The organism is Streptomyces sp. NPDC085946, assembly GCF_044540485.1.
Classification (GTDB): Bacteria; Actinomycetota; Actinomycetes; order Streptomycetales; family Streptomycetaceae; genus Streptomyces.
On the sequence record NZ_JBITSF010000003.1, the window covers coordinates 292297 to 333424 of the forward strand.

Below are 41128 nucleotides of genomic sequence, written 5' to 3' on the forward strand. Positions count from 1 at the left end.
TGCTCGGCGCGCTGGCTGACGCAGTACACGGCACCGCGCGGCGTCTGCAGCACCTTGCCGGCACCGCACAGCAGCTGCCGGGTGACCAGGAACGGAATGAGGATGTCCGCGAGTCGCGAGAACTCCCCGTGCCGGGCCACCAGGTAGTTCTCGTGGCAACCGTAGGAGTTGCCCGCCGAGTCGGTGTTGTTCTTGAAGAGGTAGACGTCGCCCGCGATTCCCTCCTCGTGCAGGCGTCGTTCCGCGTCTACCAGGAGTCCTTCCAGAATGCGCTCGCCGGCCTTGTCGTGGGTGACCAGTTCGATCACGTTGTCGCATTCGGGTGTGGCGTATTCCGGATGCGAACCCACGTCGAGATAGAGGCGGGCGCCGTTTCGCAGAAAGACATTGCTGCTGCGGCCCCATGACACGACACGGCGGAAGAGGTACCGCGCCACCTCGTCAGGCGACAGGCGGCGCTGTCCCCTGAACGTGCACGTGACGCCGTACTCGTTCTCCAGCCCGAAAATGCGGCGGTCCATGAGTGAACATTACGCCCGATCTCCCGAGCTGAAACGGGGTTCGACGGCACGGTTCGGATCATTTTCCGAACCACTGGCAACCACCGCTCCCGCGGCGGGAACTGCCAGTACCCGTCCCGTGGCCGTCAAAACCAGCAGGGACACGCCGCCCGCGACCCACGGCACGGCGAAACCCCACCGGGCGCCGCCCGCCTCGACGACCGGGCCCGCGATGCCCGTTCCGGCGGAGTGACCCACCGTGAACGTCGTCACCAGCCAGGAGAACGCCTCGGTGACCGTGCCCCGGGGCGCGTGCCGGTCGACCAGCACGAACGCGCAGGCGATGGCCGGCGCGAGGAACACGCCGGCGAGCACCGTCAGCCCCGCCATGGGCACCGGGCCGGGCATCAGCATCAGCGGCAGGTAACACACCGCCAGAAGGGCCACCAGCACCCGCAGTCGCCGCGCGGGCTCACCGGCCCACTGCCGGGCCCCGTAGACGGCACCGCCGACCAGCGCGCCGAGCCCCAGCGCGGCCATCAGCCAGCCGTACACCGCGTCGCCGCCGCGCTCGTCCGCGTAGGGCACCGCGGCGACGGTGATGGACCCGAGCGCGATCCCGATGAAGAGGAACGCGCCCAGCAGCGCCAGCATCCCCGGGGAGCGCAGGGCGCCCAGCCAGTGCGCCTCGCGCGGCGCCGACCGCCACGCGCGCGAGGGCGGCGAGACGACCACCGAGAGCGCGCCCAGCACGCCGACGACGTTCAGCACGAGCAGCGCCGCCTGGGCCGACCACAGCGACACGCACAGCGTCACCAGCAGCGGCCCGACGGTGAACATCACCTCCTGCGCCACCGCGTCCATGGCGTACGCCGTGTGGACCTGGTCCTCCCGGCGCAGCACGGACGGCCACAGGGCCCGCAGCCCGCCCTCCAGGGGCGGGGTGAAGAGCCCGGCGGCGGCCACCGCGGCGTAGGCGAGCGGCAGCGTCCCGGTCCCGGCGAAGGCGAACACGGCCATGGCCAGGCCCGACAGCACCGCCGCGGGGAGCTGCACACGGGGCTGGCCGCGCAGGTCGACCAGCCGCCCGAGGACCGGCTGCCCCACGGCGTTGGCGACACCGTACACCGCCGCGAGCGCCCCCGCGAGGCTGTACGAGCCGCCCTCCGCCCGCACGAACAGCACGATCGCGATGGCCGCCGTGGCGTTGGGCAACCGCCCCACCAGCGTGCCGACGAGCAGCCGGGCGGCGTGCCGCGCCCGGAGGATCTCCAGGTAACCCGTGGCCATGATCCGCCCTCCACCTCACCCGCGACGCCGGCCGGCCCGCTAAGTTTTACGTATAACTACTTCTCCCATACGTACCATGGCCGCTGTTCGCGAGTCCACACGAAGGAGCGGGCCCACGGTGGCACGAGGCAGCACACGCCCCACGAGCCGGGACGTCGCCCAGGCCGCCGGCGTCTCCCAGGCCGCGGTCTCCCTGGTCCTCGGGGACAAGTGGCGGGGCCGCGTCTCGGAGGCCACCGCCGAGCGCGTCCGCGACGCCGCGCGCACCCTCGGCTACCGCCCGAACCTCGCCGCCCGCAACCTGCGCCTCGGCCGCACCCGCACCGTGCTGCTGGTCGTCCCGGCCCTCACCACGGAGTTCTTCGCCGGCGTCTACACGGGCGCCGCCCGGGTGGCCGCCGCCCACGGCTTCGGCGTGGTCCTGTACCCCTCCCCCGAGGGCGTCGGCCCCGCCCGCGACCCCTTCGCGTCCGCCCAGGCCGCCCTGGACGGCGTCATCGCCTCCTCCATGGCCGCCGACGCGCTCACCGCGATCCGCGGCGACCAGCTGCCGCTGGTGATGCTGGACAGCGACCCCGAGGGCAGCACGGGCGCGGCGACCGTGAACCTCGACATCGCGGACGGCATCCGGCAGGTCGCGGAGCACCTGCTGGGCCTCGGGCACCGGCGCTTCCTCCACCTGGCCGCGGACGTGCCGTCGTGGACCTTCGAGGTCCGCGCCCGCGAGCTGGCCGCCCGCGTGGGCGCGGTGCCCGGCACCTCGGTCCGCACGGTCAGGGCGCCCCTGTCCATCGAGGACGCCGTGACGGCCACGGAGGCCGCCCTCGCCGCCCCCGGCCTCCGGCCCACCGCGCTCGTCTGCGACGACGACAAACTCGCGGCCGGCGCGTACAAGGCCGCCCGCCGCCTGGGCCTGCGCATCCCCGACGACCTCTCCGTCACCGGCCTGGACGACCTGGCCCTGGCCACCGCCATCGACCCCGAGCTGACGACGGTCCGCCTGGACGCGGAACTGTTCGGCGAGCGCGGCATGCGGGCCCTGCTGGCCGTCCTGGAGGGCCGTGCGCCCGAGCGCGGCGACATCCCGGTGGAGCTGGTGGTACGGGAGTCCACGGCACCACCGGCCTGACAGCGCCGCGCCCCCGGCCGGGTTCCCGGCCGGGGGCGCGCACAGCGGTGTTCCAGGGCGCTACTCGGTGTCCCCGGCGTCCTCGGCCTCCGAGGCCGTCTCCGCGCCGCCGGCCTCCAGCAGCCGCGACAGCTGCCGTCCGGTGATGCGCTTGAACTTGCGCTTCTGCGGGCGCGTACGGTCCAGCACCGCCACCTCCAGCCGCTCCGCGGGGATCTCCCGCTCACTGCCGTTGGTGTCGCGCGACAGCGCCTGCACCGCGAGCTTCAGCGCCTCCGCCAGGGACATGCCGTCCCGGTGCCGCTGGTCGAGGTAGCCGCCGATCTGCTCCGCGTTGCCGCCGACCGCCACCGAGCCGTGCTCGTCGACGATGGAGCCGTCGTGCGGCAGCCGGTAGATCTGGTCGCCCTCGGGCGTCTCCCCGACCTCCGCCACGACCAGCTCGACCTCGTACGGCTTCTCCCCCGCGCTGGAGAAGATCGTGCCGAGCGTCTGGGCGTACACGTTGGCCAGGCCGCGCGCCGTCACGTCGTTGCGGTCGTAGGTGTAACCCCGCAGGTCGGCGTAGCGGACGCCGCCGATCCGCAGGTTCTCGTACTCGTTGTACTTGCCGGCCGCCGCGAAGCCGATCCGGTCGTAGATCTCGCTGAACTTGTGCAGCGCACGGGACGGGTTCTCACCGACGAACACGATGCCGTCGGCGTACTGCAGCACGACCAGGCTGCGACCGCGGGCGATGCCCTTGCGGGCGTACTCCGCCCGGTCGGCCATGGCCTGCTGGGGTGAGACATAGAACGGCGTCGACACCGGTTATCCGTCCCTTTCTGTGGAAGTCACTGGATCACCTGACAACAAAGCGCTCGCCGCCTACAGCAGCGCGGCCCGCGGACCGTCGGGCTGCTCCAGGCGCCGCTCCAGCACGGACCGGGCGATCTGGGACGCCTCGTCCTCGGAGAGCCGGCGGAAGCCGTCCTCGGTGATCACGGTGACGATCGGATAGATCCGGCGGGCGACGTCGGGACCACCGGTCGCCGAGTCGTCGTCTGCCGCGTCGTACAGGGCCTGCACGACGAGCGTGGTGGCCTCGGACTCGCTCAGGTCGTTGCGGAAGAGCTTCTTCATGGCGCCGCGCGCGAAGATCGAGCCGGAGCCCGTGGCCGCGTAGCCGTGCTCCTCCGAGCGGCCGCCCGTCACGTCGTACGAGAAGATGCGGCCCTTGGCGCGGTCCACGTCGTAGCCGGCGAACAGGGGGACCACGGCCAGGCCCTGCATGGCCATGCCGAGGTTGGAACGGATCATGGTCGACAGCCGGTTGGCCTTGCCCTCCAGGGACAGCTGCTCGCCCTCGACCTTCTCGAAGTGCTCCAGCTCCAGCTGGAACAGCTTCACCATCTCCACGGCCAGGCCGGCCGTACCGGCGATGCCCACCGCCGAGTACTCGTCGGCCGGGAAGACCTTCTCGATGTCCCGCTGCGCGATGACGTTGCCCATGGTGGCCCGCCGGTCGCCGGCGAGCACGACCCCGCCGGGGAACGTCACGGCCACGATCGTGGTGCCGTGCGGCGCCTCGACGGCCCCCTGCAGGGGCGGCAACGTGCGCCTGCCCGGCAGCAGTTCGGGCTGGTGCTCCGACAGGAAGTCCATGAAGGAGGAAGACCCTGGCGTCAGGAAGGCAGCTGGTAGACGCCCGGTGCTACGAGTGTTGGCTTCCACGCGATTCCTTCCACGTATGCGGCAGCCCGCCCTGTGACGTCGGGCCGATCCTTTGAACTGCCCCAGCGGACCGGACAGCTGGGACACGCTACGGCAGGGACCCTACCCGCCTTCCGGCGGTGATCCACATCCGCGGCGAAAGCCACGGTACGGACGGGGCCGGAAGTCCCGGCCCGCGGCTCCCGCGGCGCTCCGCGGCGGCGGTCCCGCGTCCGCGGGCGGCGGCGGGCCACCGCCGCGGGAAGACCGCGCGCGGCGCGGTCCCACCGCGCCGCGCGCAACGCCTCAGCGTCTGTCCGTCCGGCACCGACCCACCCGTCCGCCTTCTCCCCGAAGGCTCGGGCGGCCTACTGCCCGCCCTTTTGCACGAAGCTCCGCACGAAGTCCTCGGCGTTCTCCTCGAGGACGTCGTCGATCTCGTCCAGGACGGAGTCCACGTCGTCGGAGAGCTTCTCCTGCCGCTCCTTGAGGTCCTCCGAGGCCTGCGCCTCGGGCGCCTGCTCCTCGACCTCCTCGGTGGACCGGGTCGCCTTCTGCTGTCCGCCGCCGGTGTCCTTGGTCGCCATCACCCTCACCCCGCTCGGTTCGCCCGACACAGTTGCTCGGTCAAGATCAGACCCTACAAGCCGGGTCCGACCGTGGCCCCGCAGTTTCTCCAACGTACGGGGGCCACCTCGATGATTCCCGGACGGGCGGTTTTCCACCCTGTCCGGCCGACGCCTCCCGGGTACCCCCTCACCCGCCCGACAGGACCCTGACCAGGTCTTCCGCCGTGCGGCAGCGGTCCAGGAGCTCCTTGACGTGATTACGCGTTCCGCGAAGCGGTTCCAGGGTTGGAACGCGTTGCAGGGAGTCCCGGCCCGGAAGGTCGAAGATCACCGAGTCCCAGGAGGCCGCCGCCACGTCGTCCGCGTACTGCTCCAGGCAGCGTCCGCGGAAGTACGCGCGCGTGTCCTCCGGCGGCTTCGTACGGGCCCGCTCGACCTCGGCCTCGTCCAGCAGCCGCTTCATGCGCCCGCGGGCCGCCAGACGGTTGTACAGGCCCTTCTCGGGGCGTACGTCGGCGTACTGGAGGTCGACCAGGTGCAGCCGCGCGGCGTCCCAGTCGAGGTCGTCGCGCCGCCGGTAGCCCTCCATGAGCTCCCGCTTGGCGACCCAGTCCAGCTCGCCGGCCAGGCTCATGGGGTCGTTCTCCAGGCGGGTGAGGGTGTCCTCCCAGCGGGACAGGACGTCCTTGGTCTGGTCGTCGGCGTCCTCGCCGTACCGCTCCTCCACGTACTTGCGCGCCAGCTCGTAGTACTCCATCTGGAGCTGCACCGCCGTGAGCGTGCGGCCGCTGCGCAGCGTGACCAGGCGCTTGAGCGACGGGTCGTGCGAGACCTGGTGCAGGGTGCGTACGGGCTGGTCCACGGCCAGGTCGACGGCGATGAAGCCGTCCTCGATCATCGACAGCACCAGGGCGGTCGTGCCCAGCTTGAGGTACGTCGAGATCTCCGAGAGGTTCGCGTCGCCGATGATCACGTGCAGGCGGCGGTACTTCTCGGCGTCCGCGTGCGGCTCGTCGCGGGTGTTGATGATCGGGCGCTTGAGCGTGGTCTCCAGGCCGACCTCGACCTCGAAGTAGTCCGCGCGCTGGCTGAGCTGGAACCCGTGCTCGTGGCCGTCCTGGCCGATGCCGACGCGGCCCGCCCCGGCGAAGACCTGGCGGGAGACGAAGAACGGCGTCAGGTGGCGCACGATGTCCGAGAAGGCGGTCTCCCGCTTCATCAGGTAGTTCTCGTGCGTGCCGTAGGACGCGCCCTTGTTGTCGGTGTTGTTCTTGTACAGGTGGATCGGCTGGGCACCGGGGAGCTGGGCCGCCCGCTCCGCCGCCTCGGCCATGATCCGCTCGCCGGCCTTGTCCCACAGCACGGCGTCCCGGGGGTTGGTGACCTCGGGCGCGCTGTACTCGGGGTGCGCGTGGTCGACGTAGAGCCGGGCACCGTTGGTGAGGATCACGTTGGCGAGGCCGATGTCCTCGTCGGTGAGCTGGCTGGAGTCGGCGGCCTCGCGGGCGAGGTCGAAGCCTCGCGCGTCGCGCAGCGGATTCTCCTCCTCGAAGTCCCAGCGGGCCCGGCGGGCCCGGTGCATCGCCGCCGCGTAGGCGTTGACGATCTGGGACGAGGTGAGCATGGCATTGGCGTTGGGGTGGCCGGGGACGGAGATCCCGTACTCCGTCTCGATGCCCATTACTCGCCGTACGGTCATGCGGCCCTCCTTGCCCGGCGGCGCCCTCGGTCGTGGACGCCGCTCAGATACCGCTGGCGCTCGGTCGCGTGCGCGGTGTCCGTCCCCGCGCCGCGCGACTCGGCGGTACGGAAGAGCCTAGAACGCCTTTGCGCTGGTGGGGAGATCATTTGCGTCATTGCTGTGCTCCAGCCGTGGCCCCACAAACAGTCGGCTGCGGGTACCCGCCGAGGGCACCCGCAGCCGCCCTGCCTTTTACAGGTACTGACCGGTGTTCGCCACCGTGTCGATGGAGCGTCCGGTGTCCGCGCCCTGCTTTCCGGTGATGAGCGTACGGATGTACACGATCCGCTCGCCCTTCTTGCCGGAGATCCGGGCCCAGTCGTCCGGGTTGGTGGTGTTGGGCAGGTCCTCGTTCTCCTTGAACTCGTCCACGCAGGCCTGGAGGAGGTGGGAGACCCGAAGGCCCTTCTGGTTCTTCTCGAGGAAGTCCTTGATCGCCATCTTCTTGGCGCGGCCCACGATGTTCTCGATCATGGCACCGGAATTGAAGTCCTTGAAGTAAAGGACTTCCTTGTCGCCATTGGCGTAGGTGACCTCCAGGAAGCGGTTCTCCTCGGATTCCGCGTACATGTGCTCCACGGCCGTCTGGATCATGGCCTGGACGCAGAGTCCCCGGTCGCCGCCGTGCTCCGCGAGGTCCTCCGCGTGCAGCGGGAGGCGCTCGGTGAGGTACTTGCCGAAGATGTCCTTGGCCGCCTCGGCGTCCGGACGCTCGATCTTGATCTTCACGTCGAGCCGGCCGGGCCGCAGGATGGCGGGGTCGATCATGTCCTCGCGGTTGGAGGCGCCGATCACGACCACGTTCTGCAGGCCCTCCACGCCGTCGATCTCGGCGAGCAGCTGCGGGACGATGGTGTTCTCCACGTCCGAGCTGACACCGGAGCCGCGGGTGCGGAAGAGGGACTCCATCTCGTCGAAGAAGACGATGACGGGGGTGCCCTCGCTGGCCTTCTCACGGGCCCGCTGGAAGACCAGGCGGATCTGCCGCTCGGTCTCGCCGACGTACTTGTTCAGCAGCTCGGGACCCTTGATGTTCAGGAAGAAGCTCTTGCCGGCGGCCTGCCCGGTCACCTCGGCGACCTTCTTGGCCAGCGAGTTGGCCACGGCCTTGGCGATCAGGGTCTTGCCGCACCCGGGGGGCCCGTACAGCAGGACACCCTTGGGCGGCCGCAGTTCGTGCTCCTTGAACAGGTCCGGGTAGAGGTACGGGAGCTCGACCGCGTCGCGGATCATCTCGATCTGGTTGCCGAGGCCACCGATCTGCTCGTAGCCGATGTCGGGGACCTCTTCGAGGACGAGTTCCTCGACCTCGCTCTTCGGCACGACCTCGTAGACGTATCCGGAGCGGGGTTCCAGGAGCAGGGCGTCGCCGGGGCGGATGGTCACGTCCAGCAGCGGCTCGGCGAGCCGTACCACCCGCTCCTCGTCGGTGTGCCCGAGCACCAGGGCCCGCTCGCCGTCCTCGAGGATCTCCTTGAGGGTGACGATGTCGCCGACGCGCTCGAACTCCATGGCCTCGACCACGTTGAGCGCTTCGTTGAGCATCACTTCCTGGCCGCGCCTGAGCTCGTCGAGGTCGACGCTGGGGCTGACGTTCACCCGCAGCTTGCGGCCGCCGGTGAAGATGTCGGCCGTGCCGTCCTCGTTCGCCGTGAGGAAGACCCCGAAGCCGGCCGGGGGCTGCGCGAGCCGGTCGACCTCCTCCTTGAGGGCCACGATCTGGTCGCGGGCCTCACGGAGCGTGTTGGCGAGTCGTTCGTTCTGGGCGGACACGCCGGCCAGATTGGTCTGCAGCTCGACGATCCGCTCTTCGAGAATCCTCGTGTGTCGCGGAGAGTCGGCGAGCTTGCGTCGCAGGACGGCGATCTCCTGCTCAAGGTAGGCGATCTGCCCGGCCGGGTCGTCGGACCCGCGTCCCGGGCGGATGCCGCGGTTCATGTCGTCGTCGTGGGCTGCCACGGTCCTCACCTCCTCCAAGGGGAGCTGGACGCTTCCAGACCCTACCTGGGCGGGTGTCGATTGAAACCCCTAGATCACAAAGACGGTCGGGGTGTGTCCGATCTTCACCCTTGCGCTCTCCCTCACGCCAGGGGAATACCCAGCGAACATGATTGGAACCCAGTCGGAGGTAGGGTCGAAGCGTTCAACACCCGTCAGAGCTGGCCGGATTCCCGCGCGGCTCGGCGCAGAAACGGCAGGAGAGATGAGCGTGCAGCAGGAGGCCGGAGTCGGCGGCGAGGCACTGGAGGTCTGGATCGACCAGGACCTGTGTACCGGCGACGGCATCTGCGCCCAGTACGCGCCGGAGGTGTTCGAGCTGGACATCGACGGTCTGGCCTACGTGAAGAGCCCGGACGACGAGCTGCTCCAGGACAAGGGGGCGGCAACGCCCGTGCCCCTTCCGCTCCTCACGGACGTGGTCGACTCGGCGAAGGAGTGTCCGGGCGAGTGCATCCATGTGCGACGCGTTTCGGACAGGGTCGAGATCTACGGGCCTGACGCCGAGTGACCGTTCCGGCACGAATCGTCACGTCTGCCTGATTGCTCACACGCGGCGCCCGGTTCCCCGCCCCGGGCGCGCGCGGATCACACGCTGCGGGCGTCCGCCGGTGTCGAGCGGGTGAACGCGCCGTTCTCCCAACGCCACTTCGCCTCGCTCGTCACGTCGGGGCAGCAACGGGGCACGTCGGACGACGAGTAGCCGAGGAGTGCGGCGGTCACGGCGCCGCCGCGCACGGCGAAGTCTCCGACGGTGGTGCTGTCCTCGGGCTCGACCAGGGTCGCCACCACGCGCGGCTTGCCGTCCGAGCCGCGCGTCAGGACGTACACGCCGTCCGGCGGAGTGCCCATCGGGGCGTCGCAGTGCACCACGGCCACCGTCTCGGGGCGGCCGTCGCCGTCGAGGTCGCCCGAGGCCTTCTTCTTCACCACGGCCTTCACCGGGCCGCACTCCAGGGGGAACGCGACGTCCGCCGGGTCCGGCGGGGCGAGGCCCGCCGGGGCGCTCCGGGTGGGAGGGCCGGCCGCCTGGGCCGCGGTCGCCGCGTCGGGCTGCAGGACCGAGGAGAGGGCCACGACGGCGGCGACGGCCGTCGCGGTGGCGAGCCAGTGGATCGGACGGGTGTGCGCGTGGGCGAGCTCCGGGACGGCGGAAGGCTGCACTAGGAGTGTCTCCTGAGGGCTGTGCCGGGTGGGGGTGGCCAGCATCGTGCCACACGTCACAGTGCGGGGGAACGGCGGGGGTGTGAACTTCTCCCGCCGGGGAACTCGTGAAGGTTACGGACCACTGCGCCGTGTCCACGTGGTCGTGCCAACGTGAAGGCGCCGTGGCCGAGTTCCCGCGGGTCGGCGGGAACTCGGCCACGGCGCGCTCGCGTTGTCCGGGCACGGGGTGCCTCAGCGGGAGGCGCCCCCGGCGTTGGGTCCCTCGTAGTCCTCGCCGTACGCGCCCTTGGCGGGGCGGCGTCGGCGCATGGGCGGCTCGACGCCGTCGGCGAGGCGGCGGGCGGTCAGGAGGAAGCCGGTGTGGCCGATCATGCGGTGGTCCGGGCGGACGGCCAGGCCCTCGATGTGCCAGTTGCGGATCATCGTCTCCCAGGCGGTCGGCTCGTTGAAGCAGCCGATCTCGCGGATGGACTCGACGGTCCGGGCGAGCTGGGTGGTGGTCGCGACGTAGCAGCACAGGATGCCGCCGGGCACGAGCGCCTTGGAGACGGCCTCCAGGCACTCCCAGGGGGCGAGCATGTCGAGGATGACGCGGTCGACGTCCGTGTCGGACAGGTTGTCCTGGAGGTCGCCGACGGTGAGCTGCCAGGCGGGGTGCGGGCCGCCGAAGTAGCGCTCCACGTTCTGCCGGGCGATGTCGGCGAAGTCCTCGCGGCGCTCGTAGGAGTGCAGCATGCCCTGGTCGCCGATGGCGCGCAGCAGGAAGCTGCTGAGCGAGCCGGAGCCGACGCCGGCCTCCACGACGCGCGCGCCGGGGAAGATGTCGGCGAAGGCGAGGATCTGCCCCGCGTCCTTCGGGTAGACGACGGCTGCCCCGCGGGGCATGGACAGGACGTAGTCGGGGAGCAGGGGGCGCAGCGCGAGGTAGGCGACGTTCCCGGTGGTGCGGACAACGCTGCCCTCGGGAGCGCCGATCAGTTCGTCGTGCGGGAAGGAACCCTTGTGGGTGTGGAAGTTCTTCCCGGCCTCGAGCGTGAACGTGTAGTGGCGGCCCTTGGGGTCGGTCAGCTGAACCTGGTCCCCGACCTTGAAGGGCCCGCGCCTGCGGGCGGCACCGGTCGGTTCGGACATGTGACCAGCCTACCGGCACCCGCGGGGGCCGATGACCACCCGGAGGCCCCGGGGCTCAGCTGGGGCGGGCCATGGCCTTGACGAAGGCGCGCTCCACGTCGGCCGCGGACAGGACGCCGTAGATCGCGCCGGTCTCCTCGACCACCAGGTACTCGGTGGCCGGGGTGGCCCGCAGGGCGTCCAGCAGGTCCTCCCCCGCCAGCTCGGCCGAGACGCGCATGCCGTCGGTGAGGTCCTGGGCGAGGCCGCTGACCGCGACCCAGGGGCGGCGGTGCTCGGGCACGCCGACGATGGCGGCCTCGCGGACGATCGACAGGGGGGTGCCCTCGGCGTCGACGACCACGAGGGCGCGGGCGCCGGCGGCGTTGGCGCGGCGCAGGGCCTCGGAGAGCGGGGTGTCGGTCTCGACGGGGACCGCGCGGCGGGTGAGGGTGCGGGCCCGCAGCTCGGGCAGGTGCTCGCGCAGCCGGGCCATGCGCAGGCTGTTGCCGGCGCCGGTCCAGATGATCGCCGCCAGGATCGCGGCGAGCAGGGCGTCCATGACGGTGTCCATGCCCACGTTGTCCACGGCGTCGGCGCCGAGCGCGCCGGACTGGGTGAGCAGCGGCAGGCCGATGAGGACGGAGACGGCGAGGGCGCGGCCGATCCAGGCGGCGGCGACCGTGCCGGTCATCGGCTTGCCGGTGATCTTCCAGACGACCGCGCGGAGCATCCGGCCGCCGTCCAGGGGCAGGCCGGGCAGGAGGTTGAAGACGGCCACGATGAGGTTGGAGATCATCAGGCCGGCCAGCAGGACGCCGGGGACGGTGCCCGGTTCGACGGTCCGGAGGGCGAGGTGGAAGACGCCCGCGAGCACCAGGGAGAGCAGCGGACCGACGAACGCGAGCACGAACTCGCGTCCGGGGGTCTCGGCCTCCTTCTCGATCTCGGAGACGCCGCCGAAGAACTGGAGCTGGATGCGGCGGACCGGGAGCTTGAAGCGGAGGGCGGCGACGGTGTGGGCCAGTTCGTGCACGAGGACGGAGGCGTAGAACGCCACCGCGAAGAAGAGGGAGACCAGGTAGCGGGCGCCGCCGAGCTCGGGCAGGACGCGGTCGAGCTGGCCGCCGAACACCCAGGTGATCAGGGCGGCGACGAGGAACCAGCTCGGCGCGACGTAGACGGGCACTCCGAAGGGGCGCCCCATCAGGAGCCCGCCCCGGGACTCCGGGGGGCGCGGCGCGGGGCCGGGCGGGGTGCCGGGTGCGGTGCCGGGCGGGGTGTCGGAGTGGGCGGGGGCACGGTCGGCGGACGGGCGCGCGGGGGACGCCGGCGCCGGCGGACGGCCGGGGGCGTCGGGGCCGGCGGGGCGGCTGCTGCCGGTGTCCTGGGCCGCCGGGCCGTGGGGCGGCGTCTTCGGGCCGTCGGCCGCCGGGCCGTCGGCGGGCTCGCGGGGAGTCCGGCCGGCGGGCGGAGCCGCTTCGGCCGGGCCGCCGCTCGTCCGCAGGCCGGGCCGCTCCTCCTCGGCCGGGCCGGCTGCCCGGCGTCCGTCCGCGGTCTGTTCCTCGGCGGGGACGGACCCGACGGGATCGGGGTCGGGACGTACGGGGTCCGGGCCGGCGGCCGGGACCGCAGGCCCCGCGTGACGCTCGGCCGACTCCTCGTTGCCGGACCGCGGCCGCCCGCGCCCGCCGCTCTCGTCCACCGGTGTCCCCTCGTTCGAAGCGTCTCCCCGTGCCTGCCGGACGGGAGGGTCTGGAGTCGATGGTATGCGTCCGTCGCGACGCGTTCCGCCCCGGCACCCCAGTGTCACCATGCGTCGCGGGCGTGACGCGCGCGAGTGGGTCGCTGTCAGTGGCGGGCCGTAGGGTCTGGGGTATGGAGACGAGCACCGAGGGCGCGCCGGAGGCGCCCGGCAGCCCTGCCGAGGCGGCGGATCCGCCGGGGGCGGCGCAGACGTCGGCGGCGGCCGCCGTGGACACCGTCGTGGACCTCGCCGTGGATTCCGGCGCGGGCAGGTCCGCGGGCCCGGAGGCGGCCGGAGCCGGGGCGGCGGCCACGGCCGCGGTCACGGCACCGGCTCCGGGCGACGGCTCCGGTGCGGACACCGGCACGCCCGCGACCACGGCGGCCGACGCCGGTACGACGACGGACACCGGCCCGGCCGCGGACTCCGGTGCCACCGCCGCCACCGGCTCCGCCGCCACCGCCGCCCGGCCCGCTCATCCCCCCACCTCCCTCTCCCCCTCCCGTGCCAGTGACTTCATGCAGTGTCCGCTGCTGTACCGGTTCCGGGTCATCGACCGGCTGCCCGAGAAGCCGAGCGAGGCGGCGACCAGGGGGACGCTGGTGCACGCGGTGCTGGAGCGGCTCTTCGACGCCCCGGCCGCCGAGCGCACCGCGCCGCGCGCGAAGTCGATGGTCCCCGGGCAGTGGGACCGGCTGCGCGAGAGCAGGCCGGACATCATGGAGCTGTTCGCCGACGACCCGGACGGGGAGCGCCTGGCGCGCTGGCTCGGGGAGGCGGAGCGGCTGGTCGAGCGCTGGTTCACGCTGGAGGACCCGAGCCGCCTGGAGCCGGCCGAGCGCGAGCTGTTCGTGGAGGCCGAGCTGGACTCGGGGCTGCGGCTGCGCGGGATCATCGACCGGGTCGACGTGGCGCCCACGGGCGAGGTGCGCATCGTCGACTACAAGACGGGCAAGGCGCCCCGGCCGGAGTACGCCGAGGGCGCGCTGTTCCAGATGAAGTTCTACGCGCTGGTGGTGTGGCGGCTGAAGCAGGTCGTGCCCCGCCGGCTGCAGCTGGTCTACCTCGGCAGCGGTGACGTCCTGACGTACGACCCGGTCCTCTCCGACCTGGAGCGGGTCGAGCGCAAGCTGCTGGCGCTGTGGGACGCGATCCGGCTGGCGACCGAGACGGGGGACTGGCGGCCGCGCCCGACCAAGCTGTGCGGCTGGTGCGACCACCAGGCGCACTGCCCCGAGTTCGGCGGCACTCCCCCGCCCTACCCGCTCCCCGTGAGGGCGGTCGCGCAGGGCAGAATGGGCGCGGACTAGCGAAGGAGACTCACGTGGCCATCCGCGTCCTACTGGTCGACGACCAGCCGCTGCTGCGTACGGGCTTCCGGATGATCCTGGAGGCCGAGCAGGACATCGCGGTCGTGGGCGAGGCCGGAGACGGCCTGCAGGCTCTCGACCAGGTGCGGGCCCTGCAGCCCGACGTGGTGCTGATGGACATCCGCATGCCGCGGATGGACGGTGTGGAGGCGACCCGGCAGATCACCGGGCCCGGCCGGGACGGCCCGGCCAAGGTGCTGGTGCTGACCACCTTCGACCTCGACGAGTACGTGGTGGAGGCGCTGCGGGCGGGCGCCAGCGGGTTCCTGCTGAAGGACGCCCCGGCCAACGAGCTGGTGCAGGCGATCCGCGTGGTGGCGGCCGGCGAGGCGATGCTCGCGCCGAGCATCACGCGGCGGCTGCTGGACAAGTACGCCACGCACCTGCCGTCCGGGGACGAGCCGGTGCCGAACACCCTGCACACGCTGACCGACCGTGAGGTCGAGGTGCTGAAGCTGGTGGCGCGCGGTCTGTCCAACGCCGAGATCGCGGCCGACCTGTTCGTCAGCGAGACCACCGTCAAGACGCACGTGGGGCACGTGCTGACCAAGCTGGGCCTGCGCGACCGGGTGCAGGCCGCGGTGTACGCGTACGAGAGCGGGCTGGTGCGTCCCGGCGCGCAGTAGCCCGACGGGCACCGGCGGCGTACGACAGGGCGCCCCCTTCCGGCGGAAGGGGGCGCCCTGGGCGTGCGCGTGCCGGGTCAGCTCTTGCTGAGCTCCCAGAAGCGGAACACGGTCGAGGCGTCGAGGCAGGACTCCAGCCCGTAGACGCCGTCGCGGACGACCGCGTACTGCTTGCCCTGCCAGAGGGGCAGGACGGGCAGTTCGTCGGCCACGATCTCCTGGAGGCGGCCGAACTCCTTGTCGGTGGTGGAGCGGTCGCTCTGCGCGGCGGTGCGCGGGATGAGCGTGCCGGTGATCGTGCCGTTGTCGTAGTTGTTGCCCAGCACGTTGCCCTTGCCGAAGAAGGGGGCCGTGAAGTTGTCGGGGTCCGGGTAGTCGGGGACCCAGCCCTTCACGTAGACGCCGTACTTGCCGGCGGCGATGTCCTTCTCGTACTGGCCGAAGGGCACGGACTCGACGTCCGCCTGGAACAGGCCGCTGGCGTTGAGCTGGCCCGCGATGGCCTTCAACTCCTCGTCGGTGGCCGGGCCGTAGCGGGACGGGGTGGACCACAGGGTCAGCTTCACCTTGCCGGTGATGCCGTCGGCGCGCAGTGCGGCCCGGGCCCTGGCCTGGGACGGGCGGGCGCCGTAGGTGTCGAAGAAGGCCGTGTTGTGGCCGGCGATGCCGGCCGGGATGATCGAGTACAGCGGGCTGGTCGTGCCCTCGTGGACGTTCTCGATGAGGGCGTCGCGGTCGATCAGGTAGGCGATGGCCCGGCGCACGCCGAGCTTGCCCGCCACCGGGTGGTCCATGTTGAAGACCAGGTGCTGGACCTCGGCGCTGCTGCCCTCGACGACCTCGGCGTGGGCGCCGGTGCCGTCGTCGGCCTTCTCGATGTCGGCGATGTCACCGGCGGTGAGACCTCGGTAGGCGATGTCGACGTCGCCGTCCATGAGGGCCTGCTTCAGCGCGGCCTGGTCGCCGTGGAAGAAGCGGAGCGTGACGCCCTCGTTCTGCACCTCGGCGGTGCCCTTGTAGTGCTCGTTGACCGAGAAGACGGCCTTGTCGTCGTCGAAGGAGTCCAGCTTGTACGGGCCGGAGCCGACGGCCCGGCCGTCCTCGCGCAGTGCGCCCGCGTCGTACTCCCGGTGGTTCACGATGGAGCCGGCGCCCGAGGCGATCTTGCTGGGGAAGGTGGCGTCGGGCGTGTTGAGGCGGAAGACGACCGTCTTCTCGTCCGGCGTCTCGACCCGGTCCAGCATGGGGAACATGATGGCCGGGCCGTCGGTGTCCTGGATCTTCAGCATGCGGTCGAAGGAGAACTTGACGTCCTTCGAGGTGAGCGGGTCCCCGTTGCTGAACTTGAGCCCGTCCCTGAGCGTGCACCGGTAGACCCGGGTCCCCGCGCCGGTGAAGGAGCAGCTCTCGGCGGCCTCGGGCTGCGGTTCCGTGGCCCCCTTGGGGAAGCTGAGCAGCGACTGGAAGACGTTGTTGAACAACAGCCAGGAGCCGGGGTCGTAGCCCGAGGCGGGGTCGGTCGCCAGGACGTCGTCGGACATCCCCATGACCACGTCGGAGCCGGTCCCCCCGGAACCGCCGGTCTCCGTTCCGCAGCCGGTCAGCAGGCCGGAGGCCAGCCCCGCCACGAGGGGCAGGACCGGCCACTGGTTGCGCATATTCACGTGTGTTGCCTTGTCGTCGGTCTCGAACAGGCCGGGGCCCGTTCCCTGGCCCCGGCCCGGATGGTCCGTCAGCCGCTCACGCCCCGCCCGAGCTCCCACAGCTGGAGCGTCGAGGAGGAGTTGAGGGCGTACGCGGTGCCGGTGATGTCGTCGCGGGCGGCGAGGTACTGCTTGCCCTGCCACAGGGGCAGCACCGGCACGTCGTCGGCGACGATGTCCTGGATGTCCGTCAGGCTGTCGGAGGCGGACAGCCGGTCGGCCTCGCGGCGGGACTGCGGGATCAGGACGTTGCGGATCTCGCCGTTGGCGTAGGGCGAGCCGAGGAAGTTGTCCTTGTCCAGGAAGGGCGCGATGAAGTTGTCGGCGTCCGGGAAGTCGGGGAACCAGCCCATGCCGTAGACCTCGTACTCGCCCTTCTGCTCGGCCGGGCGGAACGTCGACCACGGGGTGCCCTTGATGGTGACGTCGAACAGGCCGCTGGCGTTCAGCTGCTTCCGGAGCAGCTCGAACTCCTTCTTGGTGGCCGAGCCGTAGTGGTCGGTGGTGTAGTGCAGCGTCAGCTTCACCGGGGTGGTGATGCCGCCCTTGGCCAGCAGCGCCTTGGCCTTGGCGACGCTCGGCTCGCCGTACTTGTTGAAGAACGAGTTGGAGTGCCCGGTGACGCTGGCCGGCACCAGCGAGTACAGGGGCTCGGCCGCGGAGCCGTAGACCTTGGAGATCAGCTCGCCGCGGTTGATGATCTGGGCCATGGCCTGGCGGACGGCCCGGGACTTCACGGCCGGGGCCTCGGTGTTGAAGGCCAGGTAGCGGATCTCCAGGCCGGACATGTCGACGAGGTCGATCGCGTCGTCCGCGGAGTGCGTGAGCGTGCTGATCTGCTCCGGCGACATGGTGCGGGTCATCACGTCGATGTCGCCCTTCTCCAGCGCCTCGCCCATGGCGTCGGCGTCCTCGAAGGAGACCATCTGGACCTTGTCGTTGTTCACCTCCAGCGAGCCCTTGTAGTTCGGGTTCTTGGTGAACACGGCCTTGACCAGTTCGTCGCCGTCGGCCTCGGCACTGAAGGTGTAGGGGCCGGAGCCGTTCACCTCGAAGCCCTCGCGCAGCTTGTCCTTCTGGTAGTCGTCCGGGTCGACGATCCCGGCGACGGGGGTGGACAGCTTGTACGGGAAGGTGGCGTCGGCGGTCTTGAGGTGGAAGATGACCTCGCGCTCGCCCTGGGTCTCGACGGTGTCGACGGTGGACAGCAGCGCGAACACGCCGCTGTCGGCCTTGATGGCGCGGGCGCGGTCGATGGAGTACTTCACGTCGGCCGCGGTGACGGGGTCGCCGTTCGCGAACTTCAGGCCGTCGCGCAGGGTGCAGGCGTAGCGCTCGTTGCCGGCGTCGGTGAAGCCGCACTTCTCGGCGGCCTCGGGGACCGGGGCGCCCTCGCCGCGCGGCTGGACCATGAGGGTCTGCACGGTCTGGCGCAGCACGTTCCAGGTGCCGACGTCGTAGGCGTAGGCGGGGTCGAGGGGCGCGGGGGCGTCCTTCGAGGCGGTGAACCGGTCCGTGGTGCCGACGACGATCGCGTCGCCGCCGTCGCCGCCGCCGTCGGTACCGCCGCAGGCGGCGAGCACCGGCGCGAGCAGGCCGATCACGGCCGGCAGCACCAAAGTCTTACGGTTCATGCTCGAGTTTCTCCAGAGCTGTCGACTCCGTGTATCCGGCATGCAGGGGTATCGCGGCGGATCACAGAGCGGGGGCGATGTTCTCGCGACGAGATTAGTCCGCGCCCGCAGGAGGGTTCGCCGCGACCGGAGTTGGACCCTCATCACGCTCCGAAACCGGGCGTGGACGCACCGAAAACCCGATGGCGGAAGGATTCGTGCAGCGTTCCACCAATCAGGACACAAGGGCACGCCGACGCCCCCCGAAGAGGGGGGCGCAGCACATGACCGGGCGACTGTCGACCCCTCGGGCCGTGACGAACGTCACATCACCGGCGTGGTTCCGGGTTGTCTCGATCCGGCCACTCGACACGGTTCGCATTCTCGCGGAGACATATCCGGTTACGCCATGCACACGGCAAAATAATCGCCGTCCTGCCGGCGGTCGTACGCCGGGTGAACACCCGGCGCATTTCCGTCACCGGCCGGCCATCAGCCCGTGCAGGAATGTCAGGTCGATCTCTTCCAGGGACGTCACGACGGTCCGCCGGGGGGCGGGCGCGATGGGCGCCACCGAGGGCACCGCCACGACGTGGCAGCCCGCGGCCTCCGCGGCGGCGACACCGGTCGCGGTGTCCTCCACGACGGCGCATCTGGCCGGGTCCGCGCCGAGCCCGGCGGCGGCCGTCAGGTACGGGTCGGGGTGGGGCTTGGTGCGCGGCACCTCGTCACCGGCGACCGTCAGGCCGAAGTGGTGGGCGCCGAGCCTGTCCAGCACCCGGTCGATGATGCGCCGGTGCGAGGCGGAGACCAGGGCCGTGGGGACCTCGTACTCGTACAGCTCGGCCAGCAGCCGGGCGGCTCCCGGCATCAGCGGCAGCGCGTGGTCGATGCGCTCCTCGAACCCGTCGTTGAGCAGCACCGTCAGTTCGGGCAGGGTGATGTCGGCACCGGTGGCCTCGATCAGGAACCCCGCACTGCGGGTCATGGGGCCGCCGACCACGACATGGCGCCAGGACTCGTCGAGCGTGTGACCGAGGGAGGCGAAGACCTCGACCTCGACGTCCCACCAGAAGCCCTCCGTGTCCACCAGGGTTCCGTCCATGTCCAGCAGCACCGCCTGAAGGGCGGAGCCTTCGGCCGTACGGGTACCGAGCGCGGGGACCGTACTGGTCATCCACCTACCTCCTTGAGGGACGATCAGGCCGGTCGCCTCCCTCTGGGTGCAGAGGGGCGACCGGCCTGCAGTGGACCGACCAGTGTACGTCGTGCGCGGGCGGAATGCCTCGTTCGCCCGGCGTGGCGCGCGGGGGCACACGGCGAGAGCGGCCGGGGACGGCCCCGCGGGGCGCCCCCGGCGGCCCCGCGTGCGCCCGGCGGCGCGGGGGCCGGGTCCCCGGGGGGCCGCGCCCCCGTGCGGCGCCGTCAGCGGGCGTTGAAGTACTTCGCCTCGGGATGGTGGATCACGATGGCGTCGGTGGACTGCTCGGGGTGCAGCTGGAACTCCTCCGACAGGTGGACGCCGATGCGCTCCGGCCCGAGCAGGTCGGCGATCTTGGCGCGGTCCTCCAGGTTCGGGCAGGCGCCGTAGCCCAGGGAGAAGCGGGCACCCCGGTACTTCAGCTCGAACATGCCCTGCATCCCGTCCGGGTCCTCCCCCGCGAAACCGAGTTCGGCGCGGACGCGGGCGTGCCAGTACTCGGCGAGCGCCTCGGCCAGCTGCACGGACAGGCCGTGCAGTTCGAGGTAGTCGCGGTAGGCGTTGGACTCGAACAGCCGGGCGGTCTCCTCGCCGATGCGCGAGCCGACGGTGACGACCTGGAGGCCGACGACGTCCGTCTCGCCGGACTCCTCGGGGCGGAAGAAGTCGGCCAGGCACAGGCGCCGGCCGCGGCGCTGGCGCGGGAAGGTGAAGCGGGTGCGCTCGTTGCCCTGTTCGTCCAGGACGATCAGGTCGTCGTCCTTGGACACGCACGGGAAGTAGCCGTAGACGACGGCCGCCTCCAGCAGGTTGTCCGTCTGGAGCCTGTCGAGCAGGCCGCGCAGCCGGGGCCGGCCCTCGCTCTCGACGAGCTCCTCGTAGCTGGGGCCTTCGCCGGTGCGGGCCTGCCTCAGGCCCCACTGGCCCTTGAACAGGGCGCCCTCGTCCAGCCAGGAGGCGTACTCCTTGAGCTGGATGCCCTTGACGACGCGGGTGCCCCAGAACGGCGGCTCGGGGACGGGGTTGTCGGTGGCGACGTCGGAGCGGACGTGCCCCTCCTCGGGACGCTCCTCCACCTCCGCCGGGGCCGTGGCCCTGACCCGGCGCTGCCGCAGCTCGGGCAGGCTGGCGCCGGGCACGCCGCGCTTGATGCCGATGAGCGCGTCCATCAGGCGCAGGCCCTCGAACGCGTCGCGGGCGTAGCGGACTTCGCCCTCGTAGATCTCGTACAGGTCCTGCTCGACGTAGGCGCGGGTCAGGGCGGCGCCGCCGAGGATGACCGGGAAGCGGGTGGCCAGGCCGCGGGTGTTGAGCTCCTCCAGGTTCTCCTTCATGATCACCGTGGACTTGACCAGGAGGCCGGACATGCCGATGACGTCGGCCTTGTGCTCCTCGGCGGCCTCCAGGATCGCGGAGACGGGCTGCTTGATGCCGAGGTTGACGACGTTGTAGCCGTTGTTGGACAGGATGATGTCGACGAGGTTCTTGCCGATGTCGTGGACGTCGCCGCGCACGGTGGCGAGCACGATGGTGCCCTTGCCGGCCTCGTCGGTCTTCTCCATGTGCGGCTCCAGGTGAGCCACCGCCGTCTTCATCACCTCGGCGGACTGGAGCACGAACGGCAGCTGCATCTGGCCGGAGCCGAACAGCTCGCCGACCACCTTCATGCCGTCCAGCAGCGTCTCGTTGACGATGTCGAGCGCGGGACGGCTCCGCAGGGCCTCGTCGAGGTCGGCCTCCAGGCCGTTGCGCTCGCCGTCGATGATGCGGCGCTTGAGGCGCTCGTCCAGCGGCAGCGCGGCCAGTTCCTCGGCCTTGCCGGCCTTGAGGGACTTGGCGGTGGCGCCCTCGAACAGCTGCATGAGCTTCTGCAGCGGGTCGTAGCCCTCGGCGCGCCGGTCGTAGATGAGGTCCAGGGCCGTGCGGACCTCCTCCTCGCTGAAGCGGGCGATCGGCAGGATCTTGCTGGCGTGCACGATCGCCGAGTCCAGGCCCGCCTTGACGCACTCGTCGAGGAAGACCGAGTTCAGCAGGATGCGGGCGGCCGGGTTGAGACCGAAGGAGATGTTGGACAGGCCCAGGGTGGTCTGCACCTTCGGGTGGCGCCTCTTCAGCTCCCGGATGCCCTCGATGGTGGCGACGCCGTCCTTGCGGGACTCCTCCTGGCCCGTGCAGATCGTGAAGGTCAGACAGTCCACGAGGATGTCCTCCTCGCGGATGCCCCAGGTGCCGGTCAGGTCGGCGATCAGCCGCTCGGCGATCTCGACCTTCTTCTCGGCGGTGCGGGCCTGGCCCTCCTCGTCGATGGTCAGCGCGATCAGCGCCGCGCCGTGTTCCCGGGCCAGCCGCGTGACCTTCGCGAACCGGGACTCGGGGCCGTCGCCGTCCTCGTAGTTCACCGAGTTGATCACCGCGCGGCCGCCGAGCTTCTCCAGGCCGGCGCGGATCACGTCCACCTCGGTGGAGTCCAGCACGATCGGGAGCGTGGAGGCGGTCGCGAACCGGCCGGCCAGCTCCTCCATGTCGGCCACGCCGTCGCGGCCCACGTAGTCCACGCACAGGTCGAGCATGTGCGCGCCCTCGCGGATCTGCTCGCGCGCCATCTCCACGCAGTCGTCCCAGCGGCCCTCCAGCATGGCCTCGCGGAACTTCTTCGACCCGTTGGCGTTGGTCCGCTCGCCGATCGCGAGGTAGGAGGTGTCCTGGCGGAACGGCACGGTCTGGTACAGCGAGGCGGCGCCCGGCTCGGGCTGCGGGCTGCGCTCGGTGGGGGTGACGTCCCGGACCCGCTCGACGACCCGGCGCAGGTGCTCGGGGGTGGTGCCGCAGCAGCCGCCGACCAGGGACAGGCCGTAGTCGCGGACGAAGTTCTCCTGCGCGTCGGCGAGCTCCGGCGCGGTCAGGGGGTAGTGGGCGCCGTCCTTGGTCAGCACCGGCAGGCCGGCGTTGGGCATGCAGGACAGCGGGACGCGGGCGTGGCGCGAGAGGTAGCGCAGGTGCTCGCTCATCTCGGCCGGGCCGGTCGCGCAGTTCAGGCCGATCATGTCGATGCCCAGCGGCTCCAGGGCCGTCAGCGCCGCGCCGATCTCCGAACCGAGCAGCATGGTGCCGGTCGTCTCGACCGTCACCGACACGATCAGCGGTACGTCGTACCCGGCGACCTCCATGGCGCGCCGGGCCGCGACGACCGAGGCCTTGGTCTGGAGCAGGTCCTGGGTGGTCTCCACGAGCAGGGCGTCGGCGCCGCCCGCGAGCAGTCCCTCGGCGTTCTGCTGGTAGGCGTCGCGGATCGCCGCGAAGGTGGTGTGGCCGAGGGTGGGCAGCTTGGTGCCGGGGCCCATCGAGCCGAGCACCCAGCGCTGCTGCCCCGTGGTCCGCGTGAACTCGTCGGCCGTCTCGCGGGCGATCCGGGCGCCCGCCTCGGACAGCTCGGTGATGCGGTCGGCGATGTCGTACTCGCCGAGGGCGCTGAGGTTGGCGCCGAAGGTGTTCGTCTCGACGCAGTCCACGCCCGCCTCGAAGTAGGCGGCGTGCACCGAGCGGACGATGTCCGGGCGGGTGACGTTGAGGACCTCGTTGCAGCCCTCCAGTTGCTGGAAGTCGTCCAGCGAGGGGTCCTGGGCCTGGAGCATGGTGCCCATCGCTCCGTCGGCGACCACCACACGGGTGGCCAGGGCCTCACGGAGCGCGGACGCGCGGGTCCGGCTGTCGGCGGAAGGGGTCGGCGGCAACGAGGCCATGTAAGGGGCTCCCTCGGAATGCGACGGCTGTCGGCTATGCGGCCGCCCGGTGTCCGGGCGGGGCGCACGGCGCCAGCGTAACCGGGAGCGGGTCGGGATGGGCAGGGCGTCCACGGGCCGGACTCCGATGGCGGAGGGGAGCACCGCCGTGGGACCGATGGGGGCCGCCGTACGCCTCACCGGCGGGCGGGCGTGCGGCGGACCGCCGGGCGGGCGTGCGACGGTCGGGCGGCGGCTGAGGAAACATGGGGCGGCCGACCATTAGCGAGAGGTCGGCATCGACCGGTAGTGTTCGACATTGCCGAACGGCGGCAGCGGCGTCGCGCGTCGACGGTCGAAGGGGACGGAGGCAGTACGGCGATGGCACGGAACATCCAGTCGCTCGAACGGGCGGCCGCGATGCTGCGACTGCTGGCGGGCGGCGAACGGCGGCTCGGCCTGTCGGACATCGCCTCGTCGCTGGGTCTCGCCAAGGGCACCGCCCACGGCATCCTGCGCACCCTCCAGCAGGAGGGCTTCGTCGAGCAGGACGAGGCCTCCGGGCGCTACCAGCTGGGCGCGGAGCTGCTGCGCCTCGGCACGACCTACCTGGACGTGCACGAACTGCGCGCCCGCGCCCTGGTGTGGACCGACGACCTGGCCCGGTCCAGCGGGGAGAGCGTCTACCTCGGCGTCCTGCACCAGCAGGGCGTGCTGATCGTGCACCACGTCTTCCGCCCCGACGACAGCCGGCAGGTCCTGGAGATAGGGGCCATGCAGCCGCTGCACTCCACGGCCCTGGGCAAGGTGCTGTCCGCCTACGACCCGGTCGCGCACAGCGAGGCCGTCGAGGCCGACCGCAAGGCGTTCACCGACCGGACCGTGTGCGAGCTGGAGGACTTCGAGCACCTCCTGGACCTCACGCGCGCGCGGGGCTACGCGGCGGACGTCGAGGAGACCTGGGAGGGCGTGGCCTCCGTCGCGGCCCCCATCCACGACCGGCGGCGCATGCCGGTCGGCTCGGTCGGTATCACGGGCGCGGTGGAGCGGCTGTGCCGGGACGGGGAGCTGCGCCCCGAGCTGATCGCCGCGGTGCGGGACTGCGCCCGCGCCGTCTCCCGGGACCTGGGCGCCGGGCGGTTCTGAGCGGTACGTACGCCCACGGGCGGCACCGGGACGCCGAAGGGCGTCCCGGCCTCAGCCATGCCCTGGACCGGGCGCAAGGGGCACAGGCCCGCAGACCGGGACCGAGACCCATAACCACCGGCGATCAATAACGATCGCATATTCGATAACAGAACTCTTGACGCACGCCGGGCGTCGAACAAGACTCCCGTCCATCGGTCGGCATTGTCGAACACCTACCGGCAATACGCGCTAGAGTGTGACAACGCCAAGGGCCGGCATCGCTCTCACCCCCTGAGGGCGCCAATCCCCGGAGGGACCCGGGGGTCGGCTTCCCTGGACGAAGGACAAAGGAGTCGCGGGTGTCCAGCTCCGACATCTTCATCGGCGAGACCATCGGTACCGCCATACTCATCCTGCTGGGCGGCGGAGTCTGCGCCGCCGTCACGCTGAAGGCCTCCAAGGCCCGCAACGCCGGCTGGCTCGCCATCACCTTCGGGTGGGGTTTCGCCGTGCTCACGGCGGTCTACACCTCGGCGCCGCTGTCCGGCGCCCACCTGAACCCGGCCGTCACCGTGGCTCTCGCGATCAAGGACGGCGACTGGGGCAACGTTCCGGCCTACTTCGCCGGCCAGCTGCTCGGCGCCATGATCGGCGCGGCCCTGGTGTGGCTCGCCTACTACGGGCAGTTCCACGCCCACCTCACCGACAAGGAGATCGTCGGCGGACCCGGGGCCCAGGCCACCGCCGCCAAGGCCGTCGAGGCGCAGGAGCAGGGCGCCGGCCCGGTCCTGGGCGTCTTCTCCACCGGCCCCGAGATCAGAGTCGTGTGGCAGAACCTCGCCACGGAGATCATCGGCACGGTCGTCCTGGTGCTGGCCGTCCTCACGCAGGGCCTGAACGACGAGGGCAACGGCCTGGGCACCCTGGGCGCCCTGGTCACTGCGCTGGTCGTCGTCTCGATCGGCCTCTCGCTCGGCGGCCCGACGGGCTACGCGATCAACCCGGCCCGCGACCTCGGTCCGCGCATCGTGCACGCCCTGCTCCCCCTGCCCAACAAGGGCGGCTCCGACTGGGGCTACGCCTGGATCCCGGTGGTCGGTCCGCTGATCGGCGGCGCCCTCGCTGCGGGTATCTACAACGTCGCCTTCGCCTAGGCACCGAGCTCGAACCCCGGGCCCGACGTGAACCCGGAGCACCGAGCCGCGCAGCACGCGCCGTACGCACCGCCCTTCATCCACGGAACTCCCAGGAGCACACAGTGACCGACGCCCACACCGCCGGCCCCTTCATCGCCGCCATCGACCAGGGCACCACCTCCTCCCGCTGCATCGTCTTCGACCGCGACGGCCGCATCGTCTCCGTCGACCAGAAGGAGCACGAGCAGATCTTCCCCAAGCCGGGCTGGGTCGAGCACGACGCCACCGAGATCTGGACCAACGTCCAGGAGGTCGTCGCCGGGGCCGTCGAGAAGGCCGGCATCACCCGCGACGACATCAAGGCCATCGGCATCACCAACCAGCGCGAGACCACCGTGCTGTGGGACAGGAACACCGGTGAGCCCGTCCACAACGCCATCGTCTGGCAGGACACCCGCACCGACGCCCTGTGCAAGGAGCTCGGCCGCAACGTCGGCCAGGACCGCTTCCGCCGCGAGACCGGCCTGCCCCTCGCCTCCTACTTCGCCGGTCCCAAGGCCCGCTGGCTGCTCGACAACGTCGACGGTCTGAAGGAGCGCGCCGAAGCGGGCGACATTCTCTTCGGCACGATGGACACTTGGGTCATCTGGAACCTGACCGGTGGCGTCGACGGCGGCAAGCACGTCACGGACGTCACCAACGCCTCGCGCACGATGCTGATGAACCTGCACACCATGCAGTGGGACGACAAGATCTGCGAGTCGATCGGCGTCCCGAAGCAGATCCTGCCCGAGATCCGCTCCTCCGCCGAGGTCTACGGCGAGATCAAGGGCGGCAAGCTCGGCGACCTGCTCGGCGGCATCCCGGTGGCCTCCGCGCTCGGCGACCAGCAGGCGGCCCTGTTCGGCCAGACCTGCTTCTCCGAGGGCGAGACCAAGTCGACGTACGGCACCGGCACCTTCATGGTGATGAACACCGGTGACAAGATCATCAACTCCTACAGCGGCCTGCTGACCACCGTCGGCTACAAGATCGGCGACCAGGACACGGTCTACGCCCTGGAGGGCTCGATCGCCGTCACCGGCTCGCTGGTGCAGTGGATGCGCGACCAGATGGGCCTGATCTCCACCGCCGCCGAGATCGAGACCCTCGCCCTGTCGGTCGAGGACAACGGCGGCGCGTACTTCGTGCCGGCCTTCTCCGGCCTGTTCGCCCCGTACTGGCGCTCCGACGCCCGCGGTGTGATCGCCGGCCTGACCCGGTACGTCACCAAGGCGCACCTGGCGCGCGCCGTGCTGGAGGCCACCGCCTGGCAGACGCGGGAGATCGCCGACGCCATGACGAAGGACTCCGGCGTGGAGCTGGCCGCCCTCAAGGTCGACGGCGGCATGACCTCCAACAACCTGCTGATGCAGACCCTCGCCGACTTCGTGGACGCCCCCGTGGTGCGCCCGATGGTCGCCGAGACCACCTGCCTCGGCGCCGCCTACGCCGCCGGCCTCGCCGTCGGCTTCTGGAACAGCACCGACGACCTGCGCGCCAACTGGCGCCGGGCCGCCGAGTGGACCCCCCGCATGGACGCGGAGACCCGCGCCCGTGAGTACAAGAACTGGCTCAAGGCCGTCGAGCGGACCATGGGCTGGCTCGAGGACGACGAGAACTGACCGCAGCTCTCGAACTCTGATGAGGAGCAAGAACCCGAAATGACCAGTCAGCCCACCCTGCAGTCCGTGCCTGCCCTGGGCACGCACCCGGCCTACGGCTCCAACCCGAGCCGAGCCGAGACCCGGGAGCAGCTCGCCAAGGCGTCGTACGACCTCCTCGTGATCGGCGGCGGCATCCTGGGCATCTCCACCGCCTGGCATGCCGCGCAGTCCGGGCTCAGGGTGGCCCTGGTCGACGCCGGCGACTTCGCCGGTGCCACCTCCTCCGCCTCCTCCAAGCTGCTCCACGGCGGTCTGCGCTACCTGCAGACCGGCGCGGTGAAGCTGGTGGCGGAGAACCACTTCGAGCGCCGTGCGGTCTCCCGCCAGGTGGCCCCCCACCTGGCGAACCCGCTCACGTTCTACCTCCCCGTGTACAAGGGCGGGCCGCACGGCGCGGCGAAGCTCGGGGCGGGCGTCTTCGCCTACTCCGCGCTGTCGGCCTTCGGCGACGGCGTGGGGCACCTGCTCTCGCCGGCCAAGGCCGCGCAGGACGTGCCCGAGCTGCGCACCGAGAACCTCAAGGCCGTGGCCGTGTACGGCGACGACCAGATGAACGACGCGCGCATGGCGCTGATGACGGTCCGCGCGGCCGTCGAGGCCGGTGCCGTCGTCCTCAACCACGCCGAGGTGACCGGCCTGCGCTTCACCCGGGGCCGGGTCACGGGCGCCGAGCTGAAGGACCGGCTGTCCGGCGACGAGTTCGGCGTCAGCGCCCGGCTGGTGCTGAACGCGACCGGTCCGTGGGTCGACCACCTGCGCAGGATGGAGAACCCGGACGCGGCGCCCTCCATCCGCCTGTCGAAGGGCGCGCACCTGGTCCTGAAGCGCACCTCCCCCTGGAAGGCCGCGCTCGCCACCCCGATCGACAAGTACCGCATCACCTTCGCCCTCCCCTGGGAGGACATGCTGCTGCTCGGCACCACCGACGAGGTGTTCGAGGGCGACCCGGCGGACGTCTCGGTCACCGAGCAGGACATAGCCCAGATCCTCGACGAGGCCGCCTTCTCGGTCCGCGACCAGCAGCTCAGCCGCGACCTGATCACGTACTCCTTCGCCGGTCTGCGCGTGCTGCCGGGCGGCCCCGGCGACACGGCCAAGGCCAAGCGCGAGACGGTCGTCACCGAGGGCCGGGGCGGGATGCTGTCCGTCGCGGGCGGCAAGTGGACCACCTTCCGCCACATCGGCCGGACGATCATGAAGAAGCTGGAGTCGCTGCCCGGCCACCCGCTGGGCGAGGACTTCGAGCCGGTCGCCTCGCTGCCGAAGAAGCTGCCGCTGCCCGGTGTCGCCAACCCGCGGGCGGTCGCCCACCGGCTCCTGGTCGACGGCCCGGCGCCCGGCCCGCGCATGGCGGCCGACACCGCCCGGCACCTGGCCACCCACTACGGCTCGCTCGCCTTCGACATCGCCCGGCTGGCCAACGACGACCCGGCGCTCGCCGAGCGCGTCCACCCGGACGCCCCGGAGATCTGGGCGCAGGTCGTCTGGGCCCGGGACCACGAGTGGGCCGAGACGGCCGACGACGTGCTGCGCCGGCGCACGACCCTGACGATCCGGGGCCTGGCCACCGACGAGGTCCGCGCCCAGGTGCAGGACCTGCTCGACAAGAAGTAACGGCCCGCGCCGGACGGGCACCGGCTCCCCCGCACGGGAGCCGGTGCCGGAGGGGGCGGCTCCGCGCCGACGGAGCCGCCCCCTCCGCTGTACCGGCCGGGAAGCCCGGTCCTGACCTGCGGCGGCCCCCATAATGACGGGACACATCGGAGGTCTGATCAAGGGGAGGCCGGCCATGGCCGTCACCGACGAGGCGATCGAGAAGATCAAGGGGATGATCGTCTCCGGCGCGCTGCGCCCCGGGGACCGGCTGCCCAAGGAGAGCGAGCTCGCCGCCGACCTGGGACTGTCCCGCAACTCGCTGCGGGAGGCGGTGCGCGCGCTGTCGCTGATCCGCATCCTGGACGTACGGCAGGGCGACGGGACGTACGTCACCAGCCTCGACCCGCAACTCCTGCTGGAGGCGCTGAGCTTCGTCGTGGACTTCCACCGCGACGACACCGTGCTGGAGTTCCTGGCGGTGCGCCGGATCCTGGAGCCGGCCGCCACGGCGATGGCGGCGAGCCGGATCAGCGAGCGGCAACTCGACGCGCTGTCGGCCCAGTTGGACATGCTGGGCGACGACCCGTCGGTGGAGGACCTGGTCGCCTGCGACCTGGAGTTCCACCGGGGGATCGTGCGCGGCGCCGGCAACTCCGTGCTGTGCTCGCTGCTGGACGGCCTGTCGGGCCCCACCACCCGGGCCCGCTTCTGGCGCGGCCTCACCCAGGAGGACGCCGTCGGCCGCACGCTGCGCGAGCACCGGGCGATCCTCGCGGCGCTGCGCGACCGGGACGCGGAGGCCGCGCGGTCGTGGGCGACGGTGCACATCGCGTCCGTGGAGCAGTGGCTGCGCTCGACGCTGTGAAGTGCCCCTTCCGGCTGGCCGTCCGGACCGGCGGGGACGACAGGTCGGATGACTCTCGGGTGTCCCGGGGCGACTCGCGGGGCAGTGATGGGGGCACTCCCCCGTACGAGGGGGCTGCGGGCGCCCCCGCGCCACGCCGTAAGGTTGGTGCGTACGCGAGGGCACGTCGGAAGGAGGCGCTGGGTGATCGAGCTCGAGGGGGTTCCCGAGCTGATCGACCCGGTCATGGTGGCCGCGTTCGAGGGCTGGAACGATGCCGGCGACGCCGCCTCCACCGCGGTCGCGCATCTGGAACGGGAGTGGAAGGGCGAGGTGTTCGCGGCGCTGGACGCCGAGGACTACTACGACTTCCAGGTCAACCGCCCCACCGTGTTCATGGACGGCGGCGTCCGCAAGATCACGTGGCCGACGACGCGGCTTTCGGTGGTCCGGGTCGGCGGTGACAAGCCGCGCGACCTCGTGCTGGTCCGGGGCATCGAGCCGTCCATGCGGTGGCGTTCGTTCTGCAACGAACTGCTCGGCTTCGCCCACGAGCTGGGCGTGGAACTGGTGGTCGTCCTGGGCGCCCTGCTGGGCGACACCCCGCACACCCGCCCGGTGCCGATCAGCGGCACCACGTCGGACCCGGACCTGGCCCGCCGCATGGGCCTGGAGGAGACCAAGTACGAGGGGCCCACGGGCATCGTCGGCGTGCTCCAGGAGGCCTGCACGCACGCGGGCGTCCCGGCCGTGTCGCTGTGGGCGGCCGTGCCGCACTACGTGTCGCAGCCGCCGAACCCGAAGGCCACGCTGGCCCTCCTCAACCGCCTGGAGGACCTGATCGACGTGCGCATCCCGCTGGGCGAACTGCCCGAGGACGCGCGCGCGTGGCAGGTGGGCGTGGACCAGCTGGCCGCCGAGGACAGCGAGGTCGCCGAGTACGTCCAGACGCTGGAGGAGGCCCGGGACACCGCGGAGTTGCCGGAGGCGTCGGGCGAGGCGATCGCCCGCGAGTTCGAGCGCTACCTGCGGCGCCGGGACGGGGCCACGGGTCCGTCGGGCGGGCACGCGACCGCCGAGGGCGGCGACGGGACGTCGTACCTGCGGGACAGCCCCGGGGGGCGGACGCGTCCGCCGAAGCCGCCGAAGCCGGGCACCGAGGACGAGGACTCGCCGGAGGACTGAGCCCGCGGGCCGCACACGTACGAGGGGCGCCCCCCGGCCGGGGGGCGCCCCTCGTACGTGTGCGGCCCTGGGCGTGGCCTACAGGGCGACGCCCAGCAGCGCGTCCACCGCCCGCGAGACGACTCCGGGCGCCGCCGGGTCCGTACCGCCGGTCTCCTGCTGGAGCACCACCCAGCGGTCCACCGCGGCGAGCGCGGCGGGCGCGTCCAGGTCGTGGGCGAGGGCGTCGCGGATCTCCTCGACGAGCGCGTCGGCGCCGGGGCCGTCGGGCCGCGACACGGCGGCCCGCCACCGGCCCAGACGGGCGACGGCGTCCTGGAGCACCTGGTCGGTCCACTCCCAGTCGGAGCGGTAGTGGTGGGCGAGCAGCGCCAGGCGGATGGCCGCCGGGTCGACGCCCTCGCGGCGCAGCTGCGAGACGAAGACCAGGTTGCCCTTGGACTTGGACATCTTCTCGCCGTGCAGGGCGACCATGCCGGCGTGCACGTACGCCTTGGCCATGGGGAACTCGCCGGTGAGCGCCTGGGCGTGCGAGGCGCCCATCTCGTGGTGCGGGAAGGCGAGGTCGGAGCCGCCGCCCTGCACGTCGAAGCCCATGCCGAGGTGGTCCAGGGCGATGGCCACGCACTCGATGTGCCAGCCGGGCCGCCCGCGGCCCAGGGAGCCGCCGTCCCAGCTCGGCTCGCCGGGCCGGGCGGCCATCCACAGCATCGGGTCGACCGGGTTCTTCTTGCCGGGCCGGTCCGGGTCGCCGCCGCGCTCGGCGGACAGCATCCGCATGGCGGCGGCGTCGAGGTGCGAGACCCTGCCGAAGTTCGGGTCGGACTCGACGGAGAAGTAGATGTCGCCGTCGAGCTCGTAGGCGGCACCGAGGTCGCGCAGCCGCTCGACGAGCGGCACGATGCCGGGTATGGCCTCCACGGCGCCTATGTAGTGCCGCGGCGGGAGCATCCGCAGGGCCGTCATGTCCTCGCGGAAGAGGGCCGTCTCCTTCTCGGCGAGGGCGGTCCAGTCGACGCCGTCCCGCTCGGCCCGCTCCAGCAGCGGGTCGTCGACGTCGGTGACGTTCTGGACGTAGTGAACCTGCCGCTTGGTGTCGAGCCACACGCGCTGCACGAGGTCGAACGCGTTGTACGTCGCCGCGTGCCCCAGGTGGGTGGCGTCGTACGGGGTGATGCCGCAGACGTAGATGCGGGCGACGGGACCGGGGTCGAGGGTGACCAGACCGCCGGTCGCGGTGTCGTGGATCCTCAGGTCGCGGCCCTGACCAGGCAGGGCGGGGACCTCGGAAGCGGGCCAGGCATGCATGCCTTGAGCCTAACCGGACGGATGGTCCGCATACGAACCGGAGCGGGCCGGATGGCCGGGAAGGCGTTCTTGCGCCCGGCCGCGGTCTGTGCTCACACGGGCGGCCAGGGGATCGCCGGCCACTCCCCGCTCGGCTCGGGGTGCCGGCCGGAGGCGAGCAGCGCGTCGACCCGCGCCCGGGTGGCGTCCAGTTCGGCGGCGGTGATCAGCTCCGCCAGCCGCCCGGCGAGCGCGCCGCCCTGCGCGAGGCCCTTGCGCAGCCCTTCGAGGACGCCGAGCGCCTCCTCGGTGAGCGGCTCCCCCGCCCAGCCCCACAGCAGCGTGCGCAGCTTGTTCTCGGCGTTGAAGGTCACGCCGTGGTCGATGCCGTACAGCCGCCCGTCCCCGGCGGGCAGCAGGTGCCCGCCCTTGCGGTCGGCGTTGTTGATCACTGCGTCGAGGACGGCGAGCCGCCGCAGCCGCGTGTCGTCGGCGTGCACGAGCAGCGCGGTCCGGCCGGCCCCGACCTCCGCGAACCCGATCGCCTTCCAGCCGGGCCCGGGTTCCTCCCCGTCCACCAGGGCGAGCAGCTCGTCCTGCGCCGTCACCTCGATCCACAGCTGGCACATGCCCTCGCCGTACGGCCCGTCGCGCAGCACGGTGGGCGGCACCAGGCCCCAGCCGGTCGCCTCGGAGACCTCGTACGCGGCGACTTCGCGCTGCGCGAGCGTGCCGTCGGGGAAGTCCCACAGGGGGCGTTCCCCGGCGACCGGCTTGTAGACGCACGCGGCCTCCTGCCCGTCGAGGGCGACGGTGCAGTACAGCGCGGCGTTGGACGCCTCACGGATGCGTCCGCGGACGGTCAGCTCGCCGCTCGTCAGGAGTTCGGCCGCCGTCACGCTCCGCGGCGGTATCCGTTCTGGCGCGGACATACGTGTCCTTCCGGGTCGAGCGGGAGGCTGCACAGCGGGCACGGCGGCCGCCCGGCGTTGACGACGTCGAGGGCGCGCTTGGCGAAGGCCCGGGCCTGCGCGCCGGTGAGCCGGACCCGCAGCATCGGGGGCCCGTTCTCCTCGTCCTGGAGCAGCCGCTCCTCGGCCTCGGCGAGGTCCTCCTCGGAGTCGGCGTCGAGCTCCACGAGGGCCTGCGCCTCCACGATCATGCGCTGGTCCTCGCCGTCCCAGGCCAGCGCCATGGTGCCGACGCGGAACTCCTCCTCGACGGGGGTGTCCAGCGGCGCGGTGTCGGTGATCTCCGACGGCGCCATGGCGGGGACGGCGGCGCTGCCGCCGCTCCGGCGCACGACCTCGTCGAGCAGCTCTTCCATGCGCTCGGCGAGCGCGGCGACCTGCGTCTTCTCCAGGGCCACGCTGGTCACCCGGGAGCCGGCGGTGGCCTGGAGGAAGAACGTACGGCGCCCTGGCAGTCCGACCGTACCGGCCACGAAGCGGTCCGGTTGGTCGTAGAGGAACACCTGACGGGACACGTCCTGTCTCCATGGGAATCGAGGGAATCAGTGGGTAACGGCACTGTGCGACCGCTTCACCCTACTGCTCGGGACGATCACGGTGCGCCCGCACCGCCCCCCACCGGGGCGTCGTCGCCCGGCGGCTGCTCGCACGGCACCAGGGACGCGAAGTCCCCGGTGTCGCCGAGGCGGACGAGGAACGGCCTGAGCCGGGTGTAGCGGATCGCGGTGATGGAACACGGTTCGACGGCGATCCGCTGGAAGAGGTCGAGATGAAGTCCGAGTGCGTCGGCGACGAGCGACTTGATGATGTCGCCGTGCGAACACATGAGATAGACGGCGTCGGGGCCGTGGTCGCGCTCCACGCGCGCGTTCCACTCGCGCACCGCTTCGGCGGCGCGCGTCTGCATCGCGCGCATGGACTCGCCGCCGGGGAACGCGGCCGCCGACGGGTGGGCCTGCACCACCTCCATGAGGGGCTCGTCCTTGAGCTCGGCGAGCTTGCGGCCCGACCAGTCCCCGTAGTGGCACTCCCCGATCCGCTCGTCGGTGTGCTCGGTGAGGCCGGGACGGGCCTGCAGGAGCGGCCGGACCGTCTCCCGGCAGCGTTGCAGGGGGCTGGTGACGACCTCGGCGAGGGGCAGTTCGGCGAGCCGTCCGGGCAGGGCGGCGGCCTGGGCGGCCCCGCGGTCGTCGAGTCCGACGCCGGGCGTCCAGCCGGCGAGCAGTCCCTCGGTGTTGGCGGTGGAACGTCCGTGCCGGACCAGGATCAGCGTGGGCATGCGGCCCAGCGTAGGCGTTCGCCGCGCCGGGATGCCGTTCGAGTGACAGGAGAATGCGCTTCGTGATCGTCGACTGTGCCATCTACCGTGACGGACACCGGACGGAGGGTCCCGAGGACTTCTCCGACGCGCTGGGCGAGGCACGGGCGGCGGGGGGCTTCGTGTGGATCGGGCTGCACGAGCCGACGGAGGAGGAGTTCGCGCACGTCACCCAGGAGTTCGCCCTGCACCCGCTGGCCGTCGAGGACGCTCTGAAGGCCCACCAGCGGCCCAAGCTGGAGATCTACGACGACTCGCTCTTCGTGGTCCTCAAGCCGGTGGTGTACGAGCCGCGGAGCGACACGGTCTCCACCGGCGAGATCATGGTGTTCCTGGGCGATTCCTTCGTGGTGACCGTCCGGCACGGCGAGGGCGCCCCGCTGAAGGCCGTGCGGCGCCGTCTGGAGCACGAGCCGGAGCTGCTGGGCGAGGGCCCCACCTCGGTGCTGTACGCGATCGCCGACGCGGCCGTGGACCACTACCTGGACGTGGCGACCGAGCTGCAGACCGACCTGGAGGAGCTGGAGGCGGAGGTCTTCTCCCCGGAGGACGGCGGCTCGCGGCACACCGCGTCCCGCATCTACAACTTCAAGCGGCAGGTCCTGGAGTTCCGCCGGGCGACCGGGCCGCTGAGCCCGCCGATGAGCCGGCTGGCGGGCACGGCCGGCTCCGGTGTGGTGGTGCCCTTCGTGAACGACAAGGCCCGCCCGTTCTTCCGCGACGTCAGCGACCACCTCACGCGCGTGAACGAGTCGGTGGACGGCCTGGACCGGCTGGTGACGGACATCCTCTCGGCGCACCTGGCGCAGATGAGCGTGCGGCAGAACGACGACATGCGGAAGATCTCCGCGTGGGCGGCCATGGCCGCGATCCCCACGATGGTCGCCGGCGTCTACGGCATGAACTTCGAGCACATGCCGGAGCTGCGCTGGACGTGGTCCTACCCGACGCTGATCGCCCTCACGGTGGCCCTGGAGGTGCTGGTGTTCCGGCTGTTCAAGCGGCGAGGGTGGCTGTAGCGGGCCCGCTCAGCCGAATCCGGGGGCCGGGGCGGCCGGTCCGCCCAGGGCGTCGCGGCGCTCCGGCATCCGCAGGGTCACCATCCGGCGCCAGCCGGCCAGCCGCTCGTACCCGTACACGGCGTGGATGCCCGCGGCCAGGACCGCCGACCTGGCCCGGGACCAGCCGAGGAGGCGGCCCATGCGGGCCATGACCGCGAGGCTGACGTCCCGGTGGATCCGGATCTCGGCGAGCGCGCACGCGCGCAGGGTGCGCTGGACGGCCCGGCCGTGCCCGGCCCGCGCGAGACGCAGCAGCTCCTCGTGGCAGTAGGCGAGGTGGTTGTCCTCGTCGTGCGCGATCTGCCGGACGGCGCGGCCGAGGTCGGGGTGGTCGGAGAAGTGCCTGCGGAGCAGGTCCATCTGCTCGGAGGCGCGCTGCTCGGTGACCCTGCTGTGCGCGAGGTAGGTGACGACGTCCCCGACGGTGAGCGGCTCGTCGCGCCGGAGCCGGTCGTGGGCGAGGCCGATGCCGGCGCGTTCCAGGAGCATGGTGTAGTCGGTCTCCGGCGGGACGGGGACCGGGTCGAGGCCGCGCTTCCTCAGCAGGGCGGTGAAGATGCGGCCGTGCTTGTCCTCGTCGGCGCCGTGGCGGGCGATCTTGGGCGCGAGCGCGCGCTCGGCACCGGGGACGAGCGCGGCGATGCGGGCGTTCTCCCAGCCGCCCTGCGCCTCGCCGCCGGCGGCGATCGAGCAGAACAGGGCGAAGGCCCGGTCGTCGTCGAGGATCTCCTGGAACAGGCTCTTGGCCGAGAGCATCGTGGGCACCTCTCTGCAGGGGTTCCGCGGAGATCGAGTCAAACGCCGCGGGAGGGCCGCTGCAACAGGGGTGTCGGGCCGCTGCGCCGATGGGAGGACGCGCGGCGGGAGGCGCCGGACCGCGCGGCGGCGTAACCGCGCGGGCCGCGGCGCGTTGTTCCGCGTGACGGCCGTGGCGGGGAAGACCCCCGAGCCCCCACCACGGCCGCGGAAACCTCCGGTGCGGTCACCGCGTCACGCGAGACCGGCCCGCTCCAGGGCCTCGACGCCGGCGCGGAGCGCGGCGAGCCGCTCGTCGAGGGTGAAGCCGGCGGGGGCGAGCGTGAGGGTCGTGACCCCGGCCGCCGCGTAGGCCTTCATCCGGTCCGCGATGCGGTCGACCGAGCCGAGCAGCGTGGTTTTGTCGATCAGGTCGTGCGGAACGGCGGCCGCGGCGCCCTGCTTGTCGCCGGACAGGTACTTGTCCTGGATCTCGGCGGCCTCCTTCTCGTAGCCCATGCGCCGGGCGAGCTGGTTGTAGAAGTTCTGCTTGCGGCTGCCCATGCCGCCGACGTACAGCGCGGTGTAGGGGCGGAAGGTGTCCGCGAGGGCCGCCACGTCCTTGTCGTCGCCGACCGCGAGCGGGAGGGTCGGGCAGACGTCGAACCCGTCGAGGGTCTTGCCGGCCCTGGCGCGTCCGGCGCGCAGGTGCCCGACCGCGGTCTCCTCCAGGTGGTCGGCGGAAGGGAAGATCAGCAGGGCGCCGTCGGCGATCTCACCGGTCTGTTCGAGGTTCTTGGGGCCGATCGCGGCGATGTACAGCGGGATGTGCTCGCGCTGCGGGTGCACGGTGAGCTTGAGGGGCTTGCCGGGGCCGCCGGGCAGGGGCAGGGTCCAGTGCTCGCCCTCGTGGCTCAGCCGCTCGCGGCTCATCGCCTTGCGGACGATCTCGACGTACTCGCGGGTGCGGGCCAGTGGCTTGTCGAACTTGACGCCGTACCAGCCCTCGGAGACCTGCGGGCCGGAGACGCCGAGGCCGAGGCGGAAGCGGCCGCCGGAGAGGGAGTCGAGGGTGGCGGCCGTCATCGCCGTCATCGCGGGCTGGCGGGCGGGGATCTGGAAGATGGCGGAGCCGACGTCGATGCGCTCGGTCCGGGCGGCGACCCACGCCAGGACGGTGGCGGCGTCGGAGCCGTAGGCCTCGGCGGCCCAGCAGACCGCGTACCCGAGCCGGTCCGCCTCCTGCGCGACGGCCAGGTTGTCCGCGTCCATTCCGGCACCCCAGTAGCCGAGGTTGATACCGAGCTGCATGGCCGATTCCCCTTACTGATCAGTAACGTCCCTTGGCGCAGACCTTAGCGCGGGGGGAGTGCCGGGCGGTATGCCCGCGGCCGCCCGGACGGGTGGCGCCCGCGGGGCGCCGGGCCTGTGGAAATCGGTTGTCCACAGGCCACCGATACGGAGGTTCTGGCCAGTAATCTCCACGCCATGGAGCAGAGGCATCTCGGCCGCACCGGCCTGCGCGTGTCCCGCATCGGTCTCGGCACCCTCACCTGGGGCAGGGACACCGACGAGCACGACGCCGCGGACCTCCTGAAGACCTTCTGGGAGGCGGGCGGGACCCTCGTCGACACGGCCGACGTCTACGGCGACGGGGAGGCCGAGTACCTGCTCGGCCGGCTCCTGGACGGCCTGGTGCCGCGCCGGGACCTGGTCATCTCGACGAAGGCCGGCAGCGTGCCGGACCCCGACCGCCGGTTCGACGGCTCGCGCGGCCACCTGCTCGCCGCCCTCGACGCCTCGCTGGCCCGCCTCGGCACGGACCACGTCGACGTGTGGCACGTCCACGCCTTCGACCCGGACACCCCGCTGGAGGAGACCCTCCACGCCCTCGACCTGGCGGTGGGCAGCGGGCGGGCCCGCTACGCCGGCGTCTCCAACTTCTGCGGCTGGCAGCTCGCCAAGGCGGCGACCTGGCAGCTGGCGGCGCCGGGCACGCGGACCCGGCTGGCGAGCACGCAGATGGAGTACTCGCTGCTCCAGCGCGGCGTGGAGCGGGAGGTGCTGCCGGCCGCGCTGGACCTGGGCATCGGGCTGCTGCCGTCGTCGCCGCTGGGCCGCGGGGTGCTGACCGGCAAGTACCGGGGCGCGACGCCGCCCGACTCGCGCGGGGCGTCCGAGCACTTCGCGCCGTTCGTCGCGCCGTACCTCGACGACACCGCGAGCCGGATCGTGGACGCCGTGACGACGGCGGCGGACGGGCTGGCGGTCACCCCGCTCCAGGTGGCCCTGGCGTGGGTCCGCGACCGGCCCGGCGTGGCCGCGCCGGTGGTCGGCGCGCGCAACGCGCGGCAGCTCACGGCGGCACTGTCAGTGGAGGCGCTTAGTCTTCCTGACGAGATCTGCCGGGCGCTCGACGATGTGTCGGCGCCGGTGCACCGCTATCCCGATCACGACTGGAGCACGCTGTGAGCACGGAGCCCGAGACCACGGAGGACGCCGAGCCGGGGACGCCGCGTCCCACGGCGCGGGACGGCGGCGCCCCGCAGGCCGAGGGCGCGGAGGAGGCGGCGGCCGCCGGTTCGGGCGGGGAGAACGCTGTCGGTACGGACGCGGAGGACGCCGCCAACACGGACTCGGAGGATGCGACGGACGCCGCCGGCACGGACCCGGAGGACGCGACGGCCCCGGAGAATGCGACGGACGCGACGGACGCCGACGCGGGCGGGGCGGGCGCCGGTGACGCCGGTACCGGTGGTGCCGGCGCGGGTGAGGGCGGGGCGGCCGGGCAGTTGTCCGAGGCCGAGGCCGAGCTGCTGGCCCAGCGCATCGAGCGGGAGCGCATCGAGCGACGCAAGGCCGAGAAGCAGAAGCCGATCGAGGCCGGCGCCAAGCTGAGCGGCACGGCGGCCGATCTGCTCGCCGCCGTGCGGGCCGTGGAGAGCGGCGAGAAGCCGGTGCGCACGGCGTTCGGCGCGCAGGAGCCCGCGCCGCGCCCCATGCCCGAGCCGGTGCGCCCGCCGCGGCCCGCACCGGCCGGGACCGCCGCCCCCGCCCCGTCGGAGGGCACCGTGCGGGCCGTGCGGGGCGTGCTGGCCGAGGGCGGCGCGCCCGAGACGCTCGCGGCGCCGGTCGCCGCGGTGCTCGGGGAGGGCGCCGAAGAGCTCCTGCGCTCCGATCCCTGGCAGTTGCTGCGGGTCACGGGGGTGCGGCCCGAGCAGGCCGACGGGTTCGCGCGGGCGCTGCTCGGCCCGGAGTGCGGCCCGGGCGACGCGCGGCGGGGCCGGTCGCTGACCGTCTGGCTCCTGGAGCAGGCGGCGCTGGCCGGGCACACCGCCCTGGAGATGCCGGCGCTCACCGCCGCGCTCGCCCGGCGCGGCGTGCCGGACGCAGACGCCGCCGTGCAGGACGCCCTGGCGGAGGGCGAGGCGCTGGCCTTCCAGGACGGCCCGGACGAGCCCGGCGCGGAGGAGGACGAGGAGTCCGGTGCGGAGGAGGCGCCTCCGGTGCCGGTCCTGGTCGGGCTGGAGCGGTACGCGCTCGCGGAGGAGAGCCTCGCCGACGGGCTGGCCCGGCTGGTCAACTCCGTTCCCGGGCAGGACGGTCCGGCGCAGGAGTGGGAGCGCGCCGCCGCGGCGGCCGGGGGGTCGGCCGGTGAGCTGATCCGCGCGGTGGCCTCGCACGGCCTGGTCGTGCACACCGGCGGGGCGGCCTCGTCGGCCGAGCCGGCGGCCCTGCTGCACGCGGCGCGCGGCCTCGGGCTGCGCGCCTGGGCCGCCGCGCACAGCCCGGTCGGCCGCGACCGCTTCACGGCCCTGCTGCGGCAGCCGGACCTGCCCGGCGCCCCCGGTGCGGCGCCCGCCGGGCCGGGCACGGCGCCCGTCGCCACCGTCGCGGGTCTGCTCGCCGGTGCCGAGGGCCCGGGGCGGGACGGGGACGGCGCCCTGGATCTCGACCTCCTCGTGGTGCTCGACGCCCCGCAGCTGGACGTCGAGACGGCGGCGCTGCTCACCGAGTCGCTGCCGGACGGCGCCCGGCTGGTGCTGGCCGGGGACCCCGGCGTGCTGTGGTCGGTGGGCCCGGGGCGGGTCTTCGCGGACGTGCTGGCCGCCCGTGTCTGCCCGCAGGTCGCCTCGCGGCGGCCCGACCCCGGGCCGCTGGGCGAACTGGTCTCGGGCATCGGCGCCGGCGAGCTGCTCCAGGTCGAGGCCCCCGGCAAGGAAGTGGTGATCGTGCCCGTGCGGGACGCGGGCGAGGCGGTGCACCGGACCGTGCAGCTCGTCGCGGACTCGGTGCCGCGCGCGCTCGGCGTCCCCGCCGAGGAGACCCAGGTGATCACGCCGGGGCACGGCGGCGCGGTCGGCACCCGGGTGCTCAACGCGGCGCTGAAGGAGCGGCTCAACCCCGGTCCCGGGCGCTTCGGCGGCTTCGACCCCGGCGACCGGATCGTCTACTCCCCCGCCCCGGGGCGTGCGCTGCCGGGCCGCGTGGTGAAGGCCGACGCCGAGGGGCTGCACCTGTCGTGCGCGGGCGAGGCCGTCGTCGTGCCGAAGGAGCGGGTCGAGGGCGTCGTGCGGCACGGGTGGGCGCTGACCGCGCACCAGGCGGCCGGGGCCCGCTGGCCGGCGGTGGTCGTGGTGCTGCCCGGGGACGCCGCGCAGGCGCTGAGCCGTCCCTGGGTCTACACGGCGTTCGGCCGGGCCGAGCGGCACCTGTCCGTGGTGCACGGGGTGGAGCAGGCGCTGCCCCGGGCCGTGGCGGAGGTGCCGGCCAAGCCCCGCACGACCCGGCTGCCGTCGCTGCTCGCCCCGCAGGTCACGGCGGCCGGCTGACCCCGGTCCGCGACGTACGACGGCGGTGGGGGGGGGGGGGGGCCCCCCCCCCCCCCCCGCCGGGGGGCCGGGGGGGGGGGGGGGGGGCCCGCCGCGCCCCCCCCCCCCCGCCCCCGCCCGGCCCCCCCCGCGCCCCCCCCCCCGGGGCGCCCCG

33 protein-coding genes (1 of these 33 cut by a window edge) are annotated in these 41128 nt (G+C 72.4%); 13 read left to right on the forward strand and 20 right to left on the reverse strand.

Features of this window, described 5'->3' with window-relative positions; all coding sequences use genetic code 11:
• Both pafA and ACIF8T_RS09270 read right to left on the reverse strand, forming a co-directional pair.
• A protein-coding gene (pafA, locus tag ACIF8T_RS09265; RefSeq protein WP_400032808.1) for a Pup--protein ligase crosses the window boundary here: on the reverse strand, nt 1-521 show its 5' end (the start). Its footprint begins 841 nt before the window's first position; 521 of the gene's 1362 nt are visible here — the first part of the coding sequence; it begins with the start codon at nt 519-521; the stop codon falls past the left edge of the window.
• A gap of 9 nt (nt 522-530) precedes the next feature.
• Nucleotides 531-1790, reverse strand: coding sequence for an MFS transporter (locus ACIF8T_RS09270; RefSeq protein ID WP_400032810.1), 1260 nt, complete (start codon nt 1788-1790; stop codon nt 531-533).
• A gap of 118 nt (nt 1791-1908) precedes the next feature.
• Between ACIF8T_RS09270 and ACIF8T_RS09275 the strand changes: the two genes are divergently transcribed.
• The gene (locus ACIF8T_RS09275; RefSeq protein WP_400032812.1) at nt 1909-2919 is read left to right on the forward strand and encodes a LacI family DNA-binding transcriptional regulator; all 1011 of its coding nucleotides are present in this window, start codon (nt 1909-1911) and stop codon (nt 2917-2919) included.
• Between the two features lie 60 nt (nt 2920-2979).
• Here the strand turns inward: ACIF8T_RS09275 and prcA are convergent, their stop codons facing one another.
• The 5 genes from prcA to arc all read right to left on the reverse strand — a co-directional run bounded on the left by prcA (nt 2980) and on the right by arc (nt 8880).
• Nucleotides 2980-3726, reverse strand: coding sequence for a proteasome subunit alpha (prcA, locus tag ACIF8T_RS09280; RefSeq protein ID WP_400032814.1), 747 nt, complete (start codon nt 3724-3726; stop codon nt 2980-2982).
• Nucleotides 3727-3786: 60 nt separating this feature from the next.
• On the reverse strand, nt 3787-4632 hold the full coding sequence (prcB, locus tag ACIF8T_RS09285; protein WP_400032816.1) for a proteasome subunit beta: 846 nt from the start codon (nt 4630-4632) through the stop codon (nt 3787-3789).
• 347 nt (nt 4633-4979) lie between these two features.
• A complete protein-coding gene (locus ACIF8T_RS09290) occupies nt 4980-5198 on the reverse strand; it encodes a ubiquitin-like protein Pup (protein WP_062646942.1) in 219 nt (72 codons plus the stop codon).
• A gap of 169 nt (nt 5199-5367) precedes the next feature.
• Nucleotides 5368-6879, reverse strand: a complete 1512-nt coding sequence (dop, locus tag ACIF8T_RS09295; protein ID WP_400032818.1) for a depupylase/deamidase Dop — start codon at nt 6877-6879, stop codon at nt 5368-5370.
• 234 nt (nt 6880-7113) lie between these two features.
• Nucleotides 7114-8880 (reverse strand): proteasome ATPase, encoded by a 1767-nt coding sequence (gene arc / locus ACIF8T_RS09300; RefSeq protein ID WP_400032820.1) that lies wholly within the window; start codon nt 8878-8880, stop codon nt 7114-7116.
• A 244-nt stretch (nt 8881-9124) separates the two neighbouring features.
• Here arc and ACIF8T_RS09305 point away from each other — a divergent pair, with 244 nt between their 5' ends.
• A complete protein-coding gene (locus ACIF8T_RS09305; protein WP_400032822.1) occupies nt 9125-9430 on the forward strand; it encodes a ferredoxin in 306 nt (101 codons plus the stop codon).
• Nucleotides 9431-9507: 77 nt separating this feature from the next.
• Here ACIF8T_RS09305 and ACIF8T_RS09310 read toward each other — a convergent pair whose 3' ends face one another.
• The 3 genes from ACIF8T_RS09310 to ACIF8T_RS09320 all read right to left on the reverse strand — a co-directional run bounded on the left by ACIF8T_RS09310 (nt 9508) and on the right by ACIF8T_RS09320 (nt 12901).
• The gene (locus ACIF8T_RS09310) at nt 9508-10083 is read right to left on the reverse strand and encodes a hypothetical protein (protein WP_400032824.1); all 576 of its coding nucleotides are present in this window, start codon (nt 10081-10083) and stop codon (nt 9508-9510) included.
• Nucleotides 10084-10317: 234 nt separating this feature from the next.
• On the reverse strand, nt 10318-11217 hold the full coding sequence (locus tag ACIF8T_RS09315; protein WP_400032826.1) for a tRNA (adenine-N1)-methyltransferase: 900 nt from the start codon (nt 11215-11217) through the stop codon (nt 10318-10320).
• A 55-nt stretch (nt 11218-11272) separates the two neighbouring features.
• Nucleotides 11273-12901 carry a site-2 protease family protein gene (locus ACIF8T_RS09320; RefSeq protein ID WP_400032828.1) on the reverse strand — a complete coding sequence of 543 codons (1629 nt, stop codon included), beginning with the start codon at nt 12899-12901 and terminating at the stop codon, nt 11273-11275.
• 293 nt (nt 12902-13194) lie between these two features.
• Between ACIF8T_RS09320 and ACIF8T_RS09325 the strand changes: the two genes are divergently transcribed.
• The gene (locus tag ACIF8T_RS09325; RefSeq protein ID WP_400033112.1) at nt 13195-14253 is read left to right on the forward strand and encodes a RecB family exonuclease; all 1059 of its coding nucleotides are present in this window, start codon (nt 13195-13197) and stop codon (nt 14251-14253) included.
• 14 nt (nt 14254-14267) lie between these two features.
• Nucleotides 14268-14939: a response regulator gene (locus ACIF8T_RS09330; protein WP_369198162.1), complete on the forward strand. Its 672-nt coding sequence runs from the start codon at nt 14268-14270 to the stop codon at nt 14937-14939.
• A 77-nt stretch (nt 14940-15016) separates the two neighbouring features.
• On the opposite strand, the gene ACIF8T_RS09335 is transcribed toward ACIF8T_RS09330, so the two are convergent.
• The 4 genes from ACIF8T_RS09335 to metH form a co-directional block, all read right to left on the reverse strand.
• Nucleotides 15017-16603, reverse strand: a complete 1587-nt coding sequence (locus ACIF8T_RS09335; RefSeq protein WP_400032830.1) for an ABC transporter substrate-binding protein — start codon at nt 16601-16603, stop codon at nt 15017-15019.
• 68 nt (nt 16604-16671) lie between these two features.
• Nucleotides 16672-18276, reverse strand: coding sequence for an ABC transporter substrate-binding protein (locus ACIF8T_RS09340; protein ID WP_400032832.1), 1605 nt, complete (start codon nt 18274-18276; stop codon nt 16672-16674).
• 457 nt (nt 18277-18733) lie between these two features.
• Entirely contained in the window at nt 18734-19432 is a 699-nt protein-coding gene (locus ACIF8T_RS09345; RefSeq protein ID WP_400032834.1) for an HAD family hydrolase, read from the reverse strand.
• A gap of 248 nt (nt 19433-19680) precedes the next feature.
• The gene (gene metH, locus ACIF8T_RS09350; protein ID WP_400032835.1) at nt 19681-23196 is read right to left on the reverse strand and encodes a methionine synthase; all 3516 of its coding nucleotides are present in this window, start codon (nt 23194-23196) and stop codon (nt 19681-19683) included.
• Between the two features lie 360 nt (nt 23197-23556).
• Here metH and ACIF8T_RS09355 point away from each other — a divergent pair, with 360 nt between their 5' ends.
• The 6 genes from ACIF8T_RS09355 (at nt 23557) to ACIF8T_RS09380 (ending at nt 30770) form a co-directional block, all read left to right on the forward strand.
• Complete coding sequence (locus ACIF8T_RS09355; protein ID WP_400032837.1) at nt 23557-24321, forward strand: IclR family transcriptional regulator; 765 nt, start codon at nt 23557-23559, stop codon at nt 24319-24321.
• A gap of 341 nt (nt 24322-24662) precedes the next feature.
• The gene (locus tag ACIF8T_RS09360) at nt 24663-25457 is read left to right on the forward strand and encodes an MIP/aquaporin family protein (protein ID WP_400032839.1); all 795 of its coding nucleotides are present in this window, start codon (nt 24663-24665) and stop codon (nt 25455-25457) included.
• Between the two features lie 104 nt (nt 25458-25561).
• On the forward strand, nt 25562-27103 hold the full coding sequence (gene glpK / locus ACIF8T_RS09365; protein WP_400032841.1) for a glycerol kinase GlpK: 1542 nt from the start codon (nt 25562-25564) through the stop codon (nt 27101-27103).
• Nucleotides 27104-27142: 39 nt separating this feature from the next.
• The gene (locus ACIF8T_RS09370) at nt 27143-28759 is read left to right on the forward strand and encodes an FAD-dependent oxidoreductase (protein WP_400032843.1); all 1617 of its coding nucleotides are present in this window, start codon (nt 27143-27145) and stop codon (nt 28757-28759) included.
• A 175-nt stretch (nt 28760-28934) separates the two neighbouring features.
• Nucleotides 28935-29606, forward strand: coding sequence for a FadR/GntR family transcriptional regulator (locus ACIF8T_RS09375; RefSeq protein ID WP_400032845.1), 672 nt, complete (start codon nt 28935-28937; stop codon nt 29604-29606).
• A gap of 183 nt (nt 29607-29789) precedes the next feature.
• Nucleotides 29790-30770 carry a PAC2 family protein gene (locus tag ACIF8T_RS09380; RefSeq protein WP_400032847.1) on the forward strand — a complete coding sequence of 327 codons (981 nt, stop codon included), beginning with the start codon at nt 29790-29792 and terminating at the stop codon, nt 30768-30770.
• Nucleotides 30771-30848: 78 nt separating this feature from the next.
• On the opposite strand, the gene mshC is transcribed toward ACIF8T_RS09380, so the two are convergent.
• The 4 genes from mshC to ACIF8T_RS09400 all read right to left on the reverse strand — a co-directional run bounded on the left by mshC (nt 30849) and on the right by ACIF8T_RS09400 (nt 34307).
• Nucleotides 30849-32078, reverse strand: coding sequence for a cysteine--1-D-myo-inosityl 2-amino-2-deoxy-alpha-D-glucopyranoside ligase (gene mshC / locus ACIF8T_RS09385; RefSeq protein ID WP_400032849.1), 1230 nt, complete (start codon nt 32076-32078; stop codon nt 30849-30851).
• Nucleotides 32079-32170: 92 nt separating this feature from the next.
• Nucleotides 32171-32989, reverse strand: coding sequence for an SCO1664 family protein (locus ACIF8T_RS09390; protein ID WP_400032851.1), 819 nt, complete (start codon nt 32987-32989; stop codon nt 32171-32173).
• Nucleotides 32953-33543 carry a DUF3090 domain-containing protein gene (locus ACIF8T_RS09395; RefSeq protein WP_400032853.1) on the reverse strand — a complete coding sequence of 197 codons (591 nt, stop codon included), beginning with the start codon at nt 33541-33543 and terminating at the stop codon, nt 32953-32955. The genes ACIF8T_RS09390 and ACIF8T_RS09395 overlap by 37 nt, the downstream gene beginning before the upstream one ends.
• A 77-nt stretch (nt 33544-33620) precedes the next feature.
• Nucleotides 33621-34307, reverse strand: coding sequence for a histidine phosphatase family protein (locus ACIF8T_RS09400; protein WP_400032855.1), 687 nt, complete (start codon nt 34305-34307; stop codon nt 33621-33623).
• Between the two features lie 62 nt (nt 34308-34369).
• Here ACIF8T_RS09400 and corA point away from each other — a divergent pair, with 62 nt between their 5' ends.
• Nucleotides 34370-35365: a magnesium/cobalt transporter CorA gene (corA, locus tag ACIF8T_RS09405; protein ID WP_400032857.1), complete on the forward strand. Its 996-nt coding sequence runs from the start codon at nt 34370-34372 to the stop codon at nt 35363-35365.
• A 9-nt stretch (nt 35366-35374) separates the two neighbouring features.
• On the opposite strand, the gene ACIF8T_RS09410 is transcribed toward corA, so the two are convergent.
• Both ACIF8T_RS09410 and ACIF8T_RS09415 read right to left on the reverse strand, forming a co-directional pair.
• On the reverse strand, nt 35375-36163 hold the full coding sequence (locus ACIF8T_RS09410; protein WP_400032859.1) for a ferritin-like domain-containing protein: 789 nt from the start codon (nt 36161-36163) through the stop codon (nt 35375-35377).
• Nucleotides 36164-36397: 234 nt separating this feature from the next.
• The gene (locus tag ACIF8T_RS09415) at nt 36398-37453 is read right to left on the reverse strand and encodes an LLM class F420-dependent oxidoreductase (RefSeq protein WP_400032861.1); all 1056 of its coding nucleotides are present in this window, start codon (nt 37451-37453) and stop codon (nt 36398-36400) included.
• 177 nt (nt 37454-37630) lie between these two features.
• Here ACIF8T_RS09415 and ACIF8T_RS09420 point away from each other — a divergent pair, with 177 nt between their 5' ends.
• Complete coding sequence (locus ACIF8T_RS09420) at nt 37631-38614, forward strand: aldo/keto reductase (RefSeq protein WP_400032863.1); 984 nt, start codon at nt 37631-37633, stop codon at nt 38612-38614.
• On the forward strand, nt 38611-40974 hold the full coding sequence (locus ACIF8T_RS09425; protein WP_400032865.1) for a helix-hairpin-helix domain-containing protein: 2364 nt from the start codon (nt 38611-38613) through the stop codon (nt 40972-40974). The genes ACIF8T_RS09420 and ACIF8T_RS09425 overlap by 4 nt, the downstream gene beginning before the upstream one ends.
• Nucleotides 40975-41128 lie beyond the last annotated feature (154 nt).

What these genes read in the sequence shown, in the direction of transcription:
- ACIF8T_RS09270 (WP_400032810.1), bottom strand. Translation starts at nt 1,790, where the DNA reads ATGGCCACGGGTTACCTGGAGATCCTCCGGGCGCGGCACGCCGCCCGG.
- ACIF8T_RS09290 (WP_062646942.1), bottom strand. Translation starts at nt 5,198, where the DNA reads ATGGCGACCAAGGACACCGGCGGCGGACAGCAGAAGGCGACCCGGTCC.
- dop (WP_400032818.1), bottom strand. Translation starts at nt 6,879, where the DNA reads ATGACCGTACGGCGAGTAATGGGCATCGAGACGGAGTACGGGATCTCC.
- ACIF8T_RS09305 (WP_400032822.1), top strand. Translation starts at nt 9,125, where the DNA reads ATGAGCGTGCAGCAGGAGGCCGGAGTCGGCGGCGAGGCACTGGAGGTC.
- ACIF8T_RS09315 (WP_400032826.1), bottom strand. Translation starts at nt 11,217, where the DNA reads ATGTCCGAACCGACCGGTGCCGCCCGCAGGCGCGGGCCCTTCAAGGTC.
- ACIF8T_RS09340 (WP_400032832.1), bottom strand. Translation starts at nt 18,276, where the DNA reads ATGAACCGTAAGACTTTGGTGCTGCCGGCCGTGATCGGCCTGCTCGCG.
- ACIF8T_RS09345 (WP_400032834.1), bottom strand. Translation starts at nt 19,432, where the DNA reads ATGACCAGTACGGTCCCCGCGCTCGGTACCCGTACGGCCGAAGGCTCC.
- metH (WP_400032835.1), bottom strand. Translation starts at nt 23,196, where the DNA reads ATGGCCTCGTTGCCGCCGACCCCTTCCGCCGACAGCCGGACCCGCGCG.
- ACIF8T_RS09355 (WP_400032837.1), top strand. Translation starts at nt 23,557, where the DNA reads ATGGCACGGAACATCCAGTCGCTCGAACGGGCGGCCGCGATGCTGCGA.
- ACIF8T_RS09370 (WP_400032843.1), top strand. Translation starts at nt 27,143, where the DNA reads ATGACCAGTCAGCCCACCCTGCAGTCCGTGCCTGCCCTGGGCACGCAC.
- ACIF8T_RS09375 (WP_400032845.1), top strand. Translation starts at nt 28,935, where the DNA reads ATGGCCGTCACCGACGAGGCGATCGAGAAGATCAAGGGGATGATCGTC.
- mshC (WP_400032849.1), bottom strand. Translation starts at nt 32,078, where the DNA reads ATGCATGCCTGGCCCGCTTCCGAGGTCCCCGCCCTGCCTGGTCAGGGC.
- ACIF8T_RS09390 (WP_400032851.1), bottom strand. Translation starts at nt 32,989, where the DNA reads ATGTCCGCGCCAGAACGGATACCGCCGCGGAGCGTGACGGCGGCCGAA.
- ACIF8T_RS09400 (WP_400032855.1), bottom strand. Translation starts at nt 34,307, where the DNA reads ATGCCCACGCTGATCCTGGTCCGGCACGGACGTTCCACCGCCAACACC.
- ACIF8T_RS09410 (WP_400032859.1), bottom strand. Translation starts at nt 36,163, where the DNA reads ATGCTCTCGGCCAAGAGCCTGTTCCAGGAGATCCTCGACGACGACCGG.
- ACIF8T_RS09415 (WP_400032861.1), bottom strand. Translation starts at nt 37,453, where the DNA reads ATGCAGCTCGGTATCAACCTCGGCTACTGGGGTGCCGGAATGGACGCG.
- ACIF8T_RS09420 (WP_400032863.1), top strand. Translation starts at nt 37,631, where the DNA reads ATGGAGCAGAGGCATCTCGGCCGCACCGGCCTGCGCGTGTCCCGCATC.